Annotated in this window: 43 protein-coding genes and 1 riboswitch (1 of these 44 running past the window's edge); of the genes, 27 read left to right on the forward strand and 16 right to left on the reverse strand. The window is 52.7% G+C overall.

Translation table 11 applies throughout. The annotated features are described in order from the left end of the window. Positions 1-24 precede the first annotated feature (24 nt). From ACT6RZ_RS03635 to ACT6RZ_RS03645, 3 genes are all read right to left on the reverse strand, one after another. Positions 25-1,281 carry an efflux RND transporter periplasmic adaptor subunit gene (locus ACT6RZ_RS03635; RefSeq protein ID WP_444700831.1) on the reverse strand — a complete coding sequence of 419 codons (1,257 nt, stop codon included), beginning with the start codon at positions 1,279-1,281 and terminating at the stop codon, positions 25-27. 234 nt (positions 1,282-1,515) lie between these two features. After that, entirely contained in the window at positions 1,516-3,213 is a 1,698-nt protein-coding gene (ybaL, locus tag ACT6RZ_RS03640; RefSeq protein ID WP_444700832.1) for a YbaL family putative K(+) efflux transporter, read from the reverse strand. Positions 3,214-3,458: 245 nt separating this feature from the next. Next, positions 3,459-4,055 (reverse strand): TetR family transcriptional regulator, encoded by a 597-nt coding sequence (locus ACT6RZ_RS03645; protein WP_444700833.1) that lies wholly within the window; start codon positions 4,053-4,055, stop codon positions 3,459-3,461. Positions 4,056-4,176: 121 nt separating this feature from the next. Here ACT6RZ_RS03645 and ACT6RZ_RS03650 point away from each other — a divergent pair, with 121 nt between their 5' ends. The 3 genes from ACT6RZ_RS03650 to ACT6RZ_RS03660 are packed head-to-tail and all read left to right on the forward strand — an operon-like array spanning position 4,177 to position 9,855. Beyond that, the gene (locus ACT6RZ_RS03650) at positions 4,177-5,346 is read left to right on the forward strand and encodes an efflux RND transporter periplasmic adaptor subunit (RefSeq protein ID WP_444700834.1); all 1,170 of its coding nucleotides are present in this window, start codon (positions 4,177-4,179) and stop codon (positions 5,344-5,346) included. A gap of 28 nt (positions 5,347-5,374) precedes the next feature. Further along, positions 5,375-8,476 (forward strand): multidrug efflux RND transporter permease subunit, encoded by a 3,102-nt coding sequence (locus ACT6RZ_RS03655; RefSeq protein WP_444700835.1) that lies wholly within the window; start codon positions 5,375-5,377, stop codon positions 8,474-8,476. After that, positions 8,473-9,855 carry an efflux transporter outer membrane subunit gene (locus tag ACT6RZ_RS03660; protein ID WP_444700836.1) on the forward strand — a complete coding sequence of 461 codons (1,383 nt, stop codon included), beginning with the start codon at positions 8,473-8,475 and terminating at the stop codon, positions 9,853-9,855. The genes ACT6RZ_RS03655 and ACT6RZ_RS03660 overlap by 4 nt, the downstream gene beginning before the upstream one ends. A 151-nt stretch (positions 9,856-10,006) precedes the next feature. Here the strand turns inward: ACT6RZ_RS03660 and ACT6RZ_RS03665 are convergent, their stop codons facing one another. Further along, positions 10,007-11,107 carry a mechanosensitive ion channel family protein gene (locus ACT6RZ_RS03665; protein WP_444700837.1) on the reverse strand — a complete coding sequence of 367 codons (1,101 nt, stop codon included), beginning with the start codon at positions 11,105-11,107 and terminating at the stop codon, positions 10,007-10,009. Between the two features lie 457 nt (positions 11,108-11,564). On the opposite strand from ACT6RZ_RS03665, the gene ACT6RZ_RS03670 reads away from it, so the two are divergent. Then, positions 11,565-11,945 (forward strand): hypothetical protein, encoded by a 381-nt coding sequence (locus ACT6RZ_RS03670; protein ID WP_444700838.1) that lies wholly within the window; start codon positions 11,565-11,567, stop codon positions 11,943-11,945. 127 nt (positions 11,946-12,072) lie between these two features. After that, complete coding sequence (gene hflX / locus ACT6RZ_RS03675; RefSeq protein WP_444700839.1) at positions 12,073-13,413, forward strand: GTPase HflX; 1,341 nt, start codon at positions 12,073-12,075, stop codon at positions 13,411-13,413. Between the two features lie 60 nt (positions 13,414-13,473). On the opposite strand, the gene ACT6RZ_RS03680 is transcribed toward hflX, so the two are convergent. Continuing rightward, positions 13,474-14,367, reverse strand: coding sequence for a LysR family transcriptional regulator (locus tag ACT6RZ_RS03680; protein ID WP_444701052.1), 894 nt, complete (start codon positions 14,365-14,367; stop codon positions 13,474-13,476). Between the two features lie 107 nt (positions 14,368-14,474). Between ACT6RZ_RS03680 and metE the strand changes: the two genes are divergently transcribed. The 8 genes from metE (at position 14,475) to ACT6RZ_RS03720 (ending at position 26,098) form a co-directional block, all read left to right on the forward strand. Then, entirely contained in the window at positions 14,475-16,766 is a 2,292-nt protein-coding gene (metE, locus tag ACT6RZ_RS03685; RefSeq protein WP_444700840.1) for a 5-methyltetrahydropteroyltriglutamate--homocysteine S-methyltransferase, read from the forward strand. A gap of 224 nt (positions 16,767-16,990) precedes the next feature. Further along, positions 16,991-17,503 (forward strand): RNA polymerase sigma factor, encoded by a 513-nt coding sequence (locus tag ACT6RZ_RS03690; RefSeq protein ID WP_444700841.1) that lies wholly within the window; start codon positions 16,991-16,993, stop codon positions 17,501-17,503. Continuing rightward, positions 17,500-18,345: a FecR family protein gene (locus tag ACT6RZ_RS03695; protein WP_444700842.1), complete on the forward strand. Its 846-nt coding sequence runs from the start codon at positions 17,500-17,502 to the stop codon at positions 18,343-18,345. The genes ACT6RZ_RS03690 and ACT6RZ_RS03695 overlap by 4 nt, the downstream gene beginning before the upstream one ends. A 43-nt stretch (positions 18,346-18,388) precedes the next feature. After that, a complete protein-coding gene (locus ACT6RZ_RS03700) occupies positions 18,389-18,889 on the forward strand; it encodes a sigma-70 family RNA polymerase sigma factor (protein WP_444700843.1) in 501 nt (166 codons plus the stop codon). After that, complete coding sequence (locus ACT6RZ_RS03705; RefSeq protein WP_444700844.1) at positions 18,886-19,890, forward strand: FecR domain-containing protein; 1,005 nt, start codon at positions 18,886-18,888, stop codon at positions 19,888-19,890. Before ACT6RZ_RS03700 ends, ACT6RZ_RS03705 begins: the two co-directional genes overlap by 4 nt. A gap of 104 nt (positions 19,891-19,994) precedes the next feature. After that, entirely contained in the window at positions 19,995-22,385 is a 2,391-nt protein-coding gene (locus tag ACT6RZ_RS03710) for a TonB-dependent receptor domain-containing protein (protein WP_444700845.1), read from the forward strand. A 193-nt stretch (positions 22,386-22,578) separates the two neighbouring features. Beyond that, positions 22,579-24,816: a TonB-dependent receptor domain-containing protein gene (locus ACT6RZ_RS03715; RefSeq protein WP_444700846.1), complete on the forward strand. Its 2,238-nt coding sequence runs from the start codon at positions 22,579-22,581 to the stop codon at positions 24,814-24,816. Positions 24,817-24,862: 46 nt separating this feature from the next. Then, positions 24,863-26,098: a PepSY-associated TM helix domain-containing protein gene (locus ACT6RZ_RS03720; protein WP_444700847.1), complete on the forward strand. Its 1,236-nt coding sequence runs from the start codon at positions 24,863-24,865 to the stop codon at positions 26,096-26,098. 21 nt (positions 26,099-26,119) lie between these two features. Here the strand turns inward: ACT6RZ_RS03720 and ACT6RZ_RS03725 are convergent, their stop codons facing one another. After that, positions 26,120-27,385 (reverse strand): OmpP1/FadL family transporter, encoded by a 1,266-nt coding sequence (locus tag ACT6RZ_RS03725; protein WP_444700848.1) that lies wholly within the window; start codon positions 27,383-27,385, stop codon positions 26,120-26,122. 406 nt (positions 27,386-27,791) lie between these two features. Further along, a riboswitch (cobalamin riboswitch) is annotated at positions 27,792-28,014 on the forward strand. A 125-nt stretch (positions 28,015-28,139) separates the two neighbouring features. Between ACT6RZ_RS03725 and nrdA the strand changes: the two genes are divergently transcribed. From nrdA to ACT6RZ_RS03775, 10 genes are all read left to right on the forward strand, one after another. After that, positions 28,140-30,419: a class 1a ribonucleoside-diphosphate reductase subunit alpha gene (gene nrdA, locus ACT6RZ_RS03730; RefSeq protein WP_444700849.1), complete on the forward strand. Its 2,280-nt coding sequence runs from the start codon at positions 28,140-28,142 to the stop codon at positions 30,417-30,419. Positions 30,420-30,617: 198 nt separating this feature from the next. Then, on the forward strand, positions 30,618-31,751 hold the full coding sequence (nrdB, locus tag ACT6RZ_RS03735; protein WP_444700850.1) for a class Ia ribonucleoside-diphosphate reductase subunit beta: 1,134 nt from the start codon (positions 30,618-30,620) through the stop codon (positions 31,749-31,751). 93 nt (positions 31,752-31,844) lie between these two features. After that, positions 31,845-32,255, forward strand: a complete 411-nt coding sequence (yfaE, locus tag ACT6RZ_RS03740) for a class I ribonucleotide reductase maintenance protein YfaE (protein WP_444700851.1) — start codon at positions 31,845-31,847, stop codon at positions 32,253-32,255. Between the two features lie 120 nt (positions 32,256-32,375). Beyond that, positions 32,376-32,621 carry an AbrB/MazE/SpoVT family DNA-binding domain-containing protein gene (locus ACT6RZ_RS03745; RefSeq protein WP_444700852.1) on the forward strand — a complete coding sequence of 82 codons (246 nt, stop codon included), beginning with the start codon at positions 32,376-32,378 and terminating at the stop codon, positions 32,619-32,621. Then, the gene (locus tag ACT6RZ_RS03750) at positions 32,621-32,968 is read left to right on the forward strand and encodes a type II toxin-antitoxin system PemK/MazF family toxin (protein ID WP_444700853.1); all 348 of its coding nucleotides are present in this window, start codon (positions 32,621-32,623) and stop codon (positions 32,966-32,968) included. Before ACT6RZ_RS03745 ends, ACT6RZ_RS03750 begins: the two co-directional genes overlap by 1 nt. A gap of 606 nt (positions 32,969-33,574) precedes the next feature. Further along, complete coding sequence (locus tag ACT6RZ_RS03755; protein ID WP_444700854.1) at positions 33,575-34,474, forward strand: hypothetical protein; 900 nt, start codon at positions 33,575-33,577, stop codon at positions 34,472-34,474. Position 34,475: 1 nt separating this feature from the next. Continuing rightward, a complete protein-coding gene (locus ACT6RZ_RS03760; protein WP_444700855.1) occupies positions 34,476-34,934 on the forward strand; it encodes a hypothetical protein in 459 nt (152 codons plus the stop codon). Positions 34,935-34,936: 2 nt separating this feature from the next. Beyond that, positions 34,937-36,970, forward strand: a complete 2,034-nt coding sequence (locus ACT6RZ_RS03765; RefSeq protein WP_444700856.1) for a hypothetical protein — start codon at positions 34,937-34,939, stop codon at positions 36,968-36,970. Between the two features lie 102 nt (positions 36,971-37,072). After that, positions 37,073-37,990 carry a 23S rRNA (adenine(1618)-N(6))-methyltransferase RlmF gene (gene rlmF / locus ACT6RZ_RS03770; protein ID WP_444700857.1) on the forward strand — a complete coding sequence of 306 codons (918 nt, stop codon included), beginning with the start codon at positions 37,073-37,075 and terminating at the stop codon, positions 37,988-37,990. 89 nt (positions 37,991-38,079) lie between these two features. Further along, positions 38,080-40,272, forward strand: a complete 2,193-nt coding sequence (locus tag ACT6RZ_RS03775) for an OsmC domain/YcaO domain-containing protein (protein WP_444700858.1) — start codon at positions 38,080-38,082, stop codon at positions 40,270-40,272. Positions 40,273-40,311: 39 nt separating this feature from the next. Here ACT6RZ_RS03775 and ACT6RZ_RS03780 read toward each other — a convergent pair whose 3' ends face one another. Beyond that, positions 40,312-40,536 carry an AbrB/MazE/SpoVT family DNA-binding domain-containing protein gene (locus tag ACT6RZ_RS03780; RefSeq protein WP_444700859.1) on the reverse strand — a complete coding sequence of 75 codons (225 nt, stop codon included), beginning with the start codon at positions 40,534-40,536 and terminating at the stop codon, positions 40,312-40,314. Positions 40,537-40,770: 234 nt separating this feature from the next. Between ACT6RZ_RS03780 and ACT6RZ_RS03785 the strand changes: the two genes are divergently transcribed. Next, positions 40,771-42,360 (forward strand): DEAD/DEAH box helicase, encoded by a 1,590-nt coding sequence (locus ACT6RZ_RS03785; RefSeq protein WP_444700860.1) that lies wholly within the window; start codon positions 40,771-40,773, stop codon positions 42,358-42,360. After that, positions 42,360-42,809 carry a YaiI/YqxD family protein gene (locus ACT6RZ_RS03790; protein WP_444700861.1) on the forward strand — a complete coding sequence of 150 codons (450 nt, stop codon included), beginning with the start codon at positions 42,360-42,362 and terminating at the stop codon, positions 42,807-42,809. Before ACT6RZ_RS03785 ends, ACT6RZ_RS03790 begins: the two co-directional genes overlap by 1 nt. An 8-nt stretch (positions 42,810-42,817) precedes the next feature. Here ACT6RZ_RS03790 and ACT6RZ_RS03795 read toward each other — a convergent pair whose 3' ends face one another. Then, entirely contained in the window at positions 42,818-45,046 is a 2,229-nt protein-coding gene (locus ACT6RZ_RS03795) for an EAL domain-containing protein (RefSeq protein ID WP_444700862.1), read from the reverse strand. Positions 45,047-45,488: 442 nt separating this feature from the next. On the opposite strand from ACT6RZ_RS03795, the gene ACT6RZ_RS03800 reads away from it, so the two are divergent. After that, positions 45,489-46,094, forward strand: a complete 606-nt coding sequence (locus ACT6RZ_RS03800) for a hemerythrin domain-containing protein (RefSeq protein WP_444700863.1) — start codon at positions 45,489-45,491, stop codon at positions 46,092-46,094. Positions 46,095-46,243: 149 nt separating this feature from the next. Here the strand turns inward: ACT6RZ_RS03800 and nadD are convergent, their stop codons facing one another. The 5 genes from nadD to leuS all read right to left on the reverse strand — a co-directional run bounded on the left by nadD (position 46,244) and on the right by leuS (position 52,514). Beyond that, complete coding sequence (nadD, locus tag ACT6RZ_RS03805; RefSeq protein ID WP_444700864.1) at positions 46,244-46,882, reverse strand: nicotinate-nucleotide adenylyltransferase; 639 nt, start codon at positions 46,880-46,882, stop codon at positions 46,244-46,246. Between the two features lie 90 nt (positions 46,883-46,972). Further along, positions 46,973-48,229, reverse strand: coding sequence for a glutamate-5-semialdehyde dehydrogenase (locus ACT6RZ_RS03810; RefSeq protein WP_444700865.1), 1,257 nt, complete (start codon positions 48,227-48,229; stop codon positions 46,973-46,975). 38 nt (positions 48,230-48,267) lie between these two features. Then, complete coding sequence (holA, locus tag ACT6RZ_RS03815; RefSeq protein ID WP_444700866.1) at positions 48,268-49,302, reverse strand: DNA polymerase III subunit delta; 1,035 nt, start codon at positions 49,300-49,302, stop codon at positions 48,268-48,270. Between the two features lie 3 nt (positions 49,303-49,305). After that, positions 49,306-49,863, reverse strand: a complete 558-nt coding sequence (locus ACT6RZ_RS03820; RefSeq protein ID WP_444700867.1) for an LPS-assembly lipoprotein LptE — start codon at positions 49,861-49,863, stop codon at positions 49,306-49,308. A 35-nt stretch (positions 49,864-49,898) separates the two neighbouring features. Next, on the reverse strand, positions 49,899-52,514 hold the full coding sequence (leuS, locus tag ACT6RZ_RS03825) for a leucine--tRNA ligase (RefSeq protein ID WP_444700868.1): 2,616 nt from the start codon (positions 52,512-52,514) through the stop codon (positions 49,899-49,901). A 301-nt stretch (positions 52,515-52,815) separates the two neighbouring features. On the opposite strand from leuS, the gene ACT6RZ_RS03830 reads away from it, so the two are divergent. Then, the gene (locus tag ACT6RZ_RS03830; protein ID WP_444700869.1) at positions 52,816-54,993 is read left to right on the forward strand and encodes a TonB-dependent receptor family protein; all 2,178 of its coding nucleotides are present in this window, start codon (positions 52,816-52,818) and stop codon (positions 54,991-54,993) included. A gap of 96 nt (positions 54,994-55,089) precedes the next feature. Here ACT6RZ_RS03830 and adk read toward each other — a convergent pair whose 3' ends face one another. From adk to pdxA, 3 genes are all read right to left on the reverse strand, one after another. Further along, positions 55,090-55,743, reverse strand: coding sequence for an adenylate kinase (gene adk, locus ACT6RZ_RS03835; RefSeq protein ID WP_444700870.1), 654 nt, complete (start codon positions 55,741-55,743; stop codon positions 55,090-55,092). Between the two features lie 111 nt (positions 55,744-55,854). Next, positions 55,855-56,637: a 16S rRNA (adenine(1518)-N(6)/adenine(1519)-N(6))-dimethyltransferase RsmA gene (gene rsmA, locus ACT6RZ_RS03840; RefSeq protein WP_444700871.1), complete on the reverse strand. Its 783-nt coding sequence runs from the start codon at positions 56,635-56,637 to the stop codon at positions 55,855-55,857. A gap of 44 nt (positions 56,638-56,681) precedes the next feature. Next, on the reverse strand, positions 56,682-57,671 hold the 3' portion of the coding sequence (gene pdxA, locus ACT6RZ_RS03845) for a 4-hydroxythreonine-4-phosphate dehydrogenase PdxA (protein WP_444700872.1). The gene runs 6 nt beyond the window's last position; only the last 990 of its 996 coding nucleotides appear in the window; its start codon lies off the right edge, out of view — the gene reads right to left on this strand; it ends in the stop codon at positions 56,682-56,684.

Below are 57,671 nucleotides of genomic sequence, written 5' to 3' on the forward strand. Positions count from 1 at the left end.
CGGTAAGCTGTGTCTTGGGTTCTGTTAGCGCGGCTGGCTGCCGGCAGGCGCGGCCGGTGTGGCTGTTGTAGCTGGTGTGGTGAATTCCACCGCCTTGACCACGCTACCTACAGAGATGTTTTGTACCCCATCCATGATCACGCGGTCACCGGAATCCAGGCCTTTGCTCACGCGCCATGCATCGTCCTGGCTGCCATTGGTTTCTATGGTTTTTTGCTGCACCTTTTGCTCTGCATCCACCACCAGCACCGTGGGTTCGCCGCGCGTATTGCGCGTCACCGCCCGCTGCGGCACCAGGATAGCGGCCTTGTCCTGCGCCATGTCTATCAGCGCATGCACATACATGCCAGGCAGCAGTATGCCTTCCGGGTTAGGCACCACCGCGCGCAGCGTCACCGCGCCGGAAGCCATATTCACACTGACGCCGCTGAATTTGAGTTTACCGGCATGCGCATAGCTGGAGCCGTCTTCGAGCAGCACGCGCACCGCGACTTCTTTCTGGGCATTGCCGGTCAGTTTGCCGGCAGCGATATCGCGCTTGAGCCGCAACAGATCGCTGCTGGACTGGATCACATCGACATAGATAGGGTCCAGTTGCTGTACGGTGGTGAGGGCGGTCTCCTGGTTGGCGGTGACCAGTGCACCAGGAGTGAATGCCGAGGTGGAGACAAAACCGGTGATAGGTGCCACCAGTCTGGTGAAATCAAGGTTGATCCTGGCGGTGCTCAAGGCTGCCCTGGCCGCTGCCACATCGGCTTCGCCCTGTTGCAGCGCCGCCTGACTATCATCATTATCCTGACGGCTGATGGCATTGATCTTGACCAGTTCTTTATATCGGTCGGCCTTGAGTTTAAGGGTGATCAGCGTGGCTTCGGTTTTTTGCAGTGCCGCCAAGGCGCTCTGGTAGCTGGCCTGGTAGGGCGCCGGTTCTATCTGGTAAAGCAGGTCACCCGCTTTGACGTAGGCGCCTTCGGTGAATGCGCGCTGGCGTATGATGCCGCTCACCTGCGGGCGTATCTCCGAGATCATGAACGCATTGGTGCGCCCAGGCAGGTCGGCGACTATGGGCTGCGTCACCTGCTGCACGGTGATGACACCGACTTCTGGCGTTTTAGGCGTGCGGTTCTTGCCGTTGTCATTGCCAGAGCAGGCGAGCAGGCTCATGCTGATCAGCCACAGGCTACAGTTGCGCCATGTGCTGCTGCGGCCTGTGTTGCTGCGTCCTGTGCTGCTACGCCGTGTGCTGCTGCGCCGTGAAAATAAAACTGGGAGAGGGTGCATAGAAACTGTTTTCAAATCGTTAATTCAATCGTTATTTCGCTCGTTATTTCAATCTGACAAGATTCTAAGGTTTTTTATTATATCCAAATGTAACGATACGTATCCGCACCTGAGGCAGCGACATACAATTTAGCAGAATTTGCTGCAAAGACAACGGAAATTGCGAAGACAACGGGAATAAAAAATCCGGGCCATGAGCTGGGCCCGGATGCGGTTTTTTTGGTGCAGACAGGATTACAGGATATGCCGCTCAAAGCGTTGTAGCACATGGGCAGACATGCCCTTGGCCAGCTCTTCTTCACCAAAAAACACTGTATCGCCGACTTCTTTCTGCAGGCGCTGGTATTCGTCTTCGTGATGGGTACGTATCACCACCTCGATATCAGGTTTCAACTGTTTGGCGATATCGACGATCTTGCGTATATCCATGGAGTCCGGGGTGGCGATGATGAGCATGGCAGCATTGGCGATATGCGCCTGTATCAGCACCATAGGGTCAGCCGCATTACCCGAGACAGCTGGCTGGCCTTTTTTGCGCAGTTTTTCCACCAGTTCGCGGTTCTGTTCTGCCACCACGAACGGGATGTTGGAAGCCTCCAGCGACATGGCGATGCGTTTACCTACCCGGCCATAACCGACCAGCACCACCTGGCCCTCGAGGAATTTACGCTCTGTGGTCATAGGCAGTTCGCCATACGGGTCCATGCGTTGCGCCAGGCGGCGTGCGACGTCCGAGTTGTCCACCAGCCATCTGGAGAACGGCTTGATAGAAGCAAAGACCACCGGGTTGAGGGCGATAGAGATCAGTGCGCCTGCCAGTACCAGGCTCATGGCGTCTTGTGATAACAGCTCCAGTGACACGCCCAGGCCGGCCAGGATAAACGAGAATTCACCGATCTGGCCCAGGCTGGCGGCCACTGTGAGCGCCGTATTCAATGGGTAACGCAGTGCCAGCACGATGGCGACCGCCGCCAGTGATTTACCGACGATGATAATGCCCACCACTGCCAACACCTGCATGGGTTGCTTGACCAGTATGCTAGGTTCGAACAGCATGCCGACCGCGACGAAGAACAGCACCGCAAACGCATCGCGGAAAGGCAAGGAGTCTTCTGCCGCTCGGTGCGAGTATTCGGATTCGCGCATGATCATGCCGGCAAAGAAAGCGCCCAGCGCGAATGACACATGAAACAGTGATGATGCAAAGAACGCCACGCCTATCGCCACCGCGATCACGGTCAGCGTAAACAGTTCGCGTGAGCCGGTGCCCGCCACATACCATAACAGCCACGGCAATACCCGGCGGCCCACCACCAGCATCACCGCCACAAAGCCGGCGATCTCCAGCATGGTCATGCCTATGGTTTCCCAGACCGAACTGGCACTGGCCGCTTCGCCTTGGCCACCCAGCACACCGGCCAGCGCTGGCATCAGCACCAGTACCAGCACGGTGACCATATCTTCTACCACCAGCCAGCCGACGGCGATCTTGCCGTTCATGCTCTCAAGGATGCGCCTGGATTCGAGTGCTTTCAGCAACACCACAGTACTGGCGCAAGACAGCGACAGGCCGAACACCAGCCCATGGCCCATGCTCCAGCCCCAGTAATGCGCCACCAGCATGCCTAGCAGCGTCGCCAGCGTCATCTGTACCAGGGCGCCCGGCAGCGCGATGCGTTTGACTGACATCAGGTCCTGTACCGAAAAATGCAGGCCTACGCCAAACATCAGCAACATCACGCCTATCTCGGAAAGCTGGGAGGCGATCTCCAGGTCGGCGACAAAGCCAGGCGTGGCCGGGCCTATCAGGATGCCGGCAAACAGGTAGCCGATCAGGGCCGGTAATTTGAGTTTTTCGGCGATGAGTCCAAACACCAGCGCCAGCGCAAACGCAGCGGCGATGGTGGTGATCAGGGAAAGGTTATGGTCCATAAGGCGGGTTTTTCTTCTGGCAGATTGATAAGGCTCTTCTAGGCTTTTATTATAAGTTCGTATGACTGACCATGGTCAGTTTAAAAAGTTGAACATTTTTTGCTTGAAAGTAACGCTGGCAGATCGCGTTCTTAAATTGACATAAATGTATTCAGCATCTATCTTGCAGCAAGCCTGGGCAGGTCGTCAATGTTTTATCCATGTCCGGGCAGCCGCGACCATGCCCGGCGGCATGCAGTATCTGGCTAGCTGGACAGCCGTTGCAAGCCGTATTCACACAACTGTTCGGCTTTCTGCCAGCGCTGGGTCTCCGGCAGGTTGCCAAAATGCACTATGCTGAAAACGCCTTCGATAATCGACTGGCAATACAGGCTGATCAGCTCAAAGTCTACGCTAGGTTTGATCTCACCCACTGCGATGGCCTGCCTGAGCAGGGTGTCTATCTGTGCAATGCGTTTTTTCTCCCAGGCATAGCGCAGTTGTAACAGTTCAGGGGAATCATCAATGCCGACATACAAAAAGAACAATACTTTCTGGGTCGAACTGGGTTCTATATAGCTGCAGATTTCCTGCAGGCAATATTCTTTCAGGTTGAGCAACGGGCTTAAGGCCGCATTCCCCTGAAACGGGGTGATTTGGTCTATCACACGTTCTGCCATGGCGGTGGCGACTTCGAGTTTGCCTTTGTAATGGCCGTAGACGGCACCACGCGATAGCGCAGCCGCCCCGGCGATATCAGACATGGTGGTCAGGGTGAACCCCTGGCGATAAAACACAGCTTCCGCCGCATCCAGGATCTGGTCGCGGGTCTTTTGGGCGTCCTCTTTGGTTTTTCTGGCCATGGCACATGCGATGCATAGGAAATAATATTGCCATCATAGCAAAAAATAATTAATCAGTCACGATTGATTAATTAAATGGCTGCGGTTAGAATATGGACCATCTGTATTCAAAGGCATGTGTATGTCGCAATTCCGCTTTCACTCCACTGTTGTTTTCACCGCCCTGTTTCTGCAACTGGGCCTGGCTGCCTGTAGCAAGCAGGAAACGCCAGACCAGGCGCAAGCCGGAGCGCCTGAAGTGGAGGTGGTCAAGGTGCAATATACTGATATTCCGGCCGAAGTGGAGTTGCCGGGCCGGGTAGAAGCCTACCGTATCGCCGAAGTAAGGGCGCGTGTCACCGGCATAGTCGCCAAACGTTTGTACCAGGAAGGGCAGACCGTGAAAGCCGGCATGACCCTGTTCTCACTCAACCCCGAGCAATTGCAGGCTACCCGACTGGAAGCCGAGGCCGAGCTGGCGCGCACCGAGGCCGGCCTGGTGAATGCCAATGACAAGTTGCAGCGCTACCAGGCGCTGGTGAGTGACCAGTCGGTAAGCCAGCGCGATTACCGCGCTGCGCAGGCCGAGGTGCAGCTGGCCAAAGCCGAAGTGGCCGCGGCGCAGGCCAAGCTCAACCGCGCCAAACTCGATGTAGGCTATGCCAATGTGGCCGCGCCCATAGATGGTGTTGCGCGGCGTGCGCTGGTGACCGAAGGCGCGCTGGTGGGTAAGGATGAAGCCACCCACATGACCACGGTAGAACAGGTGAACCCGGTGTATGTGAATTTTGCGCAATCGTCATCAGAGGTGTTCGCCTTGCGCAAGGCGTTGCGTGACGGTCAGCTCAAGGGTAGCAACGGCGAGTTCAAGATAGAACTGATATTGCCGGATGGCTCGGCTTACCCCAGTGCCGGCAAACTCTCCTTCTCTGATGTGTCGGTCAACCAGACCACAGACTCGGTGGTGATGCGTGCCATTTTCGACAACCCGCAGCAGGAGCTGATGCCTGGCGCGTATGTACGCCTGAAGATCCGCCAGGCGACTAATCCGAATGCCATCCTTATCCCCAGGGATGCACTGATACGCGACCAGTTCTCTAGCCGCGTCTGGGTGCTCAATGCTAAAAACGAGCTGGAATCGCGCGAGGTGCAAACGGGTAGCGTGATCAACAAGCAGTGGGTGGTCGAACATGGTTTGCAACCTGGCGAGCAGGTGGTGGTGACGAATGCCGCCACCCAGACCGCAGGCAGCAAAGTCACGCCCAAACAGGTGAATGCCACCGACAAGATCACCAAGGCTGTTGCGCCCTGATGGCCGATAGCAAGCAGAAAGTTAAGTCATGAGCCGTTTTTTTATTGATAGGCCTATCTTTGCCTGGGTGATCGCCATCCTCATCGTGCTGGCAGGCCTGATCGCCATCAAACAGTTGCCTATCGCGCAATATCCCGATATCGCACCGCCGGTGGTCAATATCGCCGCCAGTTACCCTGGCGCGTCGGCCAAAGTGGTAGAAGAAACCGTCACCTCTATCATAGAGCGCGAGATGAACGGCATGCCAGGCCTGATGTATGTGTCTGCGACCAGCAACCTGGGCACGTCGTCAGTCAGCGTCACTTTCCGCCAGGGCACCAACCCTGACCTGGCCGCGGTCGATGTGCAGAACCGCCTTAAAAGTGTGGAAGTGCGTTTGCCGGAGATCGTCCGCCGCAGCGGGATCTCGGTGGAAAAATCGGCAGACAGCTTTCAGCTGATCGTGTCACTGACTTCAGAAGATAACCGCTACAGCGAGATAGACCTGGGCGAATTATCTTCTGCCACGGTGATGCCTACCCTCAAACGTGTGCAGGGCGTGGGCAAGGTGCAGTCTTTCAGCCCTGAATATGCCATGCGCATCTGGCCGGACCCGCAGAAGATGTCAGGCCTGAATGTCAGTGTCAGCGAGATCTCCAATGCCTTGCGCAGCTACAATGCCAGGCTCACATTAGGCCAGGTCGGCGCCAGTGGTGTGCCTGAAGGCTCGCCGTTAAGCGTTTCGCTGGAAGCCGAAGCCACCCTCAAAACGGTCGCAGATTTTGAAAGCGTGCCTATACGTACCCAGCCCGACGGTTCAGCCTTGCTGGTCAGGGATGTGGCACGCGTAGAACTGGGCAGCAGCGATTACAATTTCAGCTCCAAGGTCAACGGCAAGAATGCCGCCGGCATGGCGATCAAACTGGCGCCAGGCTCCAATGCGGTTGAAACCATCAAGCGGGTCAAAGTGGCCATGGAGCAGATGCAGCCGTACTTTCCGCCCAATGTGGTGTACCAGCTGTCTTACGACTCGTCGGCTTTTGTTTCCATCTCGATCAAAAAAGTCATTCAAACCCTGATAGAAGCCGTGCTGCTGGTGTTCCTGGTCATGTACCTGTTCATGCAGAACCTGCGCGCCACGCTGATCCCGACCATAGTGGTGCCTATCGCACTGATGGGCACGTTCGCCGTCATGTACTGGCTGGGTTTCTCTATCAATGTACTCACCATGTTCGGCGTGGTGCTGGCGATCGGTATCCTGGTCGATGACGCCATCGTGGTGGTAGAAAACGTAGAGCGCCTGATCGTGGATGAAGGCCTGTCGGCTTATGACGCCACCGTGAAAGCCATGTCGCAGATCAGCGGCGCGGTGGTCGGTATCACTGCCGTGCTGGTATCGGTATTTATCCCGATGGCGTTTTTCAGTGGTGCCGTCGGCAATATCTATCGCCAGTTCTCACTGTCGTTGTCGGTGTCTATCGCATTCTCGGCGTTTCTGGCGCTTTCGCTCACGCCTGCGCTGTGTGTGACCTTGTTGCGCCACGAATCTGGTGCAAAAGCCGGTTTCTTCGTCTGGTTCAACCGCAGTTTTCAGCGGCTGACTGAGCGCTATACCGCACTGACTGGCGGCCTGCTCAACAAACCGTTGCGCTGGCTGGCGGTATTCGCCCTGATCGTGACCCTGGTGGTCTGGTTGTTCATGCGTTTGCCGGGTGCTTTCCTGCCTGAAGAAGACCAGGGTAACTTTATGGTCATGGTGTCGCTGCCACAAGGGTCTACGCTGGCAGAAACCGCAGAAGTGCTGGGCGATATGAGCAGTTATATCCAGAAGAATGAACCCGTCGATATTATCTTCGAGGTCGGTGGCTTCAGCTTTTATGGCACCAGTACCAATAGCGGCATGCTGTTCATCACGCTCAAAGACTGGTCCGAGCGGCCCAAGGCCGAGCAGCAGGTACAGGCTATCGTAGACCGAGTGAACCAGAAGTTCTTTGGCCGCCCCAATTTAAGTATTTTTGCCATGAATGCGCCACCTCTACCCGAGCTGGGCAGTGTGGGTGGCCTGGACCTGAAACTGGTAGACCGGGCCAGTGTAGGCAACGAGACGCTGATGAAAGCCCGCGATACCCTGATCGCCGAGTCAGCCAAACAGCCCGAACTGGCCAATGTATTGTTTGCCGGCTTGTACGACACGCCGGTGGTCAATATGCAGCTCAACCGCAGCAAGGCCAATGCGCTGGGTATCTCCCTGGATGAGATCAATAACACATTGGCCAGCTTGCTGGGCTCCGATTACCTGGGTGATTTTGTCTATGGTAGCCAGGTGCGCAGGGTGCTGATACAAGCGGATGGCAAACAGCGGCAGACGCTGGACGATATCAAGAAGATACGCCTGAAAGCAGCCGATGGCAGCCTGGTGCCACTGTCTTCCATCATGATGCTGGAGTGGGGCATGGGCTCGCCGCAACGTACGCGCTTTAATGGTTTCCCTTCCTATAATATCAATGGCGGTGCCGCCCCTGGCTACAGCAGTGGCGAGGCCATGCAAAAGATGGAGCAACTGGTGCAGGGCCTGGGCAAGGGCATAGGCTTTGAATGGGCCGGGCAATCGCTGGAAGAAAAACAATCCGGCAGCCAGGCGGCGTTGCTGTTCGGTTTGTCTATCCTGGTGGTGTTCCTGGTGCTGGCCGCCTTGTATGAGAGCTGGGCGATCCCGTTCGCGGTCATGCTGGTGGTGCCGCTGGGCGTGCTGGGTGCCTTGCTAGGGGTGACCATACGCGGGCTGCCGAATGATATCTACTTCAAGGTCGGCCTGATCGCGACCATAGGTCTGTCGGCCAAGAACGCCATCCTGATCGTCGAGTTCGCCCGCGAACATGTGCTGCAGGGTATGCCGCTGCTAGAGGCCAGTCTGCTGGCAGCCAAAGAGCGTCTGCGCCCTATAGTGATGACTTCGCTGGCATTCGGGGTAGGGGTGCTGCCGCTGGCGTTTTCGACTGGTGCGGCCTCAGGCGCACAAGTCGCCATCGGTACCAGCGTACTCGGCGGTATCATCGCCGCCACCTTGCTGGCCATCTTTTTTGTTCCGCTGTTTTTTATTGTGGTTGGCCGCTGGATGCATAAACCGGCAGCGACCAGGGATGTTGCATGAAGTTAACACGACTCACCTTGTTGGCAGGGCTGGCCCTTGCCATCAGTAGCTGCTCACTGGTGCCGGAATATTTCCGTCCGGCTGCCCCTGTGCCTGAAACTTACCCGCTGCCAGCCGCTAATGAGGCGGTGACCGAAGCGCCGCCATTGACCTGGCAAAGTTATTTCCCGGATGCGGATCTGCAGAAGCTGATAGCGGTCGGCCTGGAACATAACCGCGACCTGAAAACCGCGGTGTTGCGCATGGACGAAGCCAAAGCCACCTATGGCATACAGAAAGCAGACCGCCTGCCGACGGTACAAGGCAACCTAGCTTACGACCGCAGCAGAACGGTATTCAGTTCCAGCCAGGCCTTTGAAGCAGAGCTGTTCAGGGTAGGGCTGGGCATCTCCGATTACGAGATCGATATCTTTGGCCGCGTCAAAAGCTTATCCGCGGCCGCACTGGAACAATACCTGGCCGTCGCCGAGAACCGGCAGGCGATACAGGCGACCTTGGTCAGCGAGATCGCCACCCAATATGTCAACCTGTTGAGCATACACGCGCAACTCAAACTGGCGCAGCAGACGCTGGAAGACAGAAAGCAGACCCTGCAACGCACGCAACGCCGTTTTGACGCAGGCATAGACCAGATACTCGATGTCAAAGCCGCGCAGATCCAGGTCGAACAGGTGCAGGCGCAATATGCGCAGTGGCAACGGCAACTCGAAACCACCAAAAATGCGCTGTACTTATTGCTGGGCGAACCTTCGCAGCGCACGGCGTTCACCGTCAAACCGCTAGCAGCGCTGAAACTAGGCACTACGCCAGCCGGTTTGCCTTCGACCCTGCTCACCAGACGGGCCGATATCCGCGCCGCCGAACATCAGCTGAAAGCCGCCAACGCCAGCATAGGCGCTGCCAGGGCTGCGTTTTACCCCAGGCTGCAACTGACCACCAATGTAGGCCTGGTCAATTCCAATTTTTCAAAACTGTTTTCCGATACCGGCAGCAACTACTGGGCATTCAGTCCGCAGCTGGTGATCCCTATCTTCAACTATGGCCGTAACAAAGCCAACCTCAGCCTGGCACAAGCCCGCCAGCATATTGAGGTGGCCAATTACGAAAAAACCATACAGACCGCTTTCAGGGAAGTCATGGATATATTGTCTACCCGCACTGCGATTGCCGAAGAATCCGCGTCCAGAACCCGCCTGAGCGAGCTGGAAAGCAGCCGTTTGCAACTGGTCAAACGCAAACTGGATCAGGGCCTGGTCACCTATCTAGAGTTGCTGGACGCGCAACGCAGCGTGCTGGATGCACAATCGCAGGCCTTGCAGATTCAACAACTGGCATTACAGAACCAGGTGGGGCTGTATAAGGCACTGGGTGGCAATTAGCTGGTCGCGGTATATGACTGGTCGCGTCTTGATCTTTCTGCGCTAAAACCCGCTGCCTGCCGCCATCTGAAATGCAGGCGTCGCGCTAGTGCTTGCATGTTCAGTTTTTGCCTGCAGCGGTCATCCCCTGGCCAGGTCATTGCCTGGCAGGTCATTGCAGCGTAGAACTCAATTCCTCTTTGGCCAGCAGCATCTTTATTTCAGGGTTCTTGGACAGATTCAGCGTCATGGTCGGGAAAGCAAAACTCACGTTCATTGCTTCCAGCTCGCGCATCAGATACAGATTCACCGATTGCTGTATGTCCATATAAACGTTGTAACTGCTATCCAGAACGTAAAAAACCACTTCAAAATCCAGAGAGCTGAGGCCAAAGCCTTTAAAGTGGGCACGGTCAAACCTGGCTTTGGATTCTGCAGCAATGGCCTTTTTAACGATCTCCGGGATCTTCTCCACGACATCTGCTTTGGTGTCATAGGTGACACGGAACTGAAAAACCACTCTTCTTTCTGCCATGCGTTTGTAGTTATGGATGGTGTTTTTTAACAGCTCGGTATTGCCACAGACGATCTGCTCACCACTTAAGCTGCGGATATGGGTAGTCTTGAGGCCAACGCGCTCTACAGTACCCAGCACATCACCGAAAATAATGAAATCGCCTATCACAAACGGTTTGTCCAGCCCTATCGCCAGCGATGCGAATAGATCACTGAGGATATTCTGCACCGCCAGCGCCACAGCCACACCACCTACGCCTAAACTGGCGACAAAAGCGGTGATGTTGACGCCCATATTGGCCAGGATACTGAGTATGGCAATAGACCAGACTATGGTTTTGAATATCCACGAAAGCATGGTGGTGAGCACCATGTTCTCGGCTGAGCCGTCAGTGGCCACGGTTTTGGCTTTAGCCCATAGCGTGATGCCCTTGCTTAACCATAGCGCTACCTGCATACCTATGATCAGGAACGACAGATAATCCAGCCGGGTCAGCCACCTGGCGTTCAACTCCAGAAAGTGCATGGCAAACAGCACCGAGAATAAGGCGAAAGTCAGCTGATGGGTGCTACGCATCACCTCGACGATCAGATCGCCCAGTTTGGTCGGGTTACGCAAGGCAAAACTGGTGATCCTTCTGATGGTGAATTTCCATATCAGCAGCAATACCACATAGGTGGATATGAAGATCAACAAGGCGTAAAACCACTCATGGATAGTGAAACTGAGGAATTTCGATTGCAGCCAGCTAGTCATTTATTTCCTTTAAAAGGGTGAATGAATAGTCAGGATATTGATTACTTGAACTTGCAGAGTGAAGCAAACGCGGTTTAGACACTTTCACGAATGAAAAAACAAACCTTTTCCCAACAAAGTAAGCTGGGATGGAAATCGGGCTGTTAAGTTCAATCAACTTTGCATGCAAAACCTGACCAGCCACCAGATCTTAGCCGCAATGCATGACATCAGTGTGTTAGCGGCACAGGCAATAGCCACCGCGAGCCGTGCCTGTCAGGTGGTTTCCCCGCGCTGCGATAGTAAAACGCAGGCCATGTAGCAGTTTTTGTCAGCTTTAGGATCAGCATATGCTTAAAAATCAAGGCCAAACCTGATTTAGCTCCATGCGAGTGATCAATGGGTGATGACGCCATTAATCATTCTCCAGGGGATGCCGGACTCTAGATTCAAACCTTAAATCTTTGGGAGAAAAACGATGGAAGTGAAAGACTGGATCACCATAGTATCTGCATTGATCGTCGCGATCGGCTGGTTCGTGACCGGCTATCTCAATCGCGTCAAGGATGTGGCGCAAAAACGCCTCGAATATCGTCTGAAAGCGTTAGAAGCTTTTCTGCTTGTATGGTTTGCGATTCAAAAGAACAGTGCGCCATTCACGCAGCCCGAGTTTTTGTCACAGCTTGAGGATGCCAGGAGCAAGTTTCAGCTCTATGGTTTTAAAGATGAGATTGCGGTGATGGAAAGACTGGTTGCGGCGATGGAAAAACAAAATGTAGACGCCGCAAATGCAATGCTGAATACTCTGGTACCTCTTGTGCGTGAGCGTATTCGGAAAGAGTTGAAAATCGCTGGCTGAATAGTGTTTGAGATCAGGGAGCAGCCATAGCGGTGAGATTTTGGCCATTATCCAGACAAGCATGATGGTGGTTACTGCATTTACAGGTACTATCTACCCTCAGCTATCCAAGAGACAAAACTCCCTAATGCAAAGTGAAGTAAAAGAGCCCCTCAGGTATGCCGTGGTTGCGTCAGTGCAACTGCCGAATGTGAGTGATATTGAGTTTGAAGCCTCTCTTAACGAACTGCGCGAACTGGCAAAAACGCTGGGCTATCAAATCGTCAACACCTTTGTGCAGAAGCGCTCAAGCTTTGATACTACTGGCTATCTTGGTATCGGCAAGCGCGAAGAGATCCGTGATTATGTCAGCCTGCATGCTGGAGATGAAGAGTCTCAGGCATTGAATGCACAACTACCCGATATAGAAGCCGTGCTGGTAGACCACGAAATCTCGCCAGCCCAGGCGCGTAATCTCGAAATCGAAGTGGGTTGCGAAGTGATGGACAGGACCATGGTCATCCTGGAGATATTTCACCGCAATGCCCGCTCACGTGCCGCACGCGCCCAGGTTGAGATCGCCCGTCTTGGCTACATGGCACCACGTTTGCGTGAGGCAGCAAAACTGGCAGGTCCACAAGGGCGTCAGCGCAGTGGCGCGGGTGGTCGTGGTGCAGGTGAGTCTCATACCGAGCTGGATAGACGCAAGATCCGTGACCGCATTGCCGATCTGCAACAGGAAATCATCGTCATGGACGGCGAACGCAAAACGCAACGTGCACGCCGTCAGGAGCGCCAGACCATGGCCAGTGTCGCCCTGGTCGGTTATACCAATGCAGGCAAGTCCACATTGATGCGCGCCCTGACCGGCAGTGAAGTGCTGGTAGCGAACAAACTTTTCGCCACGCTGGATACCACGGTGCGGGCGCTGTATCCGGAGAGCGTGCCGCGCGTGCTGGTCAGCGATACTGTAGGATTTATTAAAAACCTGCCCCACGGCCTGGTCGCCTCTTTCAAATCTACGCTGGATGAGGCGCTGGATGCTGCCCTGCTGTTACATGTGATTGATGCCAGCGACCCCGGTTTTGAGCGCCAGCTCGAAGTGACAGACAAAGTGCTTGAAGAAATCGATGCCGATGACGTGCCGCGTATACGGGTGTTCAACAAAATAGACTATGTGGGTGACGCCACGGCGCAAGCCGAATGTGAGGCCGCCCTGCGCCTAAAGTACCCCGATTGCATAGTGATGAGCGCGCGCCGTCCGCATGAAGTGGCCAGCCTGCGCCAGCACATCGTTGATTTTTTCCAGCAGGATCTGGTCGAGAGCGAGATCTTCCTGCCGTGGACCGCACAACAACTACGCGGCAAGATCTACGCCACCTGCCAGGTACTCAACGAGCGCTCGGAAGACGAGGGCGCTTTTTTCACTGTGCGCGGCGAGCAACAGGATATAGACCGCTTGCGTGAGCAGTTGGCGCAGTTGCCATAAACGTTACAGCCCTAATGTGGCAAGTGATTCAGCACGGAGTTCAGGCCGCTGTAGTCCCGCTCAGTCGTCATTCAGCCCGGCCTGCGCCAGCTGAATAAACGCCTGCACATAGTCTATCTGCGACTCCGTTTCGCGTATGCCCAGGTAGATCTGTTTGGCGATCCCCTGTTTACCCAGTTGCACCGGCGTCACGGCAAAACGGCTTTGATACTCTTGCACCAGCCAGCGCGGTAACGCGGCTACCCCGCGGCCGCTGGCGACCATTTGCAGCATGATATCGGTGGTCTCTATCGGTTTATGCACCTGCGGGCTGATGCCAGCCGGTTGCAGGAACTGGTTATAAATATCCAGCCTGTCTATCTCGACCGGGTAGGTGATCAGGGTCTCATTGCTTAACTGTTCAGGCAACACATAAGCCAGCTTTGCCAGCGGGTGTTTATCATTCACCACCAGCACCTGTTCATAATCGAACACCGGCTGAAATACCAGGCCGGGTTTGTAAAGCGGGTCTGGCGTGACCAGCATATCTATCTCATAGCCAAACAAGGCGCCTATGCCGCCAAACTGGAATTTCTGTTTGACGTCTACATCGACATCCGGCCAGTCTGCCAGATAGGGCGATACGACTTTGAGCAGCCATTGGTAACACGGGTGGCACTCCATGCCTATGCGCAAGGTGCCACGCTCGCCCTGGGCAAACTGGCGCAGGCGTTCTTCTGCCAGTGACAGCTGTGGCAACAGGCGGTTGGCGACGGCCAGCATATATTGCCCGGCCTGGGTCAGGCGCAGGCTGCGGCCTTCGCGCAGCCAGATGTCGGTGCCCAGTTGTTGTTCCAGTTTTTTGATGGAATGGCTTAATGCCGACTGCGTGAGAAATAACTTCTCGGCGGCGGCAGTCAGTGAGCCTTGCCGTTCAACCTCGCGAATGATGGCTAGATGCATACGTTCTATCATGGCTAATATATGAATAAAATTAATAGATTGTTGAAATAATACCATTTTACTTCATGATTGATGCTTTTTAGAATGCGGGTTCTGAAACGATTAATGACGAGGCTAGCATGGTCACCACCCACAATCTTGGATTCCCGCGCATAGGCGCAAAACGCGAATTGAAATTTGCCCTGGAGGCATACTGGAAAGGGCAGTCTTCATTAGACGCCGTGAAGCAGCTTGGTCACGAGTTACGGCAACGCCACTGGGCATTGCAAGCCGAGCTGGATCTGGCGCCTGTGGGTGATTTTGCCTTTTATGACCAGGTGCTGGATATGAGTTTCACCCTGGGTAACCTGCCAGCGCGGGTACAGGGTTTTCATGGCGATGAGCTGGATAACTATTTCCGCGTTGCGCGTGGCCGTTCTGCACAATCGGATGACGGCCATGCCCAGTGCTGCGGCGGTGTGGCCGCGGGCGAAATGACCAAATGGTTTGATACCAATTACCACTACATCGTGCCGGAGTTCACCGCTGAAACGCGATTCAAGCTCGATGCCAGCCGCCTGCTGCAACAACTGGCTGAAGCCAGAGCGCAGAACGTCAAGGCCAAGCCGGTGATCATAGGCCCGGTGACTTATCTGGCGATAGGTAAAAGCAAAGATGACGCCAGCCAGCTGGCATTGCTGCCACAATTGCTGCAAGTGTATACAGAGTTGCTGGAAACCCTGGCAGCAGAAGGCGTGGAGTGGGTGCAGATAGATGAACCTATCCTGGTGACTGAACTGGATGCTGACTGGCAGCATGCGTTCAACCTGGCCTACCACCAGCTGAAGAGCTGCCGGGTAAAACTGCTGGTCGCCACTTATTTTGGTCAGCTGGCGGATAACCAGTACCTGGCCGCCAATCTGCCGGTGGCTGGTTTGCATGTTGATGCCATCAACGCGCGCAGTGAGATCGTGCCGCTGATAGGCATGTTGCCTGCGCACAAAGTACTGTCTGTAGGCGTGATCAACGGCCGCAATATCTGGAAAACCGATCTGAATGCGACCCTGGACTGGCTGGAGCCTATTGCAGAACGCCTGGGTGACCGTTTATGGCTGGCGCCTTCCTGCTCGCTGCTGCATGTGCCTGTCGATCTGGATAGCGAGCACAGCCTGGATATAGAGATCAGATCCTGGCTGGCATTTGCCACGCAAAAGCTGCAAGAGTTACATATTCTGGCTATCGCGCTCACTCAGGGCCGTGCAGCTGTCAAAGACCAGCTGGCAAGCAACCATACGGCGATCGCGACCCGCCGTAGCTCGCAGCGTGTGCATAATCCGCAGGTAAAAGCGGCACTGGAAAAACTGACACCGCAATTAGGCCAGCGCCAGAATGCTTATAAGGTCAGGGCCAGCAAACAGGCGGCATTGCTCAAGTTGCCTAAATACCCGACCACCACCATTGGTTCTTTCCCGCAGACGGCGGATATACGCCACGCCCGCAGTGAATTCAAGGCCGGTCGCCTGGATGCCGCTGGCTACCAGGCCGCCATGCAGGCAGAGATCGCACGTAGCATACAGGAGCAGGAAGCACTGGGCCTGGACGTGCTGGTGCATGGCGAAGCCGAACGGAATGACATGGTGGAATATTTTGGCGAACAGCTGGATGGCTATGCTTTCAGCCAGTTTGGCTGGGTGCAGTCTTACGGTTCGCGTTGTGTGAAACCACCTATCCTGTTCGGTGATATCAGCCGCCCCAGGGCGATGACGGTCGCGTGGATCAAATATGCACAATCACTGACCAGCAAGCCTATGAAAGGCATGTTGACTGGCCCGGTGACCATACTGAACTGGTCGTTCGTGCGCGATGACCAGCCGCGTTCAGTCAGTTGCTACCAGCTGGCCTTAGCCATACGCCAGGAGGTGCTGGATCTGGAACAGGCCGGCATCAATGTGATACAAATAGACGAAGCGGCATTGCGTGAAGGCTTGCCCTTGCGTAAAGCCCAATGGCAGTCTTATCTGGACTGGGCCGTGGAGTCATTCCGTATCACTGCCAATGGCGTGGCCGATGAAACCCAGATACATACCCATATGTGCTATTCGGAATTCAACGACATCATCAAGGCGATTGCCGCCATGGATGCCGATGTCATCACCATAGAGACCTCGCGTTCTGATATGGAGCTGCTGGATGCGTTCAAGACTTTCGACTATCCGAACGAGATCGGGCCTGGGGTGTATGACATACACTCGCCGAATATCCCTGACCAGGCCTATATGGTCAAGCTTATGCAACTGGCGGCCGAGCGGGTGCCAGCGGAACGTTTGTGGGTCAACCCGGACTGCGGCCTGAAAACGCGCCAGTGGGCAGAGGTGTTGCCAGCCCTGCGCAATATGGTGGCAGCGGCAAAAACGCTGCGCGCAACCGCATAAACCTGTGGCATCGCCAAGGCCAGGGCAGCTCACACTCATAGCGCTGACATCCGTGAAAAGATGTCAGCGTTTTTGTTTTAATGCCGTATTCAGACCATCTATAAGTTTCTTCACCTGGTCAGTGAATCTTTGCGTATTTTCACCCATTTGAGAATGATTTTCATTTGTAATTTTTGAGTGAGGTCGTTAAGATACCTGTTTTATTCTATTGCCGCTTATTTGCCGTGTTGCTTCATCCGGAACATTCCAAACTCGTAGTCAGCCTGGTTTATCACTATGACGAACTGGTCAGCTATGTGAAACGTCGCTTTGGCGATCATCATTTCGCCCAGGATGTGGTGCATGATGTCTGCATAGAGTTGATGGAACGCCCGCCGCTCAGCACTGTGCATACGCCCATGGCTTTTTTGCGCAAGCTTACCCGCAACCGCGCCATAGACCGCTACCGCCAGCACCAGACCCAACAGGCACATCTGGACAGCCTGCAGCAGACGGCCGGGCATGCACATCATATCGATGGCGAGCGGGTACTGCATTTTGTGCAGCGGCTGGAAGCGCTGAAACTTATCATTGAAGCCTTGCCCTCACGGCAAAGACAGGTGTTTTTACTGCATAAACTGCACGATATGCCACAGCAGGAGATCGCCGACGAACTGGGCATTTCGCGCAATATGGTGACCCAGCATTTTGGCAAGGCGATGGCGGCTATCAACCTCAGCTGGGGGCACGCTGCATGAAAGCGAGCGCACATGAACTTGCCGCATTGCCCGGCCCGGCTGCCGCAAACGATGCGCTGACACCGTATAAACAAGCTTTGCGCGAGCATTTTCCCAGCCGCGAAGCATTGCTGCAGGAAGCCAAGCGCCAAAGCAAACGGCAACGCGTGCTGAAAAAAGTCGGCAGCGGCATGGCCTTGTCACTCGCCCTGGCGATCAGCTGGCTGGTAGACCCGGTCTGGCACAGTGAGGATATGCGCACCCTGGTCGGCCAGCAAGCCAGCTATACGCTGAAAGACGGCAGCCATGTCGCCCTGAACACCGATAGTGTGCTGGTGGTCGAACAACACCTGTACTCGCGCCGCCTGTACTTAAAACAGGGCGAAGCCCTGTTTACGGTAGAACATGGCTGGCGGCCATTGACGGTGTATGCCAACCAGACCCAGATCAGGGATATAGGCACTATCTTTAATGTGCGCAATACGGCACAAGGCGCGGTCGTCACCGTGGTGCAAGGCAGTGTGGAAGTACGCACTGCCCACGCCCAGCGCATACTGACCAGGGATATTTCGGTCACCACCCAGGCCGGGGCTATCTCAGAAAGCCGTTGTACCTCGGCCAATATCGCCTGGCAACAAGGGCGGCTGCTGTTTGATGGCACGCCATTGGCTGATGTGGTCGCCGAGCTGCAACGCTATCACCGTGGTCAAATAAAGATCGCCGATGCCGGTGTCGCGCAATATCGCTTGTCTGGTGAATACGATATCAGTGGTATTGATGACCTGATAGCCACCTTGCCCGAGATCATGCCACTGCGCGTAGACCGGCAGGCGGATGCCTCTATCGTGATCAGGCAGCAGTAAGCATGTGCCTGCGCGCACCCACCCTCACCAATAAGGTCATAGCATGGCCTTGCTGAATATACGCTGGCAGCAACTGCACGAGGTCTACCAGCAGCACCATGACTGGTTGCAGGGCTGGTTGCGCAAAAAAACCGGCAACAGCTGGGACGCGGCCGACATCGCACATGACACCTTTGTGCGGGTGATGGATAAAGACAAGCTGGTGCAATTGCGCTCTGAGCCGCGCGCGCTGCTGGTGCATATCGCCAAAGGCCTGGTGATAGATCGCTGGCGGCATCAGCAGGTAGAGCAGGCCTACCATGAGACCCTGGCACAACTGTCACCTGAACTGTGGCCTTCGGTTGAAGAACAGCATCTGCTGCTGGAATCGCTACAGCAGGTGGACAGGCTGTTGCAAAGCATGCCCGGGCAGACCCGGGCTATTTTTCTGCTGGCGCAACTGGATGGTCTGACCTATCAGCAGATCGCCGAACAACTGGATATTTCATTGATCACCGTGAAACGGCATATGCGTAAAGCCTACCTGGAATGCCTTAGCCTATGACGGCCGCGACCCCGACCCCAAACCAGCAAGCCACACATGCCACCACGTTAGATGCGCAGGTACGGGCGCAGGCCGTGGACTGGCTGCTCAAACTGCAATCCGGGCAAATGAGTAAAGAGGCACTGCTGACATTCGAGCATTGGCAGAACAGCCACCCGCAACATGCGCAGGCCTGGGCCAGGCTGACCCAGATCCAGCACACCTTTGGCCAGCTACAACATAAAGCGCTGGCGAAACAGGTGCTGACCCGGGTAGACCAGACCTCACGTCGCAAAACACTGAAAACCCTGGGTACTTTGGGTACACTGGGCCTGTTGCTGCCAGCTACCTGGCTGGGTGTTCACAGCCTGCCCATGCTGCGCTGGCGTGCCGGCTATCAGACCGCGGTGGGCGAGCAAAAACATCTGCGATTGCAGGATGGTACCCGCCTGGTATTGAACACCGATTCAGCTGTAGATGTGCATTATCAAACACTGCGCCAGATCACCTTGCACCAGGGCGAGCTGTGGCTGGAAACCGGGCATCAGGATAAACGTACGCTGGTGGTCAGCACCCCGCATGGCCAGCTGGTGCCGCTGGGCACACGCTTTAATGTCTATGTGCAGTCCAGACAGACCACACTGGCGGTGACTGAAGGTGCCGTGCGCATACAGCTGGCCAATGGCCAGAGCAGTGTGGTGCAGGCCGGGCAACAACGCGCATTCAGCCACGATGCCCTGGGTCGTGCCAGTGCCGTCAGCGATAGCGTGGGCTACTGGCAGCAAGGCATGCTGCTGGCGCAGGAGATGCCATTGGAAGCGTTGCTGGCTGAGTTGGCGCGCTACCGCCACGGCGTGATCCGTTGTCATCCTGACCTGAAACAGATGACGGTGTCGGGGGCGTTTCCCTTACGTGATACCGATGCCGCGCTGGACCTGTTGCAAAAGACCCTGCCGGTGAATATCGTCGCCCGCAGCCGCTTGTGGATCATGGTTGAACCTGCTGCCAGCACGGCAGGTTAAAAAAATATCCGCTACCCTGATACTTTTTCTGTTTTCGTGCGGTGTACATGATGAAGGCCTGCATCTGGCCATTTCATTACTTATTCCGGGAAACATATCAGGCAATGACATCTTTTAACTTTCAACGCTCGCCGTTGCAGCGCGCGATCAGCGTCGCATTGTGTGGCTTAATATTGGCTGCCAGCCCGACACTGGTGCTGGCAGACAGCGTAAAAACCATCTCCGAAAAGCAGCGCTATCAACTCGCAGCCGGCCCGCTAGGCCATGTGCTGGCCGAATTCGCGGCACTGACAGGCACACGCTTGTCATTCGACCCGGCACTGGTCGCCCATCTGCAAAGTAAAGGCCTGCAGGGCAGTTACACCGTCAATGAAGGGTTTGAGACCCTGCTGAAAGGCAGCGATTTTGTGCTCGAAGATAAAGGCGGGCAGCAGTATTCACTGAAAAAAGCCGCCAGTGTGAGCAGCCGCGCCGATGTCAGCACCCGTTCTAAGCCAACCAGCACCACAGCAGAATCTATAGAGACGCTGTCAGATGTCACGGTCAAAGGCGAAAAGATAGAGCGCAAATTAAGTGAGACATTCTCCAGCGTGGCAGTAGCCACGGCAGAGGATATCCGCACCCATGCCGATCAGTCACTGACCGAGATCATGGCGCGTACGCCTGGTGTGTATACACAGTCACGCAATGAGACCTGGGGCATACGTGGTGTGCCTGTCACCGGTTTTGATGACCAGGGCCCGCTCTCGCTCAATAATGCAGTGTCTGTGTTTGTCGATGGTGCCTTGCAAACCAGCAGCATGGTGACTTACAGCCCGCTCTCGACCTGGGATATGAAACAGGTGGAGATCTACCGTGGTTCGCAATCTACCGTGCAAGGCCGTAACGCACTGGCCGGTGCAGTGATCATGCAGACCAATGACCCCGAGTTCAGGAATGCGTTGTCTGTGCAGGGCAATCTGGGCAATTATCACCAGCAGGGCGGGGCGGTGATGGGCAATGCCGTACTTGTGCCCGATGTGCTGGCCGGCCGTTTGGCTATCAATGCGCAAAATGAAGACGGCTATATCAAGAATAGTTTTCTGGATAATGATGCCGATAGACGGCGTTCACTCAATGCCCGCGGCAAGTTATTGTTGCTGGCGGGTGAAAAAACCGAAGCCTTACTGACACTGGCACATACTGATTACCGCGCTGGCAGCAATGGCGTGACGCAGATCAACAACCAGCCACAATATTACCGGCTGGCCCAGAATACGGCAGCGCACGACAATGTGCAGCAAAACGAAGCGACCCTCAAGCTGACTTACCAGATCAACCAGCCGTGGTCATTGACCAGTATCACTTCGGGTACCGATGCCAGTTATCAAAGCCTGCTGGATTTTGACCAGCGCGTGAACGCCAGCCAGGAGGCCAACCGCCATCATCAAACCAGGCTGTTCAGCCAGGAGTTCAGAGCCACATACCAGGGCGATAGTATTAAGGCACATACTGGTGTCTACTATGGATATTCGCGGGTCAAGTTCAATGACGAACTGCGTATCGTCGGCCTGGGCGCTGTGTTGTTGTCGCAGGGCAAAAGCCAGATCCGTAACAACGCCATCTTTGGCGAGATCAACTGGGATCTGGATGAGCATTGGCAAGCGATCGCCGGCTTGCGCTATGACAAAGAAAAAAATGAAGCCAAGGTCGATTACCCGCTGGATAGCTTAGGGTTCGCGCCAGTGACACAGGCAGATGAAGAAAAAAGCTTTGGCGCATTGTTGCCTAAAGGCGGCATCAACTACATCTGGTCACCTACGCAGCGTGGCGGTTTTGTGGTGCAACGCGGTTATCGTGGCGGTGGCGTCAATATGCGCGTGCCTTCAGACCACAAACCTTATGATGCCGAATTCACCACCACCTATGAGTTCTCCTATAGGGGCAGCTGGCCTGAATATGGCGTAAAAACGTTCGCCAACCTGTATTACACCGACTGGAAGAACCAGCAGGTACGCCAGTATGATGCCGTCACCGATAGCCTGTATGTGTCGAATGCGGCCAAAAGCCGTATGCGTGGCCTGGAAGTCTCCACTGAATATACCATCAACAGCGAGTGGCAGCTGATCGCAGGCGCAGCCTACAACCATACCGAGTATCTTGACTTTATCAACAGTGACGGCATTGATATGCGTGGCAAACAATTCGTCATGGCGCCAAGAAGCAAAGTCAATCTGGGGCTGAATTACCACCTGGGCAACCAGTGGTTATTCAATGTAGACACGGTTTACCAGGACAGCAGCCCATCGGTGTATCTGGTGGGTGAAACCAGACGCAACGACAGCATAGTGCTGGTGAATGCCAATGCAGCGTATCGCCTGAATCCGCACGCGACCATCAATGCGTTTGTGCGCAACCTGTTCGATCGCGAATATATCACCAACAACAGCGTGGGTAATGTGCTCGATGTAGGCGCTCCACGCCTGTTTGGTGTAGCGCTCAAACTTGAGATTTAAAGTCAGCTCATCACCGTCGGATATTTAAGCATCCGGCTGTTGACATGCCAGCACCTGCTCTGACGAGCAGGTGTTTTTTTATGCCAGCCGGATTTATTTTAAAAAAATCTGCAGCAGCACCTCAACATTGTCTCGGGCTCAAACGACATACCCATATCAGTATGATTTTATCGTCTTAAATATGGGAGTCTCAATGCGATCTCGCAGCAAACATTCTAATCACGGTTTTTCGGCAACCCTCAAGCGCAGCAGCCTGCTGGCGGTGATGCTCAGCCAGGCATGGCTGGTGCAGGCGGCTGACTTTGATATTCCGGCACAGCCGCTGGACAAGGCTTTGAACAGCCTGGCCAAACAATCCGGCGAGCGTATTCTTTTTTCTACCGACCTCACTGAAAAAATCTCTGCGCCTGCGGTCAAAGGCAATCTGAGCACGCAAGAGGCCCTGAGTGCCTTGCTGAAAAATAGCGGCCTGGTATTGCAAGGCAGCGCGGCGCAAGGCTATACCGTGGTCAGAAGGTCAGCGACGCAGTCATACAACCATGAAGATACCCTGCCTGAGGTAGCGGTGACTGCCAAAGGCGAACCGGCATCGCCAGTCAAAGAGCCGGCCACCCTGGTGATTGATGAAGCCGCCCTGGCACGCAATAACCCCAGTGATGTGCGCGGTATCTTCAATGGCCAGCCTTCAGTCAAAGTCGGTGGCGCTACGCCCATGTCACAAAAAGTCTATGTCAACGGCATTGAGGAAACCAACCTGGCCGTGACCATAGATGGCAGCCGCCAGAACAACAAGGTGTTCCACCATAACGGCACCACCCTGATAGACCCCTTGTTTATGAAAGCCGTCAGTGTCAACGCCGGCGTCGCCCCTGCCGATGCAGGGCCGGGTGCGATCGCGGGTTCTATCGCCTATGAAACCAAGAATGCGCGTGATTTTCTGACTTCACCTGGCATGGGAGCTTATATCCGTTCCAGCTATAACACCAATGGTGATGTGTTCAGCCAGACACTGGCAGGCTATGGTGCTTCCGAGAAAGTCGATGGCCTGGCCTATCTGACAGTGGCAAACGGCAACCGCTTTGAAGCGGGCAATGGTGACAAGGTCGATGGTACTGCCACAGATCTGGTCAGTGGTTTCTTTAAGATAGGCGCCGAGGCTGAAGGCGGCCACCGCTTGCAACTGAGTCATGAGCGTGTGCGCGACGATGCGGTGCGGCCGTTCCGTGGCAATATCGGGTTTATTTCAGGGAGGCCAGCCACAGAACCGCGTGTGCGTGATTACGAGATGATACGCGACAATACCGTGCTGCGTTATACCCAGATCAATCCTGATCACTGGTGGAACCCGACCGCAGTGCTGGCTTATAGTAAAACTGAAATCACCGTGCCTATCATCACGCCTGCAGGCGTGGAGCTTTACCAGGGCACAGGTGAAACCGCCAGTTTTAACGGCAAATTTGAGAATAAATTTCCCTTGGAGATCGGCAATATTGTTGCGGGTGTAGATTTCTACCGCGACCAGGCAAAATACAGGGACCCGGATACACGACCAGATGAAAAAGCCAGCAATAACGGTGCTTATGTGCAGGCGCGGATCAACCCCTGGCAGCCTTTGCAACTCTCCTTTGGTATCCGTAACGATAGGCATGAGTTGACCGGTACCAGAGGCGAAAGTTGGGAACACTCCGGTTTCAGTTCCAATGCCTCGGGTGAGTTGTCTGTCATCCCTGAACTGCTGACCGTCAAAGCGGGTTATTCGGAAGTGTTCAGCGGTAGCCAGATGGCAGAGAACTTTATTATGAACACCGCCTGGAATTATGGCCGTGGCCCACGCGCCACTAAAGCCGATAACTATTTTGTCGGCTTACAAAGCCGCTTCTACGGATTTACCGCCGATGCCAAAGTATTCGAAACGCATATAGATGATGCACGTGTGGCGAGATTCAACCCCGTTACTAGTGCAATTCTGGCAAGAGATGTACGCACACGCGGATACGAACTCGGTTTAGCCTACCAATGGGAGCAAAGCTTTGCCCGTGCACGACTGGCGGACATTGATGTCACCATAGATGGCGCCAATACCGATAGCGATGCCGGTAACTACCTGGCGACACCAGTCGGCGAGATCCTTTACCTCACGGTAGGCCATCATTTTCCGTCCATACATCTGACGCTAGGTGGCGATGCCGAATTTGCGCAAAAATACAAAAAAGTCAGCAATGGCACCCTGGATTTCCCGTCGTATGAGGTATTTAATATTTATGCCGAGTACCAGCCGACCTGGTCAGTCAAAACCAAATGGCGCATTGATGTGCGCAATCTGTTTGATGACACCTACGCAGACCGCGCGACCTATCAGGGTTTCAACACCGTGACGCCGCTGTATCAACCCGGGCGCAGTGTGCTGTTCAGTGTCGCCGCGACGTTCTAGGCAGGCAAGGCATCAGCGAGACCTCGTGTTCATTGCATCGAATTAAATGCGCCAGACCTTTGTCGTCATCCATAGGTATCTGGGGCTGACCCTGGCCCTGTTCCTGATGCTGGCGGGTGTGACCGGCAGCTTTATCGCATTTTATGATGAACTGGAAACGCTGATGCATCCTGAGTTCCGGCTGGTGCAGCCGCCTGCGCAGCAAACCGCCATCAGTGCAGTCACTCTGGCCGGCATGCTGCAGCAGAAATACCCGGATGCGATGTTTAATCGCATCAATCTGCATCATGCAGCAGACGAGGCGGTCTCATTCTATCTGCAAGCGCGTCCTGGCAATAAAAACGGCCTGGCCTTTGATGAGATCTTCGTCAACCCCTACAGCGGGCAGTTGCTGGCCGAACGCAAATGGGGGGATATCACCCAGGGCAGCATCAATCTGCTGCCGTTCTTGTACCGTTTGCATTTCTCGCTGGCATTGGAAAAAACCGGCCGTTTGATCCTGGGCGTGCTGGCGTTGCTATGGACAGTAGATTGTTTTATCGGCGCCTATCTGACCTTGCCGGCACGTCAGCGCCAGACAAGTATCCTGAAGTCAGCGCTGAGTGATCAGGCTAAGCCTTATTCCTGGCTGCGGCGCTGGTGGCGGGCGTGGCGAGTGCGCTGGCAGGGTGGGGCGGCCAAGGTGAATTTTGACCTGCACCGCGCCGGTGGCTTGTGGCTATGGGCCATGCTGCTGGTGTTTGCCTGGTCCAGCGTGGCGTTCAACCTGCGTGATGTGTATTACCCGGTGATGGGAACGCTATTCGCCAAACAGGGTTTCGGCGAAGATATCCCCAGGTTGGCCCAGCCTCTGTTACAGCCCGGCCTGGATGCGAATGCGGCGCTGACCACCGGGCGCAGCCTGATGCAACAGCTCAGCCAGGCCAAGCAGTTTGCCATTCATCATGAAGCCAAGCTTTACTATGATGCCGGTAAAGGCACTTACACCTATATTGTCAGTTCCAGCCGCGATGTGTCTGAAAAATCAGCCAATACTGCGGTGATGTTCAATGCCAACAGTGGCGAACGCCTGGCGGTTTACCTGCCAACCGGGGCGGCAGCGGGCGATACCATCACGCAATGGTTACTGGCCTTGCATACGGCCAAGGTGTGGGGTTTGCCCATGCAGATATTTGTCAGCACCATGGGCGCTGGCGTGCTTGGTTTGAGCGTGACCGGCGTGCTGATCTGGTTGAAAAAGCGTCATGCCCGCAAGCGGGTGCGCCAGCTTAAACAGGCATAGTCGCAAAGCGCTTGCGCAAACCTACCAGCGGCGGCTCAGCATAAAGTGCAATACGACGGCCTCGTTGCGGATCTCGGATGCACCGAGCAAGGCGCTGTCGTATTTCTCCCGCACCGGCAGCATCCACTCGACACCGCCTGTCATCAGCCAGCTGGGGTTCAGCTTGTGTGCGGCACCAAAAGTCAGGTGATGTTCGAGGATACCTGCCAGCAGCGGGCTGGAGTTCTGGCGCGGGATAGGGTTTTTGCCGTAGTTGTGGCCGACATAAATGGTCGTACGGTCATCCCAGTTGTAAGCCACACCGGTGGCAAACACCCACTGGTCTTTCCAGTCGGCAGCCGATGGGCTGCCATAGACAGCAGGCGCCGCCGGGTTGTTGGGGTTGGTGGCGCGAAGTCTGACGTCATTGATCGCATCCTCCCAATTCAGCCAGTTCAGTTTGAATGACAGCAGCCAGCTATCGCTGGGCTTGTAGGCAAAACCCACCGCTACTTCACGCGGCAAGGCAAACCCTTTGACTGAAGCATCCGAGTACTTCACCTTGCCCAGCCCTGCGCCGGTGAAGTCAGCCACCAATGAGCCACCTGTCAAAGGCAGCTCGGTCTTTTCGCTATAGGCGGCCGCCAACGTCAGCGTCGGCGTGATCCGGTATTGCATGCCCAGTTTAAAGCCGGTGCGCAATGCCGAGGCGTCCTCCAGCTTATAGCCGGCAAAGGCAGTGCCGACCGAAGTGTTAGCAAAAAAGTCTTGTTCTATGCTGGCATAAACAAAGTTCACACTGGCACCTAGTGAAAGCTTGTCAGTCACCTGGCAGCCTATGCCAGGGATGACCTTGGCGATGCCGAACAGCGAGGATAAATCATCGCGATTGCCAAACGGCGTGCGGATCTTATCGAATACACCACCCGCGCCGCCTTGAGCGAAAAAACCTATGCCGGCGGTGCAAGATGTATCCTGCAGCGGCTGCGCATAGCCACCGCCGCCAAGCAGCGTGTAGCGATTGGAGGCATGCTCCTCATTCAGCGCGTCTTTGTGCACCAGGTCAGTGGTGCGCAGCACCGAGCCGAACATATCCAGCAGCGGTGCCTTGATCTGTGTCAGCCCGGCCGGGTTGGTGTTCAGCGCACTGGTATCGCGCGCCACCGCCACGTCGGCACCGGCCATCAGGCTGGATTCGGCACCAAAACCGATCAGGTTGATGCCGTTGGTGGCATGTGCGGCATGAGTGGCAAGCGTCAAGACCAGGGCGGTTGAGATGCGTAGGGTGAAGAGCGGTAAGGGAGTCATAACGAGTTTCGATTTTATTGCATTAAATACAGTTTCGCATAATCTGGCAAAGCTTATCGCGATAATAGAGCAGTGATTACATGGTATTTATGCGCCAGGAAAAAATTTTAACAGATAGGTTACCCAGATTTTGTTTGTGCTGGCAGTGTGCAGTATTTGGCTAAGGACTGCCCGCATGCTGATTTTTTTTTGAGAGCGTTTTTGTTTTTATCAAGGCTAATCAAGATGTTACAACTTTGTAACAAAGGAATGCGCAATTCAATGAAAAATGCAATGCATTTTCGCAACATTTTATTAAAAAAATCTTAAAAATATATTCCTAATAGAAACAACTAGTTGAAGATTTTGTAGTGACTTTATAACTATATCTTGTGTTTTGTCTGATTGAAAAGCCATAGATATTGATTTATAGTCGCATCCATACGGTTTGCAGAAGAAACACTTCTTCGGCATTTAAAAGGGAATCTGGTGCGTGAATCCGCCTTGCGCTCACCAAGCCAGAGCTGCCCCCGCAACTGTGATCAGCGAGTTGTTTGCCAACACGACAAGCCACTGAAGAGATTCGGGAAGGCGATAGCAAATGATGATGACCTGAGAGCCAGGAGACCGACCGTCAGTTTTTTTACTTGTTAACGTTTGAGGCGGGGTGTCCTCGGCTTTGCAATGCATAGATCATGAGTCCGGGTTGCCCGGCTTGCCATGTTTGCGTTTGCGTTTTAGCTTGAACCCTCGCTGCCAGAATTGGGAGCCATCAATGTCACAATACGAATCCATGCAAGCCACCAAACGTGATGGCCGCAAGGAACCTATCAATCTCGACAAGATCCACCGCGTGATTGACTGGGCAGCACAGGGCCTGAACAATGTGTCGGTGTCGCAGGTGGAGTTGCGCTCCCATATCCAGTTTTACGATGGCATACGCACTGATGATATCCATGAAACCATCATCAAATCCGCGGCTGACCTGATCTCGGAAGAAACGCCGGATTACCAGTACCTGTCAGCCCGCCTGTCTATCTTTCATCTGCGCAAGATCGCCTACGGCCAGTTTGAGCCGCCGCACCTGTTTGACCATGTCACCAACCTGACCGAGCTGGGCAAATACGACGAGCACCTGCTACGCGATTACAACCGTGAAGAGTTTGATGTGCTGAATGGTTATATCGACCACTGGCGCGATATGAACTTCTCTTATGCGGCGGTCAAGCAGCTGGAAGGTAAATACCTGGTGCAGAACCGCGTCACCAAGAAGATCTACGAGAGCCCGCAGTTCCTGTACATCCTGGTCGCCATGTGTCTGTTCGCCAACTACAAGGGCCAGGTGCGCCTGGACCTGATCAAGCGTTTCTATGACGCGGTGTCTACCTTCAAGATCTCGCTGCCTACCCCTATCATGTCTGGTGTGCGCACACCTACACGCCAGTTCAGCTCCTGCGTGCTGATCGAGTGTGGCGATAGCCTGGATAGTATCAATGCCACCACCAGCGCCATCGTCAAATATGTGTCGCAACGTGCAGGCATAGGCGTGAACGCCGGCCGTATCCGCGCGCTGGGTAGTGAGATCCGTGGTGGCGAAGCGCAGCATACTGGTTGCCTGCCATTCTACAAATTGTTCCAGTCTGCCGTGAAATCCTGCTCGCAGGGCGGTGTGCGTGGTGGTGCAGCGACTTTGTTCTATCCGCTGTGGCACCTTGAAGTTGAATCGTTGCTGGTGCTGAAAAACAACCGTGGTGTAGAAGAAAACCGCGTGCGCCATCTCGATTACGGCGTGCAGATCAACCGCCTGATGTACCAGCGCCTGATCAAGAGCCAGAACATCACCCTGTTCTCGCCGCATGATGTGCCTGGGCTGTACGATGCCTTCTTTGCCGACCAGGATGAGTTCGAGCGCCTGTATACCCAATATGAAGCCGATGACAGCATACGCAAACGCACGCTGCCGGCAGTGGAGTTGTTCTCGCTGATGATGCAGGAACGTGCCGGTACCGGCCGTATCTACATCCAGAACGTAGACCATTGCAACACGCACAGCCCGTTTGACCCGGCTGTCGCACCTGTGCGTCAATCCAACCTGTGCATGGAGATCGCTCTGCCGACCAATGCCCTGAATGACATCAACGATACCGAGGGCGAGATCGCGCTTTGTACCTTGTCTGCATTCAATCTGGGTGCGCTGGAATCGCTGGATGAACTTGAAGGTTTGGCTGACCTGGTGGTGCGTGCGCTGGATGCCTTACTGGAATACCAGGATTACCCGGTGAAAGCCGCGCTGAACGCCACCGACAAACGCCGTTCACTGGGTGTGGGCGTGATCAACTATGCCTATTACCTGGCGAAAAACGGCACCAACTACACCAGCGACGAAGCGCTGGGCCTGACACACCGCACGTTTGAAGCGATCCAGTTCTACCTGCTCAAGGCATCGGTACAGCTGTCACGCGAGTTCGGCCCGTGTGGCGCCTTCCAGGAAACCACTTACGCCAAAGGCATACTGCCGATTGATACCTATAAAAAGGATCTGGACGCCGTATGTAGCGAGCCATTGTTGCTGGATTGGGAAAGCCTGCGTAGCGAGATCCAGAAAGACGGCCTGCGTAACTCCACCCTGACTGCCTTGATGCCATCTGAGACTTCCAGCCAGATCGCCAATGCCACCAACGGTATCGAGCCACCGCGCGGCCTGGTGTCGGTCAAGCAATCCAAAGACGGTATCCTGCGCCAGGTAGTGCCGGAGATAGACCGTCTGCGCGACCAGTACCAGCTGCTGTGGAAAATGCCAAACAATGAGGGTTACCTCAAACTGGTGGGCATCATGCAGAAGTTCGTCGACCAATCGATCTCTGCCAACACCAACTACGACCCTACGCGTTTTGAAGGCGGCCGTGTGCCTATGAAGCAACTGTTGAAAGACTTGCTGCAAGTGTACAAGCTGGGCATCAAAACACTGTATTACCACAACACCCGCGATGGTGCGACTGAAGGTGGGACTGAGGCAGAGGATGATGGTTGTGCGAGTGGCGCTTGTAAGATCTAAATAGTAAACACCCATATGCATGAAGCATATGGGTCAGGGGTTGATTGAAACAAACAAGCATAAATGAGCGAGCGGGATGAAGTGCAAGGCGCACGGAACGCAAAAACCGGAATGTACACATAAGTACATGAGGATTTTGAGTACCGCGCAACGCCGCAATTCGCCCGCGCAGCCATTTATCACTCAGGGAACACGGCCATGGCCTACAGTATTTTCACCAAAATCGACAACGAACAGTTAAAAGAACCGATGTTTTTCGGCCAGCCGGTCAACGTGGCGCGCTACGATCAGCAGAAATACCCGGTCTTTGAAAAACTGATCGAGAAACAACTGTCATTCTTCTGGCGCCCGGAAGAGGTGGATGTATCGCAGGACCGTTCTGATTACCAGAACCTGCCCGAGCATGAAAAGCATATTTTCATCAGCAACCTCAAATACCAGACCCTGCTGGACTCCATCCAGGGCCGCAGCCCCAACGTGGCGTTACTGCCATTGGTGTCATTGCCGGAGATAGAAACCTGGATAGAGACCTGGGCGTTTTCCGAGACCATACACTCGCGCTCATACACCCATATCATCCGCAATATCGTCAATGATCCTTCCATCATTTTTGATGACATCGTGCGCAATGACAACATCACCGCCCGCGCATCGGATATCGCACATTATTACGATGAACTGATACACCAGACCATGCTGTATTCGCAGCTGGGCGAGGGCGATCACATCATTAACGGCGAAAGCAAAGTGGTCAACAAGCGCGAGCTGAAAAAGCTGCTCTACCGCTGCCTGATGAGCGTGAATATCCTCGAAGCGATACGCTTTTATGTCAGCTTTGCCTGCTCATTCGCCTTTGCCGAGCGCAAGGTGATGGAAGGCAACGCCAAGATCATCCGCCTGATCGCGCGCGACGAAGCCCTGCACCTCACCGGCACCCAGCACATGCTCAACATCATGCGTTCGGGGCAAGACGACCCCGAGTTCGCCGAGATCGCCGCCGAGCTGCAGCAAGAATGTTTCGAGATGTTCAGGACCGCCGCCGAGCAGGAGAAACAATGGGCAGAATACCTGTTTAAAGATGGCTCCATGATAGGCCTCAACAAAGACATCCTCTGCCAGTATGTCGAATACATCACCAACACGCGCATGGCTTCGGTCGGGCTGGCACCTGCCTTCCCCAACGCAAAAAGCAACCCGATTCCCTGGATCAACACCTGGCTGTCATCCGACACCGTGCAAGTCGCCCCGCAAGAGGTGGAATTGAGCTCATACCTGATTGGCCAGATCGATTCTGAGATGTCGGCAGATGATCTTAACGACTTTGAACTATAAGTGTGCAAACACTGACTCAGTGGCTGCGCGGGAAAATTGCGGCCTGCACTTTATCCCGCTCGCTCACTTATCTTTAAGTGAAAACTACCAGACGTGAGCGTAGTACAAAGCCAGCACATCCGCTTTAACCTTATCCCGCAGGAAACCCTGCTCGAAGGCCTGGAGCGTACCGGCCACGAAGTAGAATACCAATGCCGCAGCGGTTATTGCGGCGGTTGCCGTGTACGCCTGCTGGCGGGCGAAGTGGAATACCTTGAACAACCGCTGGCATTTATCGGTGCCGACGAGATCCTGCCTTGTTGCTGCATACCCAAGTCAGATATCCGCATTGATTGCGAGTTGCGGCCAGAGCTGCTGGTCCCGCAAATGGACGATATGTTCCCGGCACAACAATCCCTGTTCGATCTGCCAGACCCGCCAAGCAAACCCATGGCTAAAAAGAAAGCCGCCAGACGCAAGAGCAACAAGTCAGCTAATCTGGCAAAAAACCTGTCACTGTTCTAAAAGTGCGTTCTTATATTTCGCCTAAAGTGACGTTATTCAGATATAAGTCTAAAAAATATCCTACTTTTGTAAAACAATAAGTTATACTTGAGTAGGATATTTGGTGAATTGGAGGAAACTATGTTTCAAACATTACGAAAAGCTGGTGGTTCACTGGTGATGACCGTCCCCAAAGCGTTTATTGATCAGAATGGACTTGGAGAAGGTTCACAAGTGGAGCTTCATTTGCTTGGTGCCAAGATGACCGTAGAGGCGCCAGCGAGGCCACGCTACAACCTGGCCGAGCTGATGGCAGAAATGCCACAAGGGTTGCCACGTGTTGAGGGTTGGGATGATATGCCTAGCGTTGGTTTGGAAAATCCATAATGGCCTACGTTCCAAGCCGAGGTGACATCGTGCATATTGATTTTGACCCGGCATCAGGGCGGGAAATGAAAGGTCCACACTTTGGTCTTGTCCTGAGTGGAAAGGTTTTCAACCAGCAAGGTCTGGCGGTGATTTGCCCCATTTCTCAGGGCGCGGCAGCGGCCTCTCGCACCTACGGCACAGTGGTGACCCTGATGGGGTCTGGCACTGATACCCAAGGGGCCGTGCATTGTCATCAGTTGAAGTCATTGGACTGGCGTGCGCGAAATGTACGTCTCAAAGAAACTGTATCGCAGGTCATCATGGATGAGACATTGGCAAGAGTTGAAGCCATTCTATTTGAATAACAACCCGCCATCGTTTCAAGCAATAAAAAAGGCGCTTGTATCAACAAGCGCCTTTAGAGTTCGCAATCAGGGCTGGTTCTTAACGCCAACCTATCCTCCCCATGTTAGGGGCGTACCCACTGCATTTTTATATGTGGTGCACGTGCTTTCAAATCTTTCACAATATCGCAACTGATGATTTCGCAACGCCAATACATCTGGCGGATCTTATCATCCGCCTCAGCGCGAGTCTTACCATACACCTGCAAGTTCTCAACCAGCACCCCATTCGCACTGCGTATGGTGTACAAATACTTTCCTGATATGTCCATCATTAAATAAACACCCCGAGTATTGATCGGTGTAAAACACCGTAATTTTTCTGATAATTGCTACATTAACAGACAATTTTGTGTATGTATACACTGTAGAGATACTGTTTTGTTATCTAATTCAATACTTTAATGGGTGTTTTGCATAAATTAACTTCGGTTTCGGTGCTAACTCGCTGGAAAATACATTTTTCAGTAATCATATTGATTCAATATAACGTAGTAAGGTTATGTAATATCCCGTGGTAGACTTTTAACAAATACAAAAAACTAAAGGGTGTCGGCTTTTACTACTATGTATGTAAATCCTAAAAATGATCCCAAAACTTGGGAAAAATATTTCAAAGATATTCTAAGAAAGCATTATGGGCCTGCAAATATTAAAGATATTCCAGACTCATATGGTGGTGATTTTGGTATTGAATGTCATACTTTTTCGGGACATGTTTTTCAATGCTATTTGCCTGAGCAATCAAGTGACAAAGAGAAATTAACAAAATCACAAAAGAATAAAATAAGAAAAGACATACAAAAGCTGACTGTAAAAAATAGAGAAGCATTTAATGTTTTATTTCAGGATATGAAGATATCTCGGTGGGTACTAGCTACATCCGAATATTTAGATTCAGAAATGGCACTTTATTGCGCAGCCAAGTCAAGTAAAGTTAGACAGATGAAACTTCCGTACATAGCGGACGATTTTCAAATTATTTTACAGACTGAAAGTGACTATAGAACGGAAGTAAAAGCCTTACAGAGTGACGTTTACCAACTTTCATTGGACTTTAGTCCTGTAGATGCTGAAAAAGCAAGTGACTGGATTGATCAAAATCTTTCATTTTTGGAAAAAATGGATCTAAAACTTCCTAAGGTTAACCCCGGAAAAATTGCAGAGGCTAAGTCTTTTTTAGTTCAAAAGTATTTAGGATATCAAAATCTGCTTGATTATTTGAAAGCAGAGTGGCCTGAAATTCACTCAAATCTAAATACTTTAATAAGCAATCGAAGAAGTTATTTAGAGTCCAGATTCCTTACTGATAGTTCAAAGCAACCAGAGGATGTCATTAAGGCTGAGCTTGAAAAGCTTAAGAATGATATTGTCGAGCAAATACCCACAATAAAAAGAACTGATCTAGAGCTCATTATTTGGGGAGTAATTGCGGATTGGTTGATACGTTGTCCTCTGGATTTTTGATATGGAAATAAACGACATACTCAATTCGCCATTCACTTTCACCAAGAGAAAAAACTTCACATCTTGTGATACACGACCATTATGGAAATCTTGCTTGGTCGTTCTCATACTTGGTATTACTGGCACGCAAAGCTCTGCATCCCTAATGAAAATTCATACGGCAAACTGGATAATCAAAAAAGATGAGCATTTGAGTTCTTACTTAGAATGGTCTGGTAAAGATGATCGAAAAAGGCCTAATGTAAGATTGGAACCAGCTATTGATAGGGTAATAAATTTACTAGTATCTAATGGGATTGCCATGAAAACGCAGGGTCGGATTTCTTTGACAGATTTAGGTATTGGAGTTTTTGATAAATTATATGAAGAAGAAATATATACTCGAGAAAAAGCAGCTTTAGTTGAAGCAAAAAGATATCTTTCTGAGGCCGCTGTTTTAAGATTATTTAAAGGGGTATAGCTTTGACGATAGCAATAAACCGACTCTTACTTAGAGCGGATACGGCAGATGGTCCTTATGGTGTAGATATTCCTTTCTCTAAAGGGTTGTTTATTCTTAGAGTTGAAAATACACATGGCAAATCGACATGTATTAACTCTATAGCATATGCATTGGGTATGGAAATGGCATTGGGGCAAGTAACGTCGAAGCCACCATTTCCTCCATCCTTACTTAAAAACATTCAAAACGAAAATGGTACGGAGATTCCTGTTATCTCATCCTATGTCATGCTTGAGATAAGTAATGATAGAGGCCAAATATATACTCTCAAAAGAGAAATTTTAGGTGCTGATGCTGAATCCATAATTACTGTTTATGAATCCAATATGGAATCTATCTCAGGAAATGGCAGAAATCTTTTTATACATTTAGAAGGAGACACTTCAAGAGAGTTAGGTTTTTATCATTGGTTAGCTGATTTTATTTCATGGGACTTGCCATTAGTACCCAATAATTCTGGAAAAGAGTCTCCCCTTTATCCAGTTTTGCTTTTTCCATTATTTTTTGTAGAGCAGAAAAAAGGTTGGAGCTCTATCCAAGCAACAACCCCATTTCATCTTCAAATTATTCAAGCAAAGAAACGGGCCTTTGAGTTTCTTATGGATATGGATGTAAATGAAACTGTTAACAACAAAGCAAAAAATAAGAAACTCCTTGATGATGTACATGAAAAATGGAAGCAAATCTACATCCAGTTAGAGACTAATGCCATTAGACTTCATGGAAAGATTCAGGGTGTTAAAGATGTACCTGCCGCTACATTTGACTCTTTTAAACTTGATGTACTGTTAGAGCACCAAGGTAAATGGCAATCTTTGAACTCTGCTTTGATCGGGCTGAGAGCTGAGTTAACACAGCAGATAAAACAATCTCAACCCATAGTAACTGAACAAAAAAATGAGAGTTTACTTAACAGGTTGCGAGAGCTTAATAACTTAGTAATGGAAAAGGAAAACCAGTACGAGTTTTTAGTAAATGAGATTTCATTTGTGAAAAGTCAAATTACATCCACAGAGGTTCGAATAGAAAATCTAGTGGATGATAAAAGAAAGTACGAGGATCTCAAGAAGGTTAAAAGCTTTAGTATCTTGGATGACCTTCCAGTTCTAAATAATGAGTGTCCAACATGTGGTAGAGAGTATTCTGACTACAATCTTGAGATTGAATGTTCCGATGACTTAATGACCCTTGAAGAGAGTTTAGACTTTATTAAAAGTCAAATAACTACCTTTAAAAGTGTTTTGAATAGCTATAACGTACAACTCGACATTAAGAATATAGAACTTAATAAATTAGAAAAACAACTCGACAGTTATAGCGCAGATATAACTAGGCTCAAAAGAGAAATGTACTCTGAACGGAATGTAATTGATGAGGAGTCTTTGAGAGAGAAAATAAGATTAGAGAATCAAATTGCAGAGTATGAAAAAGGGTTGGTTGCTCTGGCAGATTTTAGAAGTAAGTTTGATATATTGCACAATGAATATAAACAACTAGTAGTTTTGCGTAGAAACTTCCCTGAGCATGGCTTTAGTCAAAAAGATATTGATAAGTTAGACGCACTTAGAACTAAAGTCGTTAAATATTTATCAGAGTTCGGTTTTTCTAGTTTTGATCCTCAGTTATTGGGTATATCGAAAGATACTTATTTGCCTACCAGAGAAGGTTTTGATCTGGGTTTTGATACATCAGCAAGTGATGGAATCAGGATAATTTGGAGTTATTTAATTAGCCTATTTAGTTTGCGGGATTTATTCAAAACCAATCATCCAGCTATTCTCATTTTTGATGAACCTCGTCAACAAGAAGCTAATAAAGTGAGTTTTACAGGGCTGCTTAAAGGTGCTTCTGAAGCTGCGAACTCTGGCCAAATTATATTTGCAACTTCTGAAGAGGAAGATGTTTTGGAAAATGCATTGCAAGGTTGCGATTACACATTGCATTCATACTCACCTTCTGAGGGAAAAATACTTCGGAAATTGCAGCCAGTCTAAGATGAGCTAAGTTCCTCGAACTTTAAGCATAATCATAATAAGTCGCTTAAAGTATTATTAATAAAGACAGGTGTTCTAGGGTAAAAGTATTTTTTAAGTGTCATGAAGCCAGAGTTATCCTCATCAATTCTGCACACACGTAACCTACATGGCAATGGGTACGATTTTTCTGTGCTGACGCAAGCACATCCAACACTCTCCCAATACGTTCGCCCAAATGCCTATGGCGATGCCTCAATAGACTTCGCTAACCCCCAAGCAGTAAAAGCTCTAAACCACGCCCTGCTCAAGCACTATTACGGCGTGGCGGTATGGGATATTCCAAAGAATTACCTATGCCCACCTATCCCCGGACGTGCGGATTATGTGCATTATCTGGCGGATTTGTTGGCAGAGAGTGTTCCCAACTTAAACCCCGAACAAGTGCGGCTGCTGGATATCGGCACGGGGGCGAATCTGGTTTATCCGCTGATTGCTTCACATGCGTATGGCTGGCAATGCGTCGGGGTGGATATTGATGCAAAGGCTTTGCGCAATGCGCAGCAGATTGTTGAGGGGAATGGTTTGCAGCAGCAGATCAGTTTGCGTCAGCAGGCTAATGCTGCCTCAATCTTCAAAGGGGTGATTTTGCCGGGTGAGCAGTTTACGCTCACTTTATGTAACCCGCCTTTTCATGCTTCAGCCGCTGAGGCGCAGGCGGGCACGCAGCGCAAGTGGCGCGGGCTGGGTAAAAAGCCGCCGCAGGCGCTGAATTTTGGCGGGCAGTCTAATGAGCTGTTTTGTGCGGGCGGTGAGGCGGCGTTTTTGAGCGCCATGATCAGCGAGAGCAGGCAGTTTGGCAAACAGTGCGTGTGGTTTACCACGCTGGTTTCTAAAGCCAGCAATTTGCCGTTGGTGTATCGTGAACTCAAAAAGGTGCAGGCGGTGACGGTGAAAACGGTGGGTATGGCACAGGGGCAGAAGCAAAGCCGGTTTGTGGCGTGGACGTTTCAGGCTGAATTATCTAAAAAGCGCATTTAATCAGCAGCTTGCAATTTATCTTTAGGCGGCTTAGGCGTTGTGAGGGATAATAGCGCCCTTATCTTTTTGCAGCATTCGGAGTATCCCCCATGGAAGTCAAAGTCAACTTTCTCGATAAGTTACGTCTTGAGGCCAAGTTTGATGACTTTACGGTGATTGCCGACCAGCCTATCCGCTATAAGGGTGATGGCTCGGCACCTGGGCCGTTTGATTACTTTCTGGCTTCTTCTGCCTTGTGTGCGGCTTATTTTGTGAAGTTGTATTGCAGCACGCGCAATATCCCTACCGAGAATATCCGTCTTTCGCACAACAATATTGTTGACCCGGAAAACCGCTACAAGCAGATTTTCAAGATTCAGATCGAGTTGCCGACGGATATTTCTGAAAAAGACCGCGTAGGTATTTTACGATCTATAGACCGCTGTACCGTGAAAAAAGTGGTGCAGGCGGCGCCAGATTTTATTATTGAAGAAGTGGCTAGCCTGGATGCCGATGCGCAGGCTTTGCTGACGGTGAACACGGCGGCAGAGTCGCAGACTTTTATCACCGGCAAAGACTTGCCACTCGAACAGACCATCGCCAATATGACCAGCGTGCTGGCCGGGCTGGGCATCAAGATTGAGATCGCTTCGTGGCGCAATATCGTGCCTAATGTGTGGTCGCTGCATATCCGCGATGCGCATTCGCCCATGTGTTTCACCAATGGCAAGGGCGCGACCAAGGAAAGCGCGCTGGCTTCTGCCCTGGGTGAATATATAGAGCGGCTGAGTAACAACCATTTTTATGCCGGCTCGTACTGGGGCGAAGAGATCGCCAATGCGGCGTTTGTACATTATCCTGACGAGCGCTGGTTCAAGCCTGGCCGTAAGGATGCACTGCCGAAAGAGATCCTTGATGACTACACGCTGGAGATCTACAACGCCGATGGCGAGCTGCGTGGCACGCACCTGGTAGACACTAATTCAGGCAATGTGCAGCGTGGCATATGTTCGCTGCCGTTTGTGCGGCAGTCGGATGGCGAGACTGTGTATTTCCCCACCAACCTGGTTGAGAACCTGTTTGTCAGCAATGGCATGAGCGCGGGTAATACCCTGGTCGAGGCGCAGGTGCAATGTTTATCCGAGATCTTCGAGCGTGCGGTGAAACGCGAGATCATAGAGGGGGAGATCGCCTTGCCGGATGTACCGCAGGCCGTGCTGGCAAAGTACCCTGGCGTGGTGGCGGGTATCAAAGGGCTGGAAGAGCAGGGCTTTCCTGTGCTGGTGAAAGATGCATCCCTGGGTGGGCAGTACCCGGTCATGTGCGTGACCCTGATGAACCCGCGCACCGGTGGTGTGTTTGCCTCGTTTGGCGCACACCCCAGGCTGGAAGTCGCACTGGAACGCAGCCTGACCGAATTGCTGCAAGGCCGCAGTTTTGAAGGCCTGAATGATCTGCCGCAACCGACTTTTGCCAGCGAAGCGGTGACTGAGCCGAATAACTTTGTCGAACACTTTATTGATTCCAGCGGCATCGTTTCGTGGCGGTTTTTCAGCGCCAGGGCTGATTACGAATTCGTAGAGTGGGATTTTTCAGGCCAGGGCGAAAACCCCAATTCTGACGAAGCCGCGACCTTGTTCGCTATCCTCAAGCAGTTGGGCAAAGAGTCTTATGTGGCTGTGTATGACCAGCTGGGCGCGACCGCTTGCCGTATCCTGGTGCCTGGCTATTCCGAGATTTACCCGGTAGAAGACCTGGTGTGGGATAACACCAATAAAGCATTGTTGTTTCGTGAAGATATCCTCAACCTGCATCAGCTGGATGACGCCAGCCTGCAGGCGCTGCTGGAGCGCCTGGAGAATATCGAGCTGGATGATTACGGCGATATCGCTACCCTGATCGGCATTGAGTTCGACGAGAATACCGACTGGGGCCAGCTCACCGTGCTGGAACTGAAACTGCTGACCAACCTGGCTTTGCAGCAGTTTGAAGAGGCGCACGAGCTGGTGGGTGCGTTTTTGCAATATAACGACAACTCGCTGGAACGCGGCTTGTTCTACCAGGCCTTGAATGTGGTGCTCGAAGTGGTGCTGGATGATGAACTTGAACTGGCTGATTATGAAAGCAACTTCCGCCGTATGTTTAGCGATGCCAGGATGGATGCCGTGATCGGCTCTGTAGAGGGCAGCGTACGTTTCTTCGGTTTAACGCCCACCAGCATGAAACTGGAAGGGCTGGACAGGCATCATCGCTTGATCGATAGTTACAAGAAGCTGCATGCGGCGCGGGGTAAGATGGCTTAGGCATTAAATCCATCCGCATAGTTAGTATTTAGGTTAGGTTCAAGCGCGACCCTCTTCGCGCTCTATATGGGTATCTATGCCTTGTAACAAGCCTCGTGCAGCGTTCATCGGGTGCATAGGAAACAATTCCATATGTGCTCCGTTGACGCGAACAGTTAGCTTTTGACCAACTTTTATATTCATTTGTTGGCGTACACCTTTAGGAATAACCACTTGGATCTTTGATGAAACCGTCACGACGCTCACGGTTTTCCTTTCTGTCATTTAGCGGGCTAAATTCTCTGATTTTGTGATCAGATTAAATCGTTTTTAATGAAAACGCAGAAGCCGCGTATAATGCAACCACCCTGTGACCTTCCAATCATCGCAGCGGCCTAGTAAATCTCTAGAAATATCATCTCGTTTGTCCAGATTGGTGTTGCGGCTCGCAACAGACCAGCGCCCAATAATTTGTTGTGTGGCCCTTTTTGATAATGGCTGTGCACGTTCTAAAAGTGAATGACTTTGTCCATAGAAAACAATACCCCTGCAAACGTGACGTTTGCTGATTTAAACCTGTGTGCGCCTGTGCAGCGCGCGATCGCCGATGCCGGTTACACCGTGCCTACGCCTATCCAGGCGCAAGCTATCCCTTATGTGTTGCGCGGCGGTGATCTGCTGGCTGGCGCGCAGACAGGTACCGGCAAAACAGCCGGTTTCACCTTGCCTATCCTGCATAGATTATCTGAAACCCCGGTCAATACCCCGACTGGCAAACCACGCTGCCTGATCCTTTCGCCTACCCGCGAGCTGGCAGCGCAAATTGGCGAGTCAGTGACTACTTATGGTAAATACCTGCCGCTGAAAAGCCTGGTGGTGTTTGGCGGCGTGAGCGTGAATGCGCAGATCGCCCGCCTGAAAAAGCCGGTGGATATCCTGGTGGCAACGCCTGGCCGTCTGCTTGACCTGGTGCAGCAGAAGGCGCTGGACCTCTCCGGCATAGAGATACTGGTGCTTGATGAAGCCGACCGTATGCTGGATATGGGCTTTATCCATGACATCAAGAAAGTGCTGGCCTTGCTGCCTAAAAAGCGGCAAAACCTGCTGTTCTCGGCCACTTTCTCTGACGAGATCAAGAAACTGGCGGATAACCTGCTGAATGCGCCTGACCTGGTAGAGGTGGCGCGCCGCAATCAGTCAAATGCGCTGATAGAGCAGAGTGTGCACATGGTGCCGCAGGCGCACAAGCGCGAAATGGTCAGCCACCTGATCAAGCAGAATAACTGGAAACAGGTGCTGATCTTCACGCGCACCAAGCATGGCGCTAACCGCCTGGCGGAGAAGCTGGTCAAAGATGGTATCCCGGCGATGGCGATCCATGGCAACAAGAGCCAGAACGCGCGTACGGCGGCATTGGCCGAGTTTAAAGCCGGTACCATCCCGGCACTGGTGGCGACTGATATCGCTGCGCGCGGGCTGGACATAGATCAGTTGCCGCAAGTGGTGAATTTTGAATTGCCGAATGTGCCTGAAGATTACGTGCACCGCATAGGCCGTACCGGCCGTGCCGGTGCCAGCGGTGCCGCAATCTCGCTGGTAGACCGCGAAGAGCTCGGCATGTTGAAAGACATAGAGCGGCTGATCAAACGCGAGATTCCGCGCGTAGCGGTAGAAGGCTTTGAGCCACCGGCCAAAGGCAGTGAAGAGCCAGACCGGCCACCGCGTGGGCAGAATCCTGGGCGTCAGAACCAAAATCGTCCTAATCAGGGCCGTCCAAACCAGGGCCGTCCTAATCAGGCCAAATCATCCAGCCCTGCCGGCAAGGCAGCGCAGCCGCAAGCGCAAGGTCAGCGTACTGCGCAAGGCCAGCCAGGCCAGCAACGGTCTGGTCAGCCGCAGCAGAACCGGCCTGCGCAAGGCAATGCCGCCAACGGCAACCAGGCACAGCCCAGGCACGCTGGCAATAAGCCTGCCAATGGTAACCGGCCGCAGGGCGGCGCATTGTTCAGCGCTAAACCAGGGGCGAATACGCAAAACAGGCAGGCGCCTGGCAATAATAATCAGCAGGCTAATGGCCAGGGCAACAGGCATAAACCCGGTAACCGCTGATGCAGATCTGGGTCGATGCCGACGCCTGCCCGGTGGTGATCAAGGAGATCCTGTTCCGGGCGGCGGAACGCGCCAGAGTGAGCACTACCCTGGTCGCCAATAAACTATTGTTTGTGCCGCCATCGCCTTACCTGAGGTCTATGCAGGTGGGCAAAGGCTTTGATGTGGCAGACAATGAGATCGTGGCGGCGCTGGCGGCGGGCGACCTGGTGATCACCGCTGATATTCCGCTGGCGGCACAGGTGATCGCAAAAGGTGGTCACGCGCTGAACCCGCGCGGCGAGTTTTATTCGGTTGAGAATATCCGCGAGCGTCTGGCGATGCGCGACTTTATGGAGTCGCTACGTGCCAGCGGCGTGGAAACCGAAGGACCTGCTGCCATGCAGGCCTCTGACCGGCATGCGTTTGCCAGGCAACTGGACCAGTTTCTGGCGCGTCACGTCGCTTAAATTTCAAGTTAAATCGTTGTCGTTGCGTCAGCCTCTGTGTCTACCTGCGCCAGGTCACGTATGGTGAGCGGCCGCGCGCGGTAAAAACCCTGTGAGTAATCACAGGCCATTTCTTTTAATAAATCCTCCTGCTCGCGTGTTTCCACGCCTTCGGCGATCAGCTTGATATTCAGCTGCTTACCCATATAAATAATGGTTTTGCACAAGGCCAGGTCGTTGGCGTTGGCGGTGATGTTGCTGATAAACGATTTATCGATCTTCACATAATCTATGCTGAATTTATTCAAATAAGCCAGCGATGAATAGCCGGTGCCAAAATCATCCAGCGCCAGGCGTATGCCGTGTTCATTGATGGTGCTCAGGTTATCGATCACATTGTTGGAAGGTTCCAGCAACAGGCCTTCGGTGATCTCGAAACAGAAGCGCGCGCCTGGGATACCCCTGCTGCTGATATTGCTGATGAATGCATGTATACATGCTGACTGGGCGAACTGGATAGGCGACAGGTTGATGCAGACCTCAATGTCGCCGAAATGTCTGTTCAGCAGCGCGAAATCGTTGAGCACTTGCTGGAATACCCAGTCGCCCAGTTCTATGATGCAGCCGTTCTCTTCGGCGATATTGATAAAGACATCGGGCGGTACGGTGCCGAACTCGGGATGGTACCAGCGCAGCAGCGCTTCGACTTTTTCGCAATGCTGGTTGTGCAGGTTATAGATAGGCTGGTATTGCAGGTAGAGCTGGTGCCTTTCTACCGCATGGCGTAACTCGTTGCCCAGCTGGGTGCGCCTGGTGAACACGTCGTGCATGTTCTCATTAAACAAAATGAATTTATTCTTGCCGGTGCGCTTGGCCTGGTACATGGCTTCATCGGCAAACATGATCAGTTCTTCCACATTGCGGCTGTTATCCGGGTAGCGTGAAGCACCTATGCTGATAGACACCAGAAAAGACTTCTGCTGTATCTTGAAAGGCGCTGCCATGACCTCTATCAGCCGGGCACAGAACGCATGCAATGCCTGTGCATCGGGGTTTTCCTGCATCAGGATCAGAAACTCATCGCCGCCGAACCTGGCCATGATATTGGGCGGCGCGATCATGGCGTTGATGCGTTCAGCCACCTTGACCAGCACCTCGTCACCGATGGCATGGCCGGCGGTGTCGTTGATTTCCTTGAAGTTATCCAGGTCGATAATGATGACGCCTATATTACTCAGGCTGATCTCTGATTGATGCAAGGCCTGTGTGAGTTTGCTTTTAAGAAAGTAACGGTTGGGCAGCTGGGTGAGAAAGTCATGATTGGCCTGAAACCAGATCTTCTGTTCGGAAGCCAGCGCCTGCTTTTTGCTCGATTTATACAGCTTGATCAGTTGAAACAGCAGCACCACGGCAAAAAATGAAATGGTCGCGATCAGATAGTTGATAAATGGATTCTGCGGCTGGATCTTCCAGGTATCCAGAATCTCTGGCTGGTTGGTGCCTATCTGCAAAATGGCTTTATTGAGTATGCCTTGCAGCTGCGGATGTGCCTGGCTGGCGGCCATGAAAACCTTGCTGGTGATGGGCGTGACCCCGCTTTTTTTGATCGATTTTATCCTGTGGAAATCAATATGGTAATCCAGCACCAGCTCATTGCCGATGTAGGCGTCCACTTCGTGCGCATCCAGGTATTCAAAAGCGTCGTCAGCGATATCGACCAGTTTCAGCTCTATATCAGGCACCGACGTTTTTAGCGCCTGTGCCAGTGGGCCATTCCTGAACACGGCCACGGTCTTGCGCGACAGCTGGTTAAGGTTGTGATTGTCTGCAAGCTGCACATTTCTGGAGGAGACATAGATCGCATTGGTGGTTTCCAGATAGGGTGTTGCCACCAGTTGAAAGCCTTTGGGATAGTTCTCGCCACGGATGCCGGTCATCAACTCCACCTCATTGGTGTTGATATTGTTGTGGTAATCGACAATGGTGAAGGTCAGCCCGGTCAGCAGGCTGATCTGCTCCAGGTAATCGATCGAAATGCCGGCATGCTTCTGGTTTTCCAGCTGGAACTCGATAGGCATCCAGCCATTCTTGACCGCCACCCTGAGGTTGGGGTGGGCTTTTATCCAGGCTTTTTCCTGCGCGGAAAGTGGCAGTGGAGGCGTCAGGCTGGTTTCAGGGTAATGGTTGGGCAGCACTTCATCCGCGTACGCCAGCATTGAAAGCAATGACACCAGCAACCACAACAATCGTTTAAACATGCCTAAACGAGATGCGCTTAAACGATCTGATCCCATCTTCTTCCTTAAAGTGTTAAGCGTTGCGGCCATTTCAATCAGGTTGGCTCAATCAGGCTGGCTCTCTATCAATAGCTGCGGAGAGTGAATACAGGCTATGGTCAATTGTCGTGCAGTGGTCATTATATTTATTTTTGGCTTAAAACTGGCAACTCGCACAACTCTTTTTATCGTTGCAAACAGTGGGCATCCCCCGCTTGGCAGATCGTTCAAACTCAAGCGCTGCAAACAGTTTTTAAAGGATGCAGTGTCAGGCGTGCGACTTTTCCTACAGTAAATTCAGAAGAAAATGCATGGTGTGTTTACAGGCCAGCCCGCATGATTACACCCACTACAACAAGGTCATTCCAGTGACGAATGACTGTACTTATCAATGCATGCCAACTAAATTACCAGGAGATTTACCATGACAACAGCAACACATGCAGCAGCAAAAAAATCCAGCCCAGTAAAATCCACGGCAGCAACCAGCGTCAAACACGATGTGATCGTGTTACTGAAAAATGACCATGCTGAAGTCAAAAAAATGTTTAAACAGTTCGACAAGCTGGCTGAGAAAGGCGATAACAAAGGCAAGGTGCAGATCGCCAACAAGATCTGTGCCGAGCTGATCGCACACACCATGGCAGAAGAAGAAGCTTTTTACCCGGGCGCACGCGCGGCCATAGACGATGATGCCATGCTCAACGAGGCAGTGGTTGAACATGACAGCGCAAAAGACCTGATCGCGCAGATTCAGTCTATGGACCCGGCCGACCCTATGTACGACGCAAAAGTGACCGTGCTGGGTGAATATATCAATCACCATGTGGAAGAGGAAGAAACAGAGATGTTTCCTGAAGTGCGCAAATCCAAGGAACTGGATCTGCGCGAACTGGCAGTCACTTTCAGCCGCCGCAAGCAGGAGATACTGGGGCAACTGCAAGGCGCAGATGGCGAGATAGATGCACAGCAGCTAAAAAAACTGATAGGCCAGCCAGAAAAACTGATAGACCAGCCAGCCAGACACTAAATGTCTGCTACAGGCGATATGCCTGTGTGACGGTCAAATTCTAACTACCTAGACCCGGCAGTGATACGCCCGGGTCTTTTTGTTTAAGCTATGCCTGTTTAAGGAATGCCTGTTTAAGGAATGCCTGTCAGTGCAGAAACCAGCGCAGTCTATGACTGGTATAAATGATTCTCTTTGATGTAATACAGCACTTTTTCCGGCATAGCCTCTATCACTGTATCGCCCTGGCCTAAGGCGGCACGGATATGGGTAGAGGAAACATCTGGTGGTGTGAGCGGCAAATAACTGACCAGGCCATGTGTCTGGGCGGCGAACTGGCTGGCCGCCTGGGCAATATCCACCAGTTTGTCTGCGTGCGGCGCATGCAGTTGCAGCGTGGCTTCCGCTGCGGCTCTATGCACGATCAGCAGGTGGCTATAATCCAGCAGTTCCTGCCAGCGGTGCCAGCTCGGCAGTTTTTGGTAACTGTCTTGCCCCATGATCAGGCATAACGACAGGTCAGGCAGGCGGTGGCGTAGCAGGTGCAGGGTTTCTATGGTGTAAGACGCGCCCTGTCTATCAAGCTCGCAGGTGTCCAATATAAAGCCGGGGTGATCCGCAATTGCCAGCTGGACCATATTGGCTCTATGCTGGGCGGTGACTGCCGGTATGGCTTTGTGTGGCGGGATGGCGGCCGGGATAAAACGGATCTGGCTGCAATGCAGGGCATCGACTACGCTTTGCGCCAGCGCAATATGGCCATTGTGGATGGGGTTGAAGGTGCCCCCAAATAGTCCGATGATTTCCATCTAATGATTCTTTAGTCGCATTAATCAATGTTCAAATCACATGAATCGAGCACCGCGCAACGCCGTGAAGCGCTCGCTTCATGCGATTTGTCAGGCGCGAACGTGGCCGTCACCGAGCACGATGTACTTCAGCGACGTCAGGCCATCCAGGCCCACAGGGCCGCGCGCATGCAGTTTGTCGGTAGAGATACCTATTTCTGCACCGAAGCCATATTCAAAGCCATCGGCAAAGCGGGTGGAGGCGTTGACCATGACGCTGCTGGAGTCGACTTCACGCAGGAACTGGCGCGCCTTGGTGTAGTTCTCGGTGACTATCGCCTCGGTATGCTGGCTGGAGTACTGGTTGATATGTGCGATCGCCTGTTCCAGGCCGCTGACGACCTTGCACGAGATGATGGCATCCAGATATTCAGTGTAATAGTCTTCTTCAGTCGCCGCTTTGGCTTGCGGGACGATAGCGCGTGTTTCGTCGCAGCCGCGGATCTCCACGCCTTTGCTGATCAGCATGTCGGCCAGTTTAGGCAGTGCGGTTTCGGCGATGCTGCGCGCCACCAGCAGTGACTCGGCGGTGTTGCAGGTGCCCAGGCGCTGGGTCTTGGCGTTTTCCAGTATACGCAGCGCTTTATCCAGGTCGGCTTCATCATCGACATAGATATGGCAATTGCCATCCAGATGTTTGATGACAGGGATGCGCGCATCACTGCTGATACGCTCTATCAGGCCTTTGCCACCGCGTGGCACGATCACATCCACATATTGTTTCATGGTGATCAGCTCGCCGACCGCCGCGCGGTCTGTGGTTTCCACCACCAGCACCGCCGCTTGTGGCAAAACAGCCTGCTGCAGGCCCTGATGCACGAGTTTAGCCAGTGCCTGGTTGCAATGTATGGCTTCAGAACCGCCACGCAGGATACAGGCGTTGCCAGACTTGATACACAGGCCGGCCGCATCCACCGTGACATTCGGGCGGGCTTCGTAAATAATGCCTATCACGCCCAGCGGCACACGCATCTGGCCGATCTGGATGCCGGAAGGACGGTATTTGAAATTGCTCATTTCGCCTATAGGGTCTGGCAGGCTGGCGATCTGCTCCAGGCCTTCTGCCATGGTCGCCACTGATTTTTCGCTCAGTGCCAGGCGGTCCAGCATGGCGGCTTCCATGCCATTGGCTTTGGCCGCGTCCAGGTCTTGCTGGTTGGCGGCGAGCAGGGCTTTTTCGTGATGACGGATCAGGCTGGCGATATTGCGCAGGGCCTGGTTCTTGGTGTTGGTATCCGCTTTAGCCATCAAACGGGAGGCCGCGCGCGCCTGCTCTCCCAGTTGTTTCATATAGTGTTGAATGTCCATAACTTGTTATTTTATCCTAAACCAGCTTTACCTGAATGTTAGCGTGTTCTTGTTCTGGCCGATCTGCTGGCCGCCATACGCGCAATGCCGGTACACAAGCGGGATAGCTCCAGCCAGGCATCGCCGTCACCTACGCCTTTTGCCATGCGGTCTATGTCTGACAATTTTTGTAGTGCTGCTTCGATATGTTTTTGCGGTAAAAATTCCAATGCACGTTTGACTAATTGCTGACGGTCCCCGAACAGCCTGGCCTGGGTAAGTGCATTTTGCATGGATTGCCCACTTTGCATGGCGATGCGTACTTGTAGCAATGGCCGGAACAGCCACACCAGCGGATTCATGACGGTGACTGCAGTTTCACCTTCTTCACGCAGGCCTTCTATGATGCGCAGTATGCGGCTTTGATCGCCGTGCAGCATGGCTTCGCCCAGTTGCGATACATCGAAACGCGCGACATTCAGCACGCACTGGCGTATCGCTTGTTCCGACAAGGGGCCAGCCGGATATAACAATCCCAGTTTCTGGATCTCCTGGTGCGCCGCCAGTAAATTGCCTTCTACCTGCTCGGCGATAAAACGGCGTGACACTTCATCTGCGCTCTGTTGTTGCAAGGCCAGCCGCTGGCCTATCCAGTCCGGCAGTTGTGCCAGCGGCACCTGGTTATGTATCAGCACTACCCCTTGCTGCAACAAGGCCTCATACCAGGCACTGTTAGTCATGTCGCGGTCGGGCGCGGGCAGGGTGATGATGATGGTGGTGTCGGCTGCCGGCAGTTCGGCCAGTTGTTGCAGGGCTTTGGCGCCTTCTACCCCGGGTTTGCCGGTGGGGATACTGATCTCAAGTATGCGTCGCTCGGCAAACAGCGAGAAGCTCTGCAAAAACTGGCTGATCTGACCCCAGTTGAAATAACGCTCTACAGAAAAGCTTGCACGCTCCTGTGCCCCCTGTTGCCTGGCGGCGGCGCGAATCTGGTCCAGAGACTCGGTGATGGACAGCGGTTCGTCACCGGCCAGCACGTACAGGTGCTGCCTGGGTGGCAGGTGCTGTGACAGTTGCGCAGCCTGGATGCGCATAGGCTACTCGGCTTTTTTCAGCGCTGACAGGCGGCGCAAGATACCATTCAACACATCGATCTGCATGCTGTCAGTCAACAGTTTTTGCTCTGTCTGTTTAGCCAGCAAGTTGGCGTCATTATAGGTATAGTCACGGCGGCCTTCCATGACCAGCGGCAGGCCCCAGGTCGGCTCGCCGGCGATCTTGGTGCGGTATTGCACACGGTAGTACAGCTCGTATTCACGCACCACACCGGTACCGCTCAGGGAAAGAATGCGTTGCTCATTCTCTTCCTTCAGCAATTCCAGCTGCAACTCGGCATCTTCCGCACTTTCTACCAGCTTGATCCCTTGCTCGGTCAGCGCTTTGCGTAAAGGCGTGGAGATGGTGGAGTTGCCGGAAATAAACATGCTCTTGAACGCGATCGGCGAAGGCTGGCGTAACTGAAAACCGCAGCTGCTCAGTGCTGCCAGCAATACCAGCCAGCCGCAGTGCTGCACGGCCCTGGCAAGAGAAAACCGGCTCAGCAAGACTGGCGTCAGGCGGGAAAGCAGCATGGTCATCCTTTCTACGATGTTCACTACGAATTCACTAGGATATTCAATAGTGGCGTTGCTTAGGCAACGACGATGTTAATCAATTTGTTAGGCACGACGATGATCTTCTTAACGCTGCCTTCATTGAGGAATTTCTGTACGAAATCCTGATTGACGGCAGTCGCTTCTATCTGCTCTTTGGCCATGCTCTTGGGAATATTGATGCTGCCGCGCAACTTGCCATTCACTTGCACCACGTATTCCACTTCGTCCTGCACCAGCGCCGAGTTGGCGGGTTCCGGCCATTTGGCGGCCATGATATCCTCACCCAGGTTCAGCGTTTGCCACATGACCTGGGCGATGTGCGGGGCGATAGGCGACAACACGCGCAGCAGTATGCTGTAGCCTTCAAAAGCCACTGCTGACCAGTCTTTTTCTGCTTCTTTCTGCAGTTTTTCCAGCGTATTCAGTATCTTCATGCAGGCTGAAGCCACGGTGTTGAATTGCAGTTTGGCCAGGTCGACATTGGCCTGTTTCAACACAGTGTGGATCTCGCGTCTGTGGTTAGCCAGTTCGCCTGTCAGCTTGTTAGGCATTTCGGCCGCCTGGGTTTCAGACAGGCCGTAACCGTAATTCCATACCCGTTTCAGGAAACGGTGCGAGCCTTCCACGCCGCTGTCAGACCATTCCAGCGTCTGCTCGGGTGGAGCGGCAAACATCATGAAGAAACGCGCGGTATCGGCACCGTATTGCTCTATCAGTGATTGCGGGTCCACGCCGTTACGCTTGGATTTGGACATGGTACCTATGCCCTGGTAATCAATGGCAGAACCATCGGCCAGCAGTTTGGCGCCGGTGATCTTGCCGTTGTCATCCTGGATCAGTTCTATCTCTTCAGGGGCAAAATACTCAATGCCGCCTTTAGCCGTACGGCGCGAGAAGATATGGTTGAGCACCATGCCCTGCGTCAGCAGGTTGGCAAAAGGCTCGTCATAATTGACCAGGCCGAGGTCGCGCATGACCTTGCTCCAGAAGCGCGAATACAGCAGGTGCAGAATCGCATGTTCGATCCCGCCTATGTACTGGTCTACCGGCATCCAGTGGTTGGTCTGTGCATCCACCATGGCAGTGTCGCTAAAGCCTGAGGCATAACGTGCGTAATACCAGCTGGAATCGACAAAGGTATCCATGGTGTCAGTTTCGCGCTTGGCCGGTTTGCCGCAGCTAGGGCAGGCACAATGCAGAAAATCTTCACGCTTGTTGAGCGGGTTGCCCGAGCCGTCAGGCACGCAATCTTCCGGCAGTCTGACTGGTAACTGCTCATCAGGCACCGGCACGCTGCCACAGCTTTCGCAGTGGATGATAGGGATAGGGCAGCCCCAGTAGCGCTGACGGGAGATCCCCCAGTCGCGCAGGCGCCAGTTAGTCTGTTTGCCGCCCAGGTCTTTTTCGGCCAGGTCGGCAGCCACAGCATCTATGGCCTGCGCATAGTTGAGGTCGTTGTATTTGCCTGAGTATATGCAGACACCTTTGCTCTTCTCGCCATACCACTCTTGCCAGGTGCTGAGGTCAAAGGTCTGGTCGATGACGCTGATGACCTGCTTGATAGGCAGCTGGTATTTCTTGGCAAAGCCAAAATCGCGTTCGTCATGTGCGGGCACCGCCATCACGGCGCCTTCGCCATATGTCATCAGCACATAGTTGCCCACCCACACCGGCACCTGTTCACCAGTCACCGGGTGCAGCACGGTCAGGCCGGTATCCATGCCTTCTTTTTCCATGGTCGCCATATCGGCTTCCATGACAGAACCTTGCTTGCATTGATCGATAAAGGCTTGCAGGGCAGGGTTGTTTTGCGCGGCATGCGTGGCCAGCGGATGTTCGGCCGCCACCGCGCAGAAAGTCACGCCCATGATGGTGTCGGCGCGGGTGGTGAATACCCACAGCTTGCCGTCATCTATCAGCTGGCCTGCGTCATTCTGTATGCTGTGCGGAAACGCGAAACGTACCCCCACGCTTTTGCCTATCCAGTTGGCCTGCATGGTTTTTACGCGTTCAGGCCAGCCTGGCAGTTTATCCAGGTCATCCAGCAGTTGCTGGGCGTGGCCGGTGATATTCAGGTAATAACCCGGGATCTCGCGTTTTTCGACCAGGGCGCCGGTGCGCCAGCCGCGGCCGTCTATCACCTGCTCATTGGCCAGTACCGTCTGGTCTACCGGGTCCCAGTTGACCACCTGGGTCTTTTTGTAAGCAATGCCTTTTTCCAGCATGCGCAGGAACAGCCACTGGTTCCATTTGTAATATTCAGGCTGGCAGGTCGCCAGCTCGCGGCTCCAGTCTATGGCAAAGCCGAGTGACTGCAACTGCTTGCGCATGTAAGCAATATTGTCATAGGTCCATTGCGCCGGCGGCACCTTGTTCTGAATGGCAGCATTCTCGGCAGGCAGGCCAAACGCATCCCAGCCCATAGGCTGCAACACGTTGAAACCTTTCATGTGGTGGTAGCGGCTGAGCACGTCACCTATGGTGTAGTTGCGCACATGGCCCATGTGCAGCTTGCCGCTAGGGTAGGGGAACATGGACAAACAGTAGTACTTGGGTTTGCTGCTTTCAGGTTTGGCTAAAAAGCTTTGCTTGGCGCCCCAGAATTGCTGTGCCTGTTGTTCGACTTCTTTATATGGATACTGCTGTTGCATGGGGGACCGGGACGCGATAACGAAAACAATAATTATACCTGAGAACCCTGCGACTGGTGGTTTGTGAGGGGCGGGATAGCGGCAAGGTAAATACTGTGATTGGCTGATATAAACCAGTAAATTATCTTGTTGGTTTATATCAGCCAATATTCATGCAGGTGTTTAACTTTTTTTGCAGGTGGAGACGGAGTTGTAAGTATATTTGCATAAATAAATCAACGAGATAATGATTATGAAAAATGCATTGGTGTAAATGTTGCTTTATCCTCCCCGTCATTTTTATAACAAGAGGACGAAGAGGATGTACATAACTAATAAAAAAATCATCTACGCCGCAACGGCTGTAGTGATGGGTGTCAATGTTTCAAATGGTTTTGCAGAAACACAGGGAAATAAAACCGAGAGTTTAGAAGTAGATGCTGTGGTCGTGAAAGGCATCTTGCCTGACCGTCTGGAAACCGTGCCTGGTTCATATAGCGTGGTCGATGAAAAGGCCCTGAATGAACGCAGGCCGTTTTCACTGCAGGAAGCGATCAATAATGTGCCTGGCGTACACATCGTGGGTGAGAATACCTTTGGCCTGGGCGTCAATATCGGTATCAGGGGCATGGACCCCAGACGTACATCACGCACTTTGTTAATGGAAGATGGCATGCCATTGTTCCTGGGGCCGTATGGCGACCCTTCGGCGCATTACACCACCCCCATAGAACGCGTGCAGCGCATCGAAGTAGTGAAAGGCTCTGGCCAGATCTTATATGGCCCGCAGACGGTAGGTGGCATGATCAACTTTGTGACCAAGCCAGTGCCCAAAAACGGATTTGAAGGCAGTGTCACCGGCATGGTGGGTAACAATGACTTTTCTGGCTTTGCCGCAAACCTTGGTGTGGGTGGCGAACAGGGTGGCATCATGATCGATGCGATACAGAAAAAAGGTGATGGTATCCGCAAGAACCATGACTTTGAAATGCGCGAGCTGATGGTGAAAGGCCAGTTGAACCTGACTGAAAGCCAGCGCATCATTGCCAAAGTCGGCTACTATGAAGAGGACTCGCATGTCTCTGAGACCGGCCTGGGTTCAGTGGAATACGCGCAGGATAAATATCAGGCGCCTACCGGCAAAAATGACCGCTTTGAATATCAGCGCAAGTCTTTGCAATTGCAACATATCTTCGATATCAATCAAAACGCGACTCTGACCACCAGTGCCTATTATGTGGATGCCTTCAGAACCTCATTCAGGCAGATCAACGATTCAGGTACCTTGGGTGGCGTTTCTGTCATGGACAGATGTACTGGCCTGGGCGCTGCGACAGTCGCCAATGCAGAGCAGTGTGGCGGTCGCCACCGGCCCAGAAGTTACGATTACTATGGTTTTGAACCGCGTTTGGATATCAAGCATAACTTGTTCGGTATCGAAAGCAGTGCAGTGGTAGGCTTTAGATATCATGAAGAAGGCAATAAGCGTCAGCAGTTCAGGGACGGTGATCCACGCGCGCAAAGTTTGTCTTATGCCAAAGCATTCGGCTCTTTCAGGGAAGATATCCGCATTGATATCGAGGCAAAATCTTATTACGCACAGAATACGTTTTATCTGGGTGACTGGACACTGACACCTGGTCTGCGTGTTGAAGATTACAAAAAGAAGATCAATGTGTTGCAAGCTGAGGGCGCGCCTCAAGGTTTCGCTAAAAACAATAGCCAGACAGTGTGGTTGCCAGGCATAGGCACCACCTGGAATGGCATTGCGAATACCACAGTTTTTGCAGGCATACACCGAGGGTTTGCCCCGCCAAGACCATCACGTGACATAGATTTTGAACTTTTGGCTGGCCCGGATGCGATCAGTAGCACCAAAGCCGAAGAAAGCACCAACACCGAGATAGGCGTGCGTTCATCTTATTTCAAAGGCGTCGGTTTTGAAGCCACATTGTTCAATATCGATTTTGACGAAATTGTCATCCAAAGCACTGCGGGTAATTTTATCAATGCAGGTAAATCGCAACAGACTGGATTGGAAATGGCGGCACGAGTTGACTTCGGCAGGATCTATGACAGTCCGCATAATTTCTATATTGCTGGTAATTACACAAATCTATTTACTGCCAGGTTCGAGAAGAATACTGCGCGCACTACCAGTGGCAATCGTCTGCCTTATGCACCACGTGACATAGCCTCCCTCAACTTTGGTTATCAGCACCCGATTGGTTTTAATGCGCGTATTGGTATTGATTATGTCAGCCAGCAATATGTAGACGCGAACAACTCGACAATCGAGAGTCTGAATGGTCAACAGGGCAGGATCCCTGCTTATACCTTGCTGAATGCGTCGGTTAACTTTAAACCAGTCGGCTCCAAACTTACTTATTTTCTAAGTGGTCATAACCTGGCAGATAAAGAGTATCTGGTCAGCCGTGTGGACGGCAAAGTGGCAGGACGCCAGCGTCAGGTGTTTGCCGGTATCCGTTACGACTTCTAATCTTTACAAGGTCTGTTTAACAGACCTTGAGCATCCGAAGATCTGAAATAAACAAAAAGCCCGCAAGTTTGCGGGCTTTTTGTTCAGCTGCAAATCTTATTTCAATGCAGCAAAAATTTCTTCTTTAATGGTATTCAACTCACCCAGGCCATTGACCTTGACGTACTGTGGCGCGCCGCTGACACCAGATTTCGCCCAGTCTGAGTAGTAGCCTATCAGTTGTTCAGTCTGGTCGTGATAGACCTGCAGGCGTTTCTGTACCACTTCTTCCTTGTCGTCCTCACGCTGCACCAGTTCTTCACCAGTGGCGTCATCTTTACCGGCCACTTTAGGCGGGTTGAATTTCACATGGTAGGTACGGCCAGAAGCCGGGTGGCTGCGGCGGCCGCTCATGCGCTCGACGATGGCGGCATCCGGCACATCGATCTCAACCACATAATCAATGGCGACGCCGGCGTTTTTCATGGCTTCTGCTTGCGGGATGGTGCGCGGGAAACCGTCAAACAGGAAACCGTTGGCGCAATCTGCGTCTTTGATACGCTCTTTCACCAGGCCTATGATCACTTCATCAGGCACCAGGCCGCCCGCATCCATGAATTTTTTGGCTTCCAGGCCCAGCTGGGTACCTGCTTTTACGGCTGCACGTAACATGTCACCAGTAGAAATTTGTGGAATGTTGTATTTTTCTTTGATGAAAGTGGCCTGAGTACCTTTACCGGCACCGGGTGCACCCAGCAGAATCAAACGCATGTCATGCTCCAAAAGATTGTTTTTGAGGAAAGAAAGATTATATCAGGCTAAAAAAAGCTGGCCTAACGCAATCGACTTAAACTTATATGGGCGAAACTAAATTGGCTAGCCTTAATCAGCAAGCGGGTTTACAGCTACATAATTGCTGATAGTGACAAACTCGGCCACGCTGAGGTTTTCTGCCCTTAATTGCGAGTCAATATTCAGCGCAATAAAACCGGCATCATCCAGCAGGCCTTTCAGGGTGTTGCGCAAGGTTTTGCGGCGCTGGCCGAAAGCGGCCAGCACCACTTTGGCAAACAGCGCTTCATCGCTGGCCGGATAAGGTAATCGTGCATGCGGCACGCAACGCACAAAAGCAGATTCTACCTTGGGGGCAGGTTCAAACGCTTCCGGCGGTACGGTGATCAGGTATTCCATCTGCAGGCGGTATTGCAGCATCACCGAAAGTCGTCCGTATTCAGAAGTGGAGGGTGCTGCCACCATGCGTTCTACCACTTCTTTCTGCAGCATAAAGTGCATATCTATGATCTGCGCGGTGTTTTCCAGCAGCTTGAACAGGATAGGGCTGGAGATGTTGTAAGGCAGGTTGCCGACCACGCGTATGCGCTCGCCTATGCTGCTGAAGTCGAATTTCAGCACATCCGAGTTGTGGATGCTGATCTTGTTGGTCGGGTAAAACGATTGCATCCACTGAATGATATCGCGGTCTATCTCTACTACATGCAGGTGATCCAGCTGTTTGAGCAAGGGTTGCGTCATGGCGCCCAGGCCGGGGCCTATCTCTACCATCAGGTCGTCTGGCACGGGTTGTATCGCTGTGATCAGGCTGGCTATGATGCCCTGGTCGGTGAGGAAATTCTGCCCGAATCGTTTTTTCGCTAGGTGTTTCATGTGATCGAATGCTCGTGGAGTGGGTGGTTCGCCAGTTGACCGTATCAGTCAGCTGCGACGCGTTTTTCTACCATTTCAATGGCCAGGCTGATCGCACTGAGCATGCTGCCTATATCGGCCTGGCCGCTGCCGGCAATATCCAGCGCCGTGCCATGGTCGACCGAGGTGCGTATGATAGGCAGGCCCAGGGTGACATTGACGCCTTCACCAAAACTGGCATGTTTGAGCACAGTCAGGCCCTGGTCATGGTACATGGCCAGAAAAGCATCTGCGCTGGCCAGGTTTTTCTGCGAGAACATGGTGTCGGCCGGCAGTGCGCCTGTCAGCTGCATGCCTTCTGCGCGCAGCGCATCCAGCACCGGGTTGATGGTATTGATCTCTTCGTCGCCCAGATAGCCGTTCTCACCGGCATGCGGGTTAAGGCCGGCGACATAGATGACCGGCCTGACAATGCCGAATTTTTGCACCAGGTCCTGATGCAGGATACGTAGCGTAGTGGTGAGTGATTCGCGGGTGATGGCATCGCTCACCTGGCTCAGCGGCAGGTGGGTGGTGGCCAGTGCCACGCGCATGCCACCGCCGACCAGCATCATCACCACTTGCGCTGTGCCGGTAGTATCTGCCAGGTATTCGGTGTGGCCGGTAAAGTCTATGCCTGCATCATTGATGATGCCTTTGTGCACGGGCGCGGTGACCATGGCGTCAAACGCGCCTGCTTCACAGCCTTCGCGGGCCTGGTCTAGCATGGCTAGCACATAAGGGCTGTTCTTGGGGTCTAGCGTACCAGCCGTGACAGTGGCGCCTGCCAGTACCGGCAGTACACAGAGGCTGCCATCGCCCGCATGTGCCGGCGCCAGCTCTTCATAACAATGCAGGGTCAGGGGAATATCCAGCTGCGCTGCCCTGGCCTGCAAGGCATGCGGGTCAGCCAGGATCACCAGTGCGGCAGGTACTGCGGTGTGCGCCAGTTTGACACAGATATCCAGGCCTATCCCGGCAGGTTCACCAGCGGTGATCGCGATACGGGGGAGCGT

Origin of the sequence: Methylophilus sp. (assembly GCF_052437885.1) — a bacterium.
Lineage (GTDB): Bacteria > Pseudomonadota > Gammaproteobacteria > Burkholderiales > Methylophilaceae > Methylophilus.

What these genes read in the sequence shown, in the direction of transcription:
- ACT6RZ_RS03635 (WP_444700831.1), bottom strand. Translation starts at nt 1,281, where the DNA reads ATGCACCCTCTCCCAGTTTTATTTTCACGGCGCAGCAGCACACGGCGT.
- ybaL (WP_444700832.1), bottom strand. Translation starts at nt 3,213, where the DNA reads ATGGACCATAACCTTTCCCTGATCACCACCATCGCCGCTGCGTTTGCG.
- ACT6RZ_RS03645 (WP_444700833.1), bottom strand. Translation starts at nt 4,055, where the DNA reads ATGGCCAGAAAAACCAAAGAGGACGCCCAAAAGACCCGCGACCAGATC.
- ACT6RZ_RS03650 (WP_444700834.1), top strand. Translation starts at nt 4,177, where the DNA reads ATGTCGCAATTCCGCTTTCACTCCACTGTTGTTTTCACCGCCCTGTTT.
- ACT6RZ_RS03655 (WP_444700835.1), top strand. Translation starts at nt 5,375, where the DNA reads ATGAGCCGTTTTTTTATTGATAGGCCTATCTTTGCCTGGGTGATCGCC.
- ACT6RZ_RS03660 (WP_444700836.1), top strand. Translation starts at nt 8,473, where the DNA reads ATGAAGTTAACACGACTCACCTTGTTGGCAGGGCTGGCCCTTGCCATC.
- ACT6RZ_RS03665 (WP_444700837.1), bottom strand. Translation starts at nt 11,107, where the DNA reads ATGACTAGCTGGCTGCAATCGAAATTCCTCAGTTTCACTATCCATGAG.
- ACT6RZ_RS03670 (WP_444700838.1), top strand. Translation starts at nt 11,565, where the DNA reads ATGGAAGTGAAAGACTGGATCACCATAGTATCTGCATTGATCGTCGCG.
- hflX (WP_444700839.1), top strand. Translation starts at nt 12,073, where the DNA reads ATGCAAAGTGAAGTAAAAGAGCCCCTCAGGTATGCCGTGGTTGCGTCA.
- ACT6RZ_RS03680 (WP_444701052.1), bottom strand. Translation starts at nt 14,367, where the DNA reads ATGATAGAACGTATGCATCTAGCCATCATTCGCGAGGTTGAACGGCAA.
- metE (WP_444700840.1), top strand. Translation starts at nt 14,475, where the DNA reads ATGGTCACCACCCACAATCTTGGATTCCCGCGCATAGGCGCAAAACGC.
- ACT6RZ_RS03695 (WP_444700842.1), top strand. Translation starts at nt 17,500, where the DNA reads ATGAAAGCGAGCGCACATGAACTTGCCGCATTGCCCGGCCCGGCTGCC.
- ACT6RZ_RS03700 (WP_444700843.1), top strand. Translation starts at nt 18,389, where the DNA reads ATGGCCTTGCTGAATATACGCTGGCAGCAACTGCACGAGGTCTACCAG.
- ACT6RZ_RS03705 (WP_444700844.1), top strand. Translation starts at nt 18,886, where the DNA reads ATGACGGCCGCGACCCCGACCCCAAACCAGCAAGCCACACATGCCACC.
- ACT6RZ_RS03710 (WP_444700845.1), top strand. Translation starts at nt 19,995, where the DNA reads ATGACATCTTTTAACTTTCAACGCTCGCCGTTGCAGCGCGCGATCAGC.
- ACT6RZ_RS03715 (WP_444700846.1), top strand. Translation starts at nt 22,579, where the DNA reads ATGCGATCTCGCAGCAAACATTCTAATCACGGTTTTTCGGCAACCCTC.
- ACT6RZ_RS03720 (WP_444700847.1), top strand. Translation starts at nt 24,863, where the DNA reads ATGCGCCAGACCTTTGTCGTCATCCATAGGTATCTGGGGCTGACCCTG.
- ACT6RZ_RS03725 (WP_444700848.1), bottom strand. Translation starts at nt 27,385, where the DNA reads ATGACTCCCTTACCGCTCTTCACCCTACGCATCTCAACCGCCCTGGTC.
- nrdA (WP_444700849.1), top strand. Translation starts at nt 28,140, where the DNA reads ATGTCACAATACGAATCCATGCAAGCCACCAAACGTGATGGCCGCAAG.
- nrdB (WP_444700850.1), top strand. Translation starts at nt 30,618, where the DNA reads ATGGCCTACAGTATTTTCACCAAAATCGACAACGAACAGTTAAAAGAA.
- ACT6RZ_RS03745 (WP_444700852.1), top strand. Translation starts at nt 32,376, where the DNA reads ATGTTTCAAACATTACGAAAAGCTGGTGGTTCACTGGTGATGACCGTC.
- ACT6RZ_RS03750 (WP_444700853.1), top strand. Translation starts at nt 32,621, where the DNA reads ATGGCCTACGTTCCAAGCCGAGGTGACATCGTGCATATTGATTTTGAC.
- ACT6RZ_RS03755 (WP_444700854.1), top strand. Translation starts at nt 33,575, where the DNA reads ATGTATGTAAATCCTAAAAATGATCCCAAAACTTGGGAAAAATATTTC.
- ACT6RZ_RS03760 (WP_444700855.1), top strand. Translation starts at nt 34,476, where the DNA reads ATGGAAATAAACGACATACTCAATTCGCCATTCACTTTCACCAAGAGA.
- rlmF (WP_444700857.1), top strand. Translation starts at nt 37,073, where the DNA reads ATGAAGCCAGAGTTATCCTCATCAATTCTGCACACACGTAACCTACAT.
- ACT6RZ_RS03775 (WP_444700858.1), top strand. Translation starts at nt 38,080, where the DNA reads ATGGAAGTCAAAGTCAACTTTCTCGATAAGTTACGTCTTGAGGCCAAG.
- ACT6RZ_RS03780 (WP_444700859.1), bottom strand. Translation starts at nt 40,536, where the DNA reads ATGACAGAAAGGAAAACCGTGAGCGTCGTGACGGTTTCATCAAAGATC.
- ACT6RZ_RS03785 (WP_444700860.1), top strand. Translation starts at nt 40,771, where the DNA reads ATGACTTTGTCCATAGAAAACAATACCCCTGCAAACGTGACGTTTGCT.
- ACT6RZ_RS03790 (WP_444700861.1), top strand. Translation starts at nt 42,360, where the DNA reads ATGCAGATCTGGGTCGATGCCGACGCCTGCCCGGTGGTGATCAAGGAG.
- ACT6RZ_RS03795 (WP_444700862.1), bottom strand. Translation starts at nt 45,046, where the DNA reads ATGTTTAAACGATTGTTGTGGTTGCTGGTGTCATTGCTTTCAATGCTG.
- ACT6RZ_RS03800 (WP_444700863.1), top strand. Translation starts at nt 45,489, where the DNA reads ATGACAACAGCAACACATGCAGCAGCAAAAAAATCCAGCCCAGTAAAA.
- nadD (WP_444700864.1), bottom strand. Translation starts at nt 46,882, where the DNA reads ATGGAAATCATCGGACTATTTGGGGGCACCTTCAACCCCATCCACAAT.
- ACT6RZ_RS03810 (WP_444700865.1), bottom strand. Translation starts at nt 48,229, where the DNA reads ATGGACATTCAACACTATATGAAACAACTGGGAGAGCAGGCGCGCGCG.
- holA (WP_444700866.1), bottom strand. Translation starts at nt 49,302, where the DNA reads ATGCGCATCCAGGCTGCGCAACTGTCACAGCACCTGCCACCCAGGCAG.
- leuS (WP_444700868.1), bottom strand. Translation starts at nt 52,514, where the DNA reads ATGCAACAGCAGTATCCATATAAAGAAGTCGAACAACAGGCACAGCAA.
- ACT6RZ_RS03830 (WP_444700869.1), top strand. Translation starts at nt 52,816, where the DNA reads ATGTACATAACTAATAAAAAAATCATCTACGCCGCAACGGCTGTAGTG.
- adk (WP_444700870.1), bottom strand. Translation starts at nt 55,743, where the DNA reads ATGCGTTTGATTCTGCTGGGTGCACCCGGTGCCGGTAAAGGTACTCAG.
- rsmA (WP_444700871.1), bottom strand. Translation starts at nt 56,637, where the DNA reads ATGAAACACCTAGCGAAAAAACGATTCGGGCAGAATTTCCTCACCGAC.